Origin of the sequence: Streptomyces sp. ADI95-17, from assembly GCF_003846175.1 — a bacterium.
Classification (GTDB): domain Bacteria; phylum Actinomycetota; class Actinomycetes; order Streptomycetales; family Streptomycetaceae; genus Streptomyces; species Streptomyces sanglieri.
The window spans coordinates 1026000-1082056 of record NZ_ML123045.1 but is presented as its reverse complement, the minus strand read 5'-3'; the positions used below and the strand labels follow the sequence as shown (position 1 = coordinate 1082056).

The 56057-nt window shown below is 70.9% G+C and carries 43 protein-coding genes, 1 tRNA gene and 1 pseudogene; 22 read left to right on the top strand and 23 right to left on the bottom strand.

Annotated features, from left to right (window positions below; genetic code table 11):
* Nucleotides 1-354: 354 nt before the first annotated feature.
* Entirely contained in the window at nucleotides 355-3066 is a 2712-nt protein-coding gene (polA, locus tag EES42_RS12900) for a DNA polymerase I (protein WP_124718265.1), read from the bottom strand.
* A gap of 158 nt (nucleotides 3067-3224) precedes the next feature.
* Between polA and EES42_RS12895 the strand changes: the two genes are divergently transcribed.
* From EES42_RS12895 to EES42_RS12865, 7 genes are all read left to right on the top strand, one after another.
* On the top strand, nucleotides 3225-5501 hold the full coding sequence (locus EES42_RS12895) for an FdhF/YdeP family oxidoreductase (protein ID WP_124718264.1): 2277 nt from the start codon (nucleotides 3225-3227) through the stop codon (nucleotides 5499-5501).
* A 112-nt stretch (nucleotides 5502-5613) separates the two neighbouring features.
* The gene (locus EES42_RS12890; protein WP_124718263.1) at nucleotides 5614-6084 is read left to right on the top strand and encodes a PaaI family thioesterase; all 471 of its coding nucleotides are present in this window, start codon (nucleotides 5614-5616) and stop codon (nucleotides 6082-6084) included.
* 648 nt (nucleotides 6085-6732) lie between these two features.
* Entirely contained in the window at nucleotides 6733-7950 is a 1218-nt protein-coding gene (locus EES42_RS12885; protein WP_124718532.1) for a branched-chain amino acid ABC transporter substrate-binding protein, read from the top strand.
* Nucleotides 7951-8050: 100 nt separating this feature from the next.
* Nucleotides 8051-8980, top strand: coding sequence for a branched-chain amino acid ABC transporter permease (locus EES42_RS12880; protein WP_124718262.1), 930 nt, complete (start codon nucleotides 8051-8053; stop codon nucleotides 8978-8980).
* Nucleotides 8981-8985: 5 nt separating this feature from the next.
* On the top strand, nucleotides 8986-10776 hold the full coding sequence (locus EES42_RS12875) for a branched-chain amino acid ABC transporter permease (protein WP_124718261.1): 1791 nt from the start codon (nucleotides 8986-8988) through the stop codon (nucleotides 10774-10776).
* Nucleotides 10777-10781: 5 nt separating this feature from the next.
* Nucleotides 10782-11675, top strand: a complete 894-nt coding sequence (locus EES42_RS12870) for an ABC transporter ATP-binding protein (RefSeq protein ID WP_124718531.1) — start codon at nucleotides 10782-10784, stop codon at nucleotides 11673-11675.
* A complete protein-coding gene (locus tag EES42_RS12865) occupies nucleotides 11672-12388 on the top strand; it encodes an ABC transporter ATP-binding protein (RefSeq protein ID WP_124718260.1) in 717 nt (238 codons plus the stop codon). Before EES42_RS12870 ends, EES42_RS12865 begins: the two co-directional genes overlap by 4 nt.
* Before the next feature lie 66 nt (nucleotides 12389-12454).
* Here the strand turns inward: EES42_RS12865 and EES42_RS12860 are convergent, their stop codons facing one another.
* On the bottom strand, nucleotides 12455-13105 hold the full coding sequence (locus EES42_RS12860) for an ANTAR domain-containing response regulator (RefSeq protein WP_124718259.1): 651 nt from the start codon (nucleotides 13103-13105) through the stop codon (nucleotides 12455-12457).
* Between the two features lie 99 nt (nucleotides 13106-13204).
* On the opposite strand from EES42_RS12860, the gene EES42_RS12855 reads away from it, so the two are divergent.
* Nucleotides 13205-13279, top strand: a tRNA-Leu gene (locus EES42_RS12855).
* A 179-nt stretch (nucleotides 13280-13458) separates the two neighbouring features.
* Here the strand turns inward: EES42_RS12855 and pyk are convergent.
* Both pyk and EES42_RS12845 read right to left on the bottom strand, forming a co-directional pair.
* Nucleotides 13459-14892 (bottom strand): pyruvate kinase, encoded by a 1434-nt coding sequence (gene pyk / locus EES42_RS12850; protein WP_124718258.1) that lies wholly within the window; start codon nucleotides 14890-14892, stop codon nucleotides 13459-13461.
* 126 nt (nucleotides 14893-15018) lie between these two features.
* On the bottom strand, nucleotides 15019-15717 hold the full coding sequence (locus EES42_RS12845) for an SIMPL domain-containing protein (protein ID WP_124718257.1): 699 nt from the start codon (nucleotides 15715-15717) through the stop codon (nucleotides 15019-15021).
* A gap of 181 nt (nucleotides 15718-15898) precedes the next feature.
* Between EES42_RS12845 and EES42_RS12840 the strand changes: the two genes are divergently transcribed.
* Entirely contained in the window at nucleotides 15899-17710 is a 1812-nt protein-coding gene (locus tag EES42_RS12840) for a bifunctional metallophosphatase/5'-nucleotidase (RefSeq protein WP_124718256.1), read from the top strand.
* 68 nt (nucleotides 17711-17778) lie between these two features.
* On the opposite strand, the gene EES42_RS12835 is transcribed toward EES42_RS12840, so the two are convergent.
* The 4 genes from EES42_RS12835 to EES42_RS12820 form a co-directional block, all read right to left on the bottom strand.
* Entirely contained in the window at nucleotides 17779-19194 is a 1416-nt protein-coding gene (locus EES42_RS12835) for a lysine N(6)-hydroxylase/L-ornithine N(5)-oxygenase family protein (RefSeq protein WP_124718255.1), read from the bottom strand.
* Complete coding sequence (locus tag EES42_RS12830) at nucleotides 19191-20588, bottom strand: pyridoxal phosphate-dependent decarboxylase family protein (protein WP_124718254.1); 1398 nt, start codon at nucleotides 20586-20588, stop codon at nucleotides 19191-19193. The genes EES42_RS12835 and EES42_RS12830 overlap by 4 nt, the downstream gene beginning before the upstream one ends.
* A 247-nt stretch (nucleotides 20589-20835) precedes the next feature.
* Nucleotides 20836-23340, bottom strand: a complete 2505-nt coding sequence (gene pepN / locus EES42_RS12825; protein WP_124718253.1) for an aminopeptidase N — start codon at nucleotides 23338-23340, stop codon at nucleotides 20836-20838.
* Between the two features lie 80 nt (nucleotides 23341-23420).
* Complete coding sequence (locus EES42_RS12820) at nucleotides 23421-24065, bottom strand: SMI1/KNR4 family protein (RefSeq protein ID WP_124718252.1); 645 nt, start codon at nucleotides 24063-24065, stop codon at nucleotides 23421-23423.
* 53 nt (nucleotides 24066-24118) lie between these two features.
* Between EES42_RS12820 and EES42_RS12815 the strand changes: the two genes are divergently transcribed.
* Both EES42_RS12815 and EES42_RS12810 read left to right on the top strand, forming a co-directional pair.
* Nucleotides 24119-24946 (top strand): PP2C family protein-serine/threonine phosphatase, encoded by an 828-nt coding sequence (locus EES42_RS12815; RefSeq protein ID WP_124718251.1) that lies wholly within the window; start codon nucleotides 24119-24121, stop codon nucleotides 24944-24946.
* A gap of 103 nt (nucleotides 24947-25049) precedes the next feature.
* Nucleotides 25050-25871 carry a hypothetical protein gene (locus tag EES42_RS12810; RefSeq protein WP_206433448.1) on the top strand — a complete coding sequence of 274 codons (822 nt, stop codon included), beginning with the start codon at nucleotides 25050-25052 and terminating at the stop codon, nucleotides 25869-25871.
* On the opposite strand, the gene EES42_RS12805 is transcribed toward EES42_RS12810, so the two are convergent.
* Complete coding sequence (locus tag EES42_RS12805) at nucleotides 25816-26142, bottom strand: chorismate mutase (protein ID WP_124718250.1); 327 nt, start codon at nucleotides 26140-26142, stop codon at nucleotides 25816-25818. The two genes, EES42_RS12810 and EES42_RS12805, sit on opposite strands and share 56 nt — an antisense overlap.
* 11 nt (nucleotides 26143-26153) lie before the next feature.
* Nucleotides 26154-27047: a helix-turn-helix domain-containing protein gene (locus EES42_RS12800; protein WP_124718249.1), complete on the bottom strand. Its 894-nt coding sequence runs from the start codon at nucleotides 27045-27047 to the stop codon at nucleotides 26154-26156.
* 252 nt (nucleotides 27048-27299) lie between these two features.
* On the opposite strand from EES42_RS12800, the gene EES42_RS12795 reads away from it, so the two are divergent.
* Nucleotides 27300-29126 (top strand): glycoside hydrolase family 35 protein, encoded by a 1827-nt coding sequence (locus EES42_RS12795; RefSeq protein WP_124718248.1) that lies wholly within the window; start codon nucleotides 27300-27302, stop codon nucleotides 29124-29126.
* 30 nt (nucleotides 29127-29156) lie between these two features.
* On the opposite strand, the gene EES42_RS12790 is transcribed toward EES42_RS12795, so the two are convergent.
* A complete protein-coding gene (locus EES42_RS12790) occupies nucleotides 29157-29933 on the bottom strand; it encodes a S1 family peptidase (protein WP_124718247.1) in 777 nt (258 codons plus the stop codon).
* A 242-nt stretch (nucleotides 29934-30175) separates the two neighbouring features.
* Here EES42_RS12790 and EES42_RS12785 point away from each other — a divergent pair, with 242 nt between their 5' ends.
* Nucleotides 30176-31084 (top strand): hypothetical protein, encoded by a 909-nt coding sequence (locus tag EES42_RS12785; RefSeq protein WP_124718246.1) that lies wholly within the window; start codon nucleotides 30176-30178, stop codon nucleotides 31082-31084.
* Between the two features lie 345 nt (nucleotides 31085-31429).
* On the opposite strand, the gene EES42_RS12780 is transcribed toward EES42_RS12785, so the two are convergent.
* On the bottom strand, nucleotides 31430-32341 hold the full coding sequence (locus tag EES42_RS12780) for an SDR family oxidoreductase (RefSeq protein ID WP_124718245.1): 912 nt from the start codon (nucleotides 32339-32341) through the stop codon (nucleotides 31430-31432).
* Nucleotides 32342-32439: 98 nt separating this feature from the next.
* On the opposite strand from EES42_RS12780, the gene EES42_RS12775 reads away from it, so the two are divergent.
* From EES42_RS12775 to EES42_RS12760, 4 genes are read left to right on the top strand one after another with little or no spacing between them, the layout of a single operon-like run.
* Complete coding sequence (locus EES42_RS12775; RefSeq protein ID WP_124718244.1) at nucleotides 32440-33183, top strand: enoyl-CoA hydratase family protein; 744 nt, start codon at nucleotides 32440-32442, stop codon at nucleotides 33181-33183.
* 2 nt (nucleotides 33184-33185) lie between these two features.
* Complete coding sequence (locus tag EES42_RS12770; RefSeq protein WP_124718243.1) at nucleotides 33186-34055, top strand: CoA transferase subunit A; 870 nt, start codon at nucleotides 33186-33188, stop codon at nucleotides 34053-34055.
* Nucleotides 34052-34813: a CoA-transferase subunit beta gene (locus EES42_RS12765; RefSeq protein ID WP_124718242.1), complete on the top strand. Its 762-nt coding sequence runs from the start codon at nucleotides 34052-34054 to the stop codon at nucleotides 34811-34813. Before EES42_RS12770 ends, EES42_RS12765 begins: the two co-directional genes overlap by 4 nt.
* Nucleotides 34813-35874: an NAD(P)H-dependent flavin oxidoreductase gene (locus EES42_RS12760; RefSeq protein WP_124718241.1), complete on the top strand. Its 1062-nt coding sequence runs from the start codon at nucleotides 34813-34815 to the stop codon at nucleotides 35872-35874. Before EES42_RS12765 ends, EES42_RS12760 begins: the two co-directional genes overlap by 1 nt.
* A gap of 75 nt (nucleotides 35875-35949) precedes the next feature.
* Here the strand turns inward: EES42_RS12760 and EES42_RS12755 are convergent, their stop codons facing one another.
* From EES42_RS12755 to EES42_RS12735, 5 genes are all read right to left on the bottom strand, one after another.
* Complete coding sequence (locus tag EES42_RS12755) at nucleotides 35950-37614, bottom strand: DEAD/DEAH box helicase (protein ID WP_124718240.1); 1665 nt, start codon at nucleotides 37612-37614, stop codon at nucleotides 35950-35952.
* A gap of 198 nt (nucleotides 37615-37812) precedes the next feature.
* Nucleotides 37813-38016 (bottom strand): cold-shock protein, encoded by a 204-nt coding sequence (locus EES42_RS12750; protein ID WP_003969786.1) that lies wholly within the window; start codon nucleotides 38014-38016, stop codon nucleotides 37813-37815.
* A 335-nt stretch (nucleotides 38017-38351) separates the two neighbouring features.
* On the bottom strand, nucleotides 38352-39509 hold the full coding sequence (locus EES42_RS12745; RefSeq protein WP_124718239.1) for an acetyl-CoA C-acetyltransferase: 1158 nt from the start codon (nucleotides 39507-39509) through the stop codon (nucleotides 38352-38354).
* Between the two features lie 31 nt (nucleotides 39510-39540).
* Nucleotides 39541-40152, bottom strand: a complete 612-nt coding sequence (locus EES42_RS12740) for a TetR/AcrR family transcriptional regulator (RefSeq protein ID WP_124718238.1) — start codon at nucleotides 40150-40152, stop codon at nucleotides 39541-39543.
* Between the two features lie 55 nt (nucleotides 40153-40207).
* Entirely contained in the window at nucleotides 40208-40990 is a 783-nt protein-coding gene (locus EES42_RS12735; RefSeq protein WP_124718237.1) for an SDR family oxidoreductase, read from the bottom strand.
* 93 nt (nucleotides 40991-41083) lie between these two features.
* On the opposite strand from EES42_RS12735, the gene EES42_RS12730 reads away from it, so the two are divergent.
* From EES42_RS12730 to EES42_RS12720, 3 genes are read left to right on the top strand one after another with little or no spacing between them, the layout of a single operon-like run.
* Nucleotides 41084-41956, top strand: a complete 873-nt coding sequence (locus tag EES42_RS12730; RefSeq protein WP_124718236.1) for an enoyl-CoA hydratase — start codon at nucleotides 41084-41086, stop codon at nucleotides 41954-41956.
* Complete coding sequence (locus EES42_RS12725; RefSeq protein WP_124718235.1) at nucleotides 41956-43101, top strand: acyl-CoA dehydrogenase family protein; 1146 nt, start codon at nucleotides 41956-41958, stop codon at nucleotides 43099-43101. The genes EES42_RS12730 and EES42_RS12725 overlap by 1 nt, the downstream gene beginning before the upstream one ends.
* Entirely contained in the window at nucleotides 43101-44129 is a 1029-nt protein-coding gene (locus EES42_RS12720; RefSeq protein WP_124718234.1) for an acyl-CoA dehydrogenase family protein, read from the top strand. Before EES42_RS12725 ends, EES42_RS12720 begins: the two co-directional genes overlap by 1 nt.
* Here the strand turns inward: EES42_RS12720 and EES42_RS12715 are convergent.
* From EES42_RS12715 to EES42_RS12705, 3 genes are all read right to left on the bottom strand, one after another.
* Nucleotides 44109-44615 (bottom strand): pyridoxamine 5'-phosphate oxidase family protein, encoded by a 507-nt coding sequence (locus tag EES42_RS12715; RefSeq protein ID WP_124718233.1) that lies wholly within the window; start codon nucleotides 44613-44615, stop codon nucleotides 44109-44111. The genes EES42_RS12720 and EES42_RS12715 overlap by 21 nt on opposite strands.
* Before the next feature lie 85 nt (nucleotides 44616-44700).
* On the bottom strand, nucleotides 44701-45264 hold the full coding sequence (locus EES42_RS12710; RefSeq protein ID WP_124718232.1) for a HutD/Ves family protein: 564 nt from the start codon (nucleotides 45262-45264) through the stop codon (nucleotides 44701-44703).
* Nucleotides 45261-46007 (bottom strand): vWA domain-containing protein, encoded by a 747-nt coding sequence (locus EES42_RS12705; protein ID WP_124718231.1) that lies wholly within the window; start codon nucleotides 46005-46007, stop codon nucleotides 45261-45263. The genes EES42_RS12710 and EES42_RS12705 overlap by 4 nt, the downstream gene beginning before the upstream one ends.
* 141 nt (nucleotides 46008-46148) lie before the next feature.
* Here EES42_RS12705 and EES42_RS12700 point away from each other — a divergent pair, with 141 nt between their 5' ends.
* Entirely contained in the window at nucleotides 46149-47072 is a 924-nt protein-coding gene (locus EES42_RS12700) for a rhomboid family intramembrane serine protease (protein WP_124718230.1), read from the top strand.
* A gap of 122 nt (nucleotides 47073-47194) precedes the next feature.
* On the opposite strand, the gene EES42_RS12695 is transcribed toward EES42_RS12700, so the two are convergent.
* The 3 genes from EES42_RS12695 to EES42_RS12685 form a co-directional block, all read right to left on the bottom strand.
* On the bottom strand, nucleotides 47195-48655 hold the full coding sequence (locus EES42_RS12695; RefSeq protein ID WP_124718229.1) for a glutamate synthase subunit beta: 1461 nt from the start codon (nucleotides 48653-48655) through the stop codon (nucleotides 47195-47197).
* The gene (gene gltB, locus EES42_RS12690; RefSeq protein WP_124718228.1) at nucleotides 48648-53207 is read right to left on the bottom strand and encodes a glutamate synthase large subunit; all 4560 of its coding nucleotides are present in this window, start codon (nucleotides 53205-53207) and stop codon (nucleotides 48648-48650) included. The genes EES42_RS12695 and gltB overlap by 8 nt, the downstream gene beginning before the upstream one ends.
* A gap of 433 nt (nucleotides 53208-53640) precedes the next feature.
* A complete protein-coding gene (locus tag EES42_RS12685) occupies nucleotides 53641-54375 on the bottom strand; it encodes a VIT1/CCC1 transporter family protein (protein WP_124718227.1) in 735 nt (244 codons plus the stop codon).
* A 263-nt stretch (nucleotides 54376-54638) separates the two neighbouring features.
* Here EES42_RS12685 and EES42_RS12680 point away from each other — a divergent pair.
* A pseudogene (locus tag EES42_RS12680) lies at nucleotides 54639-55697 on the top strand (ADP-ribosylglycohydrolase family protein); the annotation flags it as partial.
* Nucleotides 55698-56057 lie beyond the last annotated feature (360 nt).

Here is a 56057-nt window from a genome sequence, read left to right as displayed (position 1 = left end):
GGGAGCCCCGGGCACACCCGTCACCGATTCGCGGAGGAACCGCTCCCACTCCTCTTCGGACACGGACGACTCGTCCTGCCCCCCAGCCCCGCTCACACCGCGCTCCCGCCCTCGCTCGATCGCTCGATGGCCCCATCGCCCGGCCGTCCGGTCAGTCGACTGCGCACCGGTCCACCGAAAGCCGCCCATATGATCGCATGATCAAGTCACCGGACTGCCGGGGGCGGTGAGTGGCTGTCAGGTCGCCGCACTGTCCGTCGGCACGGGCGCGGCGTTGACGGCGCGGCCCGGGGCCCGGATACGCGGACGGGCCCGGGGCAGCACGCCCCGGGCCCGTCCGGCACCTCCGGCAGATCAGTGCGCCGCGGACTCCCAGTCCGTGCCGACGCCCACCGAGACATCCAGCGGGGCGCGCAACTGCACGGCCGTGGACATCTCGTGGCGCAGGATCTCCTCGACCCGCTCCCGCTCGCCCCCGGCGATCTCCAGCACGATTTCGTCATGGACCTGGAGCAGCATCCGGGACTTCAGCTTCGCCCCGGTCAGCGCCCGGTCGACCTGGAGCATGGCCACCTTGACGATGTCCGCGGCCGTGCCCTGGATCGGTGCGTTGAGCGCCATCCGCTCGGCCATCTCGCGGCGCTGGCGGTTGTCGCTGTTGAGGTCGGGGAGGTAGCGGCGGCGGCCGAAGACCGTCTCCGTGTAGCCGGTGGCCCGCGCCTCCTCCACCACCCGGTGCAGATAGTCGCGCACTCCGCCGAACCGCTCGAAGTAGGTGTCCATCAGGCCGCGCGCCTCACCGGCCTCGATGTTCAGCTGCTGGGAGAGGCCGAACGCGGAGAGCCCGTACGCGAGTCCGTAGCTCATGGCCTTGATCTTGCGGCGCATCTCCGGGTCCACGGCCGACTTGTCGACGCCGAAGACCTGCGAGGCGACCGTGGTGTGCAGGTCCTCGCCGGAGGTGAACGCCTCGATCAGGCCCTCGTCCTCGGAGAGGTGTGCCATCACCCGCAGCTCGATCTGGCTGTAGTCGGCGGTCATCAGCGTCTCGAAGCCCTCGCCGACGACGAAGCCGCGGCGGATGGCCCGGCCCTCGTCCGTACGGACCGGGATGTTCTGCAGGTTGGGGTCGGTGGAGGAGAGCCGGCCCGTCGCCGCCACGGTCTGGTTGAACGTGGTGTGGATCCGGCCGTCCGCCGCGATCGTCTTGACCAGGCCCTCGACCGTGACCCGCAGCTTGGCCTGCTCGCGGTGGCGCAGCATGATCACCGGCAGCTCGTGCTCGGTCTGCGCGGCGAGCCAGGCCAGGGCGTCGGCGTCCGTGGTGTACCCGGTCTTCGTCTTCTTCGTCTTCGGCAGGCCCAGCTCACCGAAGAGGACCTCCTGGAGCTGCTTGGGCGAACCGAGGTTGAACTCGCGGCCGACCGCGGCGTGCGCCTCCTTCACCGCCTGCTGCACCGCACCGGCGAACTGCTGCTCCATGCCTTCCAGATGGGCCCGGTCGGCGGCGATGCCGTGCCGCTCCAGACGGGCCAGCAGCGCGGACGTCGGCAGCTCCATGCCGTGCAGCAGATCGGTCGCGCCGACCTCCGCCAGCCGCGTGGTGAACGCGTCGCCCAGGTCCAGGACCGCGCGGGCCTGCGCCATCAGGGACTCGGCCTCGGCCTGGTCGTCCGCACCGAAGGCCAGCTGCCCGTCGGACGCCGCGGCGGGGGCCAGCTCGCGGCCCAGGTACTCCACCGCCAGCGCGTCCAGCGCGAAGGAACGACGGCCGGGCTTGACCAGATAGGCGGCCAGCGCGGTGTCCATCGTGACGCCCTCGACGTGCCAGCCGTGCTCGGGGAAGACCCGCATGGCGCTCTTCGCGTTGTGCATGACCTTGGGCCGGTCCGGGGCGGCGATCCACGCGGCGAACGCCTGCTCGTCGCCCTCGTCGATCGCGGCCGGGTCGAACCAGGCCGCCGCGCCGTCCGCCGCGGCCAGCGCGACCTCGGTGACCGCGCCGCTGCCCAGCGCCCAGGTGTCGACGGTGGCCACGCCGAGCGGCTGCCCACCGTGCGCGGCGAGCCACGGCGCGAGCTCGCCCGCGCCCAGCACCGCGCCGTCCAGCTCGATGCCCGCGGCGGGCGCCGGGGCCTCGTCCTCGGCCGCGCCCGGATCGACGGCCAGCAGCCGCTCGCGCAGGCTCGGGTTACGGATCTCCAGGACGTCCAGCACGCCGGTCACCGCCGTGCGGTCGTACGGGGCGCGCTCCAGGTCCTCGGGGGTCTTCGGCAGCTCCACGTCGCGGACCATCTCGGTCAGCCTGCGGTTCAGCCGCACCGCGTCCAGGTGGTCCCGGAAATTCTGGCCGGCCTTGCCCTTGACCTCCTCGGCCCGCTCGACCAGCTCGGCGAACGAACCGAACTGGTTGATCCACTTCGCGGCGGTCTTCTCACCGACGCCGGGGATGCCCGGCAGGTTGTCCGACGGGTCGCCGCGCAGCGCCGCGAAGTCCGGGTACTGCTGCGGCGTGAGTCCGTACTTCTCCTCGACCTTCGCCGGGGTGAACCGGGTCAGCTCCGAGACGCCCTTGGTCGGGTAGAGCACGGTGATGTTGTCCGTGATCAGCTGGAAGGAATCCCGGTCGCCGGTGACGATCAGCACCTCGAAGCCGGCCGCCTCGGCCTGTGTGGCCAGCGTGGCGATGACGTCGTCCGCCTCGAAGCCGTCGACCGCGAAGCGGTCCGCGTGCATCGCGTCCAGCAGCTCGCCGATCAGCTCGACCTGCCCCTTGAACTCGTCCGGGGTCTTCGAGCGGTTCGCCTTGTACTCGGGGAACTCCTGGGAGCGCCAGGTCTTGCGGGAGACGTCGAACGCCACCGCGAAATGCGTCGGCGCCTCGTCACGCAGTGTGTTCGCGAGCATCGACGCGAAGCCGTACACCGCGTTCGTCGGCTGTCCCGACCCTGTCGTGAAATTCTCCGCAGGCAGCGCAAAGAACGCCCGGTACGCCAGGGAGTGCCCGTCCATCAGGAGCAGGCGCGGTCGGTTGTCTGCCGTCTTCTTCGATGCCGTCTCAGCCACGCCCCCGATCCTGCCACGGACCACTGACATTCCCGACCGACCCGGCTCGGGGCCCGCCCTGTCCGTGCCGCGTGACAGGATCGGCAGAGGAACACGGACAGCACCGATGCGCACGGCACACCGCCCAGGTCCGCCGCCGGCTCGAAGGGGAGCACGCAATGGCCACCAAACCGCCCACGGGTGACCCGGTCCAGAACGCGCCGCAGGTCGAGCCGGCCCAGCACGCCGCCGCCGGGCTGCCCGCCGTCGCCCACAGCCTGCTCATGGCCCAGCAGCAGATGGGCGTGCGGCGCACCGCGCAGACCCTCCTCAAGGTCAACCAGAAGGACGGCTTCGACTGCCCCGGCTGCGCCTGGCCCGAGGGCGACAAGCGGCACACCGCGGAGTTCTGCGAGAACGGCGCCAAGGCCGTCGCCGAGGAGGCGACGCTGCGCCGGGTCACCCCCGACTTCTTCGCCGCGCACCCCGTCGCCGACCTCGCCACCCGCAGCGGGTACTGGCTGGGCCAGCAGGGCCGGATCACCCAGCCGATGTACCTCCCCGAGGGCGCCGACCGGTACGAGGCGGTGACCTGGGAGCGCGCCTTCGACATCATCGCCGAGGAGCTGCGCGCGCTCGGCTCCCCCGACGAGGCGCTCTTCTACACCTCGGGGCGCACCAGCAACGAGGCCGCGTTCCTGCTCCAGCTGTTCGCCCGCGAATTCGGCACCAACAACCTCCCCGACTGCTCCAACATGTGCCACGAGTCCTCCGGCTCCGCACTGACGGAGACCATCGGCATCGGCAAGGGCAGCGTCTCCCTGGAGGACCTCCACCGGGCGGACCTGATCATCGTCGCCGGTCAGAACCCCGGCACGAACCACCCCCGGATGCTCTCCGCCCTGGAGAAGGCCAAATCGGCCGGAGCGAAGATCATTTCGGTGAATCCGCTCCCCGAGGCCGGCCTGGAGCGGTTCAAGAACCCGCAGACCCCGCTCGGCATGATCAGGGGCGCCGCACTCAACGATCTCTTCCTGCAGATCCGGATCGGCGGCGACCAGGCCCTCTTCCGGCTCCTCAACAAGATGATCCTGGAGACCGACGGCGCCGTCGACGAGACCTTCGTACGGGAGCACACCCACGGTTACGAGGAGTTCGCCGCCGCCGCCCGCGAGGCCGACTGGGAAGAGACCCTCGCCGCCACCGGCCTCGACCGCGGGGCCATCGAGGAGGCCCTGGCCATGGTCCTCGCCTCGAAGCGCACCATCGTCTGCTGGGCCATGGGCCTCACCCAGCACAAGCACTCCGTGCCGACCATCCGCGAGGTCGTCAACTTCCTGCTGCTGAGGGGCAACATCGGCCGCCCCGGCGCCGGCGTCTGCCCCGTCCGCGGCCACTCCAACGTGCAGGGCGACCGCACCATGGGCATCTTCGAGCGCCCCGCCCCCGCCTTCCTGGACGCCCTCGACGCGGAGTTCGGGATCACCTCGCCGCGCCACCACGGCTACGACGTCGTCCGCTCCATCCAGGCCCTGCGCGACGGCGACGCCAAGGTCTTCTTCGCCATGGGCGGCAACTTCGTCGCGGCCACCCCCGACACGGACGTCACCGAGGCCGCGATGCGCCGCGCCCGCCTCACCGTCCACGTCTCCACCAAGGTCAACCGCTCGCACGCCGTGACCGGCACCCGCGCGCTGATCCTGCCGACGCTGGGCCGCACCGACAAGGACGTCCAGGCGAGCGGCAAGCAGTTCGTCACCGTCGAGGACTCCATGAGCATGGTCCACGCCTCGCGCGGCAACCTCACCCCCGCCAGCCCCCATCTGCTCTCCGAGCCCGCCATCGTCGCCCGCCTCGCCCGTGCCGTGCTCGGCCCCGCGTCGCGCACCCCGTGGGAGGAGTTCGAGAAGGACTACGCCACGATCCGCGACCGCATCTCCCGCGTCGTCCCCGGCTTCGAGGACTTCAACGCCCGGGTGGCGCACCCCGGCGGCTTCACCCTCCCGCACGCCCCGCGCGACGAGCGCCGCTTCCCCACCGCGACCGGCAAGGCCAACTTCACCGCCGCCCCCGTCGAGTACCCCGAACTCCCCGAAGGCAGGCTGCTGTTGCAGACCCTGCGCTCCCACGACCAGTACAACACCACCATCTACGGCCTCGACGACCGCTACCGCGGCATCAAGGGCGGCCGCCGGGTCGTCCTGGTCAACCCCGACGACGCCCGGGCCCTCGGCCTGGCCGACGGGGCGTACACCGACCTCGTCAGTGAATGGAAGGACGGGGTGGAGCGCCGCGCCCCCGGCTTCCGCGTCGTGCACTACCCGACCGCCCGGGGCTGCGCCGCCGCCTACTACCCGGAGACCAATGTGCTGGTCCCCCTCGGTTCCACCGCCGACACCAGCAACACCCCGGCCAGCAAGTCCGTCGTCGTCCGCTTCGAGAACACCGCCGCATGACCGGCCCGCGTGACCTGCACGACAGGCCCTAAGCGTCCGCTCAGTCGTCTGATAAGAACGATGCACACAGCAATGAAGCAGTGAACCATCGCAGACGATCGGAGCCGGACCCATGGGCGAGCACACCGCACCCAAGTTCCCCCAGGAGATCATCGACGAGTACGCCGCCCTCGGCGTCGACCTGCCCGCACTCTTCTCCGCCGGCCACCTCGGCGAACGCATGGGCGTCACCGTCGTCGAGGCCTCCGCGGAGCGCGTCGTGGGCACCATGCCCGTCGAGGGCAACACCCAGCCCTACGGACTGCTGCACGGCGGCGCCTCCGCCGTGCTCGCCGAGACCCTCGGCTCCATCGGCTCCATGCTCCACGGCGGCGCCGCCAAGCTCGCCGTCGGTGTCGACCTGAACTGCACCCACCACCGCGGTGTGCGCAGCGGACTCGTCACGGGCGTCGCCACCCCCGTACACCGCGGCCGTTCCACCGCCACCTACGAGATCGCCATCACCGACGAACAGGACAAGCGGGTCTGCACCGCACGCCTCACCTGCATGCTCCGTGACGCCCCCCGGCCCGACGCCGTCTGACGGTCCGGAACACACCGCACAACACACCGCGACACCACTGCCCGGCCGGAACGCAATCCGGCCGGGCAGCTCCATATCCACCCACAACACCCTTCGTCACAGCCGGAGTTGGCAATCAAATGCGCCAACTCCCTTGACCTGAACCCGCGTTGTGTGGCCCACTCGGCACCCTACACACACCACACCGCGTCGATCACATCAGCCCCGATGTGACACTGCGTAATCACCGCCCGGTCCGCGGACACCTCCACGCGACCCCACCAGCCCGGCCGCGAAGCCGCCGGGCACCTCGTCGTGCCCGCCCGCGCCGCACCCCTCCCCACCTCGCACGACAGCAGCATGATCGGCTCAAGCCCCTTAGCAGAGCTGCGTGTTCTCAGAATGCGGTCACTTCGCGGTCCGGTAAAAAGCCGTACATGTCCGCACAGCCACCTCAAGCCTTCCTCAACGGCATAACAAGACAGTCACATCCTGCGGCTGAGTCGTCCCGGACCCCCACACCTGCGCCTAGAGTCACCGCCAGTCACCGCGCCGCCGGGCGCGTCTGCAGCACGGCCCTGTACCACCCAGTACGGCCCGGCGAACGACACGGCACCTCAAGCAGAGGAGGCCGCGCCAGGGAAAGGACCTTTCGTGCGACACCGTTCTTTGCTCATCCTCACCACCGTGCTCACGACCGGAGCACTGACCCTCACCGCCTGCGGGTCGCGCGACGACAGCAAGAAGGGCGGTGACAGCGGCGGCACCCAGACCGTCGTCATCGGCGTCGACGCACCGATCACCGGCGACCTGTCCGCCCTCGGCCTCGGCATCAAGAACTCCGCCGACCTCGCCGCCAAGACGGCCAACAAGGAAAACACCGTCCCCGGCATCAAATTCGAGGTCAAGCCCCTCGATGACCAGGCACAGCCCTCGGTCGGCCAGCAGAACGCCCAGAAGTTCATCGACGACGACACCGTCGTCGGCGTCGTCGGCCCCCTGAACTCCGGCGTCTCCCAGTCGATGCAGAAGCCGCTCAACGACGCCGGCCTCACCCAGATCTCCCCCGCCAACACCGGCACGGAGCTCACCCAGGGCGAGAACTGGAAGACCGGCGACAAGAAGCGCCCCTTCAAGACCTACTTCCGTACCGCCACCACGGACCAGATCCAGGGCGCCTTCGCAGCGAAGTACCTCTACAACAACGCGAAGATCAAGCAGGTCTACCTCATCGACGACCAGAAGCCCTACGGCGCCGGTCTCGCCGCGTCCTTCAAGAACACCTTCACCACCCTCGGCGGCAAGATCGTCGGCTCCGACCACGTGAACCCCGACGACCGCGACTTCAACGCCGTCGTCACCAAGGTCAAGAAGTCCGGCGCCAAGGCCGTCTACTACGGCGGCGAGTACCCCGCCGGCGCACCCCTGAGCCAGCAGCTCAAGGACAGCGTCCAGATCCCGCTCATGGGCGGCGACGGCATGTACAGCGCCGACTTCATCAAGCTGAACAAGAAGGCCCAGGGCGACATCGCCACCTCCGTCGGCAAGCCCGTCGAGGAGCTCGACTCGGCCAAGAAGTTCATCGCGGACTACAAGACGGCCGGATACAAGGACGCCTACGAGGCGTACGGCGGCGGCACCTACGACGCCACCTGGTCGATCATCGAGGCCGTCAAGATCGCCGTCGCCGACAACGGCGGCAAGCTCCCCAGCGGCGACGACGCCCGCACCAAGGTCCTCGCGGCCATGGCCAAGGTCAAGTTCGACGGCGTCACCGGCCCCGTCTCCTTCGACGAGTACGGCGACACCACCAACACCATGATGACCGCGTACCAGGTCGACGGCGGCAAGTGGACCTCCAAGCTCAGCGAGGCCTACAAGCCGTAACAAGCTCCCGGGCCACGCCTGACCCACACCAGACCGCGCGGGAGCGCTACCAGCGCCCCCGCGCGGTGCCATATCCGAACCACTCCACGGAGGCCCTGCGGTGAACGAACTGCCGCAACAGCTGGCCAATGGACTCATCCTCGGCGCGATGTACGGACTCATCGCGATCGGCTACACGATGGTCTACGGAATCATCCAGCTCATCAACTTCGCCCACGGCGAGATCTTCATGATCGGAGGCTTCGGAGCTCTCACCGTGTACCTCTGGATGCCGGCCGGTGTCTCCCTCCTCGCGATCATCCCTCTCATGATCATCGGCGGCGTCATATGCTCCGTCGCCGTCAGCACGGCCGCCGAACGCTTCGCGTACCGGCCACTGCGCACCGCCCCCCGGCTGGCCCCGCTGATCACCGCGATCGGACTCTCGCTCGCGCTCCAGCAGGCCATCTGGAAGTGGTACCCGGACGCCAAGAAGGACCGCTCCTTCCCCCAGTTCAAGGGCGAAGCGATCGACATCTTCGGCGCCCACATCCAGCGCGGTGACCTCTTCGTCCTGATCACGGCACCCATCTGCATGCTCGCCCTCGGGCTCTTCGTCTCCAAGACCCGCTCCGGCCGCGGCATGCAGGCCACCAGCCAGGACCCCGACACCGCCAAGCTCATGGGCATCAACACCGACCGCATCATCGTCATGGCCTTCGCCATCGGTGCCGCGTTCGCCGCCGTCGCCGCCGTCGCCTACGGGCTCAAGAACGGCCAGATCGGCTTCAAAATGGGCTTCATCATGGGCCTCAAGGCCTTCACCGCAGCCGTGCTCGGCGGCATCGGCAACATCTACGGAGCCATGCTCGGCGGCGTCGTACTGGGCATCGCCGAATCCCTCGCCACCGGCTACATGAGCAACGTCCCCGGCATGGACCTCTTCGGCGGCGGCGCCTGGAAGGACGTATGGGCCTTCGTCCTCCTCATCATCGTCCTGCTGCTCCGTCCCCAGGGTCTGCTCGGCGAACGCGTCGCGGATCGGGCGTGATACGGATGACCACCAACCACACCACCGCACCCGGCCCCGCGTTCCTGCCGATCCCCCCGGCCGCGGCCCGCATCGGCACCGTCGCCGGCGCCGCCGTCGCACTGGCCGGCACCTTCCTCGCCTGGACCTGGACCGACGAGTTCCCCGGCGACCTCACCGTCACCGGCTACCCCGGCGGCCTCCAGGTCCTCACCCTCATCGGCGCCGCACTCACCCTGCTCCTCACGCTGTCCGGGTACGGCGTCCGGGGCCTGGGCTGGCTCACCCCCGGCGGCACCAACAGCCCCGTCCGCCTCCTGGCCCTGGGCACCCTCGGCACCACCGGCTACACCCTCGGTGCCATCGCCTACGACCTCGGCGGCATCGTCAACCTGGAGCCCGGCGCCTGGGTCAGCGGCATCGGCGCGCTCATCGCCGCAGTCACCGCACTCGGCCTGCCCGGCGACCAGCCGCTCGACGGAACCGCGACCACCGCCTGGCAGCGCTTCCGCAACAGCCTCGGCGCCCCCCAGGCCCCCCGCGCCAAGGCGCTCCCCTCCTGGGCCGAGATCCTCATCATCGTCGCCGCGTTCGGCATCGGTCTCTATGTCTTCGCCTACGGCATCGACACCGACTACACCGAACTCTTCATCGGCTTCCTCATCACCGTCGGCTTCGCCTTCACCGCGCTCCACCGGGCCGGGCTCGTCTCCCGCCTCACCGCGCTGACCACGAAGCACCGCAACATCACACTCGCCGCCGCCCTCGTCGCAGCCGTCTGCTTCCCCTTCACCCAGCAGAAGGAGGAGTACGCGCTCATCGGCGCCAACATCCTCATCTTCGGCACGGTGGCACTCGGCCTCAACGTCGTCGTCGGCCTCGCCGGCCTGCTCGACCTCGGATACGTCGCCTTCCTCGGCGTCGGCGCCTACGCCGCCGCCCTGGTCTCCGGCTCCACCATGTCGGCCATCGGCGTCGAATTCCCCTTCTGGGCCGCCGTCCTCACCGGCGCCGGAGCATCACTCGTCTTCGGCGTCCTGATCGGCGCACCCACCCTGCGGCTGCGCGGCGACTACCTCGCCATCGTCACGCTCGGCTTCGGTGAGATCTTCCGCCTCACCGTGAACAACCTCAACGGCAACAGCGGCCCCGACCTCACCAACGGCTCCCAGGGCATCCCCAGCATCCCCGACCTCAACTTCTTCGGGTTCGACTTCGGGCTCAAGCACAACATCCTCGGCTTCGACCTCGGCAGGTCCGCCAACTACTACCTGCTGATGCTCGTCTTCACCGCCGTCGTCGTGCTCGTCTTCCGCCGCTCCGGGGAATCCCGCATCGGCCGTGCCTGGGTCGCCATCCGCGAGGACGAGACCGCGGCCACCGCCATGGGCATCAACGCCTTCCGGCTCAAGCTGCTCGCCTTCGCCCTCGGCGCCACCCTCGCCGGGCTCGCCGGAACCGTCCAGGCGCACGTCAACTACACCGTGACGCCCGAGCAGTACCAGTTCGCCGGCTCCGTGCCGCCCAACTCCGCCTTCCTCCTCGCCGCCGTCATCCTCGGCGGCATGGGGACGCTCAGCGGACCCCTGGTCGGCGCCGCACTGCTCTATCTCATCCCGGCGAAGCTCCAGTTCATGCAGGACTACCAGCTCTTCCTCTTCGGCATCGCGCTCATCCTCCTGATGCGCCTGCGACCCGAAGGACTGGTCGCCGACCGCCGGAAGCAGCTCGAATTCCACGAGAACGACCAGCCCGACGTACCCGAACCGCGACAGTCCGAAGAGACCGCCGCCGGCATCGCCAAGGCGGGGGCGTGACCACCATGACCACCACCACGAAGACCGCCACCACCGTCCTCGACGCCAACGGCGTGACCATGCGCTTCGGCGGCCTCACCGCCGTGCGCAACGTCGACCTCACCGTCAACGCGGGCGAGATCGTCGGCCTCATCGGCCCCAACGGCGCCGGCAAGACCACCTTCTTCAACTGCCTCACCGGCCTGTACGTCCCCACCGAGGGCAAGGTCAGCTACAAGGGCACCGTCCTGCCGCCCAAGCCCCACCTCGTGACCCAGGCAGGCATCGCCCGCACCTTCCAGAACATCCGGCTCTTCGCCAACATGACCGTCCTGGAGAACGTCCTCGTCGGACGCCACACCAGGACCAAGGAGGGCCTCTGGTCCGCCCTCCTGCGCCTTCCCGGCTTCACCAGGGCCGAGCAGGCCAGCCGCGAACGGGCCATGGAACTCCTGGAGTTCATCGGTCTGGCGGACAAGGCCGACCATCTCGCGCGCAACCTCCCCTACGGAGACCAGCGCAAGCTGGAGATCGCCCGCGCGCTGGCCAGCGACCCCGGGCTGCTGCTCCTCGACGAGCCCACCGCGGGAATGAACCCGCAGGAGACCCGGGTCACCGAGGAGCTCATCTTCGCCATCCGTGACCAGGGCATCGCCGTCCTCGTCATCGAGCACGACATGCGGTTCATCTTCAACCTCTGCGACCGCGTCGCCTGCCTCGTCCAGGGCGAAAAACTCGTCGAGGGCTCCCCCGACATCGTCCAGAGCGACGAACGCGTCGTCGCCGCCTACCTCGGCACCCCCTTCGAAGGCGCCCCCGGCGCCGAAGAAGCCGCCGAGGTCGAAGCCGCCGAAGCCGACGCCGCGAAGGACGCCGCACAAACAGCCACCACCAGCACCGAGGAGGAGGACACCCGATGACCGCACTTCTGGAGGTCGAGGACCTCCGCGTCGCCTACGGCAAGATCGAAGCCGTCAAGGGCATCTCCTTCACCGTCGAAGCCGGCCAGGTCGTCACCCTCATCGGCACCAACGGCGCCGGCAAGACCACCACCCTGCGCACCCTCTCCGGCCTGCTCAAGCCGGTCGGCGGCCGCATCGTCTTCGACGGCAAACCCCTCAACGACGTACCCGCACACAAGGTCGTCGCCCTGGGCCTCGCCCACTCCCCCGAGGGACGCCACATCTTCCCCCGGCTCACCATCACCGAGAACCTCCAGCTCGGCGCCTACCTCCGCAACGACAAGGCAGGCATCGAGAAGGACATCCAGCGCGCCTACGAACTCTTCCCCATCCTCGGGGAACGCCGGAAGCAGGCCGCCGGAACCCTCTCGGGCGGCGAACAGCAGATGCTCGCCATGGGCAGGGCCCTCATGTGCCGGCCCAAGCTCCTGATGCTCGACGAGCCCTCCATGGGCCTCTCCCCGATCATGATGCAGAAGATCATGGAGACCATCGTCGAACTGAAGGCCCAGGGCACCACCATCCTGCTCGTGGAACAGAACGCCCAGGCGGCGCTCTCCCTCGCGGACCAGGGCCACGTCATGGAGGTCGGCAAGATCGTCCTCTCCGGCACCGGCCCGGACCTCCTCCACGACGAGTCCGTCCGCAAGGCGTACCTCGGCGAGGACTGACACCCACGGGAAAGGCCCGCGCCCCGGACATCCGGGACGCGGGCCTTCCTCGTGCTCGCGTACGGCCTACTCGGCCGCCTTCTTCTTCTCCTCGGCGTCCTCGATCAACGCCTCGGCCAGCTGCTGCATCGACAGCCGCCGGTCCATCGACGTCTTCTGGATCCACCGGAACGCGGCCGGCTCGGAAAGCCCGTAGTCCGTCTGCAGAATGCTCTTCGCCCGGTCCACCAGCTTCCGCGTCTCCAGCCGCTGCGCGAGATCCGCGACCTCGGTCTCCAGCGCCTTCAGCTCCGCGAACCGCGACACCGCCATCTCGATGGCCGGCACCACGTCGCTCTTGCTGAACGGCTTCACGAGATACGCCATCGCCCCGGCGTCCCGGGCCCGTTCGACGAGGTCGCGCTGCGAGAACGCGGTCAGCATCAGGACCGGCGCGATGGACTCCTCGGCGATCTTCTCGGCGGCGGAGATCCCGTCCAGAACCGGCATCTTCACATCGAGGATCACCAGATCCGGCCGGTGCTCCCGGGCCAGCTCGACGGCCCGCTGCCCGTCCCCGGCCTCGCCGACGACCGCGTAGCCCTCTTCCTCCAGCATCTCTTTGAGGTCGAGACGGATGAGCGCCTCGTCCTCCGCGATGACGACGCGGGTCGTCAGCGGCGGAACGTGCGACTTGTCGTCGTCTGCGGCGGGCTGGGGCGACTCGGGCGTGGTCACGGGGCTCCTTGATCAAGGCAGGGGTACTGCTGCCAAGAGCCTACCCAGCTGCGGTAAGGTGGTCGGGCAGCGGGTCGAGGGAAACCTACGATTCAGCGAGCCCCGGTAGTCCAATTGGTTAGAGACAATGGATTCAAAACCCATACAGTGTCGGTTCGAGTCCGACTCGGGGTACTTTTCCTTCGATTCCAAGGCCGCCGAAGAATGGCTGCGCTTCACGTGAATGTGTGAAAGCCGGCCGGGTCTCATCGTGCGTACCCACCCCTGGCCGACAGCCGGAACAGCTCCGTCGCCCGACGGGCGTCCGTCGCGCTGGTGGACGCCCACGTCGGGCCGAAGTACTGACGACCGGCCTACTTGAGGCTGTCGTCCTCGCCGATGTGGTGCACCCGCACCAGGTTCGTCGAACCGGGGACGCCCGGCGGGGAGCCGGCCGTGATGACCACGACGTCGCCCTTCTCGCAGCGGCCGATCTTCAGCAGTTCCTCGTCGACCTGGGCGACCATCGCGTCCGTCGAGTCCACGTGCGGGCCGAGGAAGGTCTCGACGCCCCAGGTCAGGTTCAGCTGGGAGCGGGTGGCCGGGTCCGGGGTGAAGGCCAGGAGCGGGATGGGTGAGCGGTAGCGGGACAGGCGCCGGACCGTGTCGCCGCTCTGGGTGAAGGCGACCAGGAACTTCGCACCGAGGAAGTCGCCCATCTCGGCCGCCGCGCGGGCCACCGCGCCGCCCTGGGTGCGGGGCTTGTTGCGGTCGGTCAGGGGCGGGAGGCCCTTGGTGAGGATGTCCTCCTCGGCGGCCTCGACGATGCGGGACATCGTGCGGACCGTCTCGATCGGGTGCTTGCCCACGCTGGTCTCGCCGGAGAGCATCACCGCGTCCGTGCCGTCGATGACGGCGTTGGCGACGTCGGAGGCCTCGGCGCGGGTGGGGCGGGAGTTGTCGATCATCGAGTCGAGCATCTGGGTGGCGACGATGACCGGCTTGGCGTTGCGCCTGGCGAGTTTGATCGCGCGCTTCTGGACGATCGGCACCTGTTCCAGGGGCATTTCGACGCCGAGGTCGCCGCGGGCGACCATGATGCCGTCGAAGGCGGCGACGATGCCGTCGATGTTCTCGACGGCCTGGGGCTTCTCCACCTTGGCGATGACGGGGAGGCGGCGGCCTTCCTCGTCCATGATGCGGTGGACGTGCTCGATGTCGCGTCCGCTGCGCACGAAGGAGAGGGCGATGATGTCGGCGCCGGTGCGCAGGGCCCAGCGGAGGTCGTCGATGTCCTTCTCGGAGAGTGCGGGGACGGAGACGGCGACGCCGGGGAGGTTGAGGCCCTTGTGGTCGGAGACCATGCCGCCCTCGATGACGGTGGTGCGGACGCGGGGGCCGTCCACTTCGGTGACTTCGAGGGTGACGCGGCCGTCGTCGACGAGGATGCGTTCGCCGGGGGTGACGTCGTCGGCGAGGCCGTCGTAAGTGGTGCCGCAGGTGTGGCGGTCGCCTTCGACGGGTTCGACGGTGATGGTGAAGCTGTCGCCGCGTTCAAGGAGTACGGGGCCTTCGCGGAAGCATCCGAGGCGGATCTTCGGGCCTTGAAGGTCGGCGAGGATGCCGACGCTGCGTCCGGTCTCGTCGGAGGCCTTGCGCACGCGGTGGTAGCGCTCTTCGTGTTCGGCGTAGGTGCCGTGGCTGAGGTTGAGGCGGGCGATGTCCATTCCCGCTTCGACCAATGCCTTGATCTGGTCGTATGTGTCGACGGCGGGGCCCAGGGTACAGACGATTTTTGCTCGGCGCATGGTTCGACCCTAGACCTTACCTACGGGTAGCTATTCAGCGTGCCATGACCGCTCAACGACCTTTGGATGAAGGGTTATTGACAAGTGTTGAATTGTGCGCCGGGGTGCTCGGATGAGCATTCTCTTTTAGAGTTTTGGCGGTGACATGATGAAGCGGGCGTTGACCTGGGCGTAGACGGTCTGGCGTTGTGGTTCGAGGTCGAGGGTGGGGGCGGCTTCGGGTGCCGCTCCTGCGAAGGCGGCTCTGCCGCGCATGGCTCCGGGTGCGGCGGGGACGGGTGGGGCGGCGTTCTCCGCGCCGAGGTCGGCGAGTTCGACGAGTGCGGTGAGCTGGGCGCCGAGGGCGTCGGCGTACTCGCGGGCGCGCTGGACGGCTTCGTGGACGGCCTGGCGGCGGGCGGTCGCGTGTGCGGGCGAGTCGGGGCGCAGTCCCCACCAGGGGCCGTTGACCCGGGTCATTTCGAGGTCGGCGATGCGGGTGGTGAATTCGCCCAGTGCGGTGAAGTCGTTGAGGACCGCGGTGATGTGGACGCGGCCGTGGTAGGCGTGGATTTGTTCGTTGCGGCCCTTCTGGGTGAGTTCGGGCGTGATGGAGAATGCGCCGGTTTCGAGTTTTTCCACGGCTTGTCCGTAGGAGCGTGCGAGTTCGAGTACGTGGTCGTTGCGGCGGGTGAGGTCTTCGAGGGCGTTGCGGCGGTTCTTGCCGCGGGCGGTGACGGTGATGCCGATGCGGGCGGTCTCCGGGTCGACTTCGAGGCGGGCTTCGCCGCGGACGGCCACGCGGGGGTGTTCGGGGGTGCCGTAGGACGGTGGGGTGTCGGTCATGGGTCCACTGTGGCATCCGGGTCCGACAGCGGCTGGTCATCAGATCGAAACCCGCGAGGGGTGTTGCGTGGTGTGGCTCCTGGGTCAGAATCTACGCGCGTTGTGTGCGGTGGTCCTTGTTGCCGAGGAGCCGCTTCGCGCGAGAACCGAGTTGCGTGAGAACTGAGATGTGGGAGACGAAATGCCGCTGAACCGTAGGACGTTCCTGGGCACATCGGCGGCCGCCGGTGCGGGTGTGGCGATCGCGGGCGCCTCTGCGGTGCCTGCCTCGGCGCACGGTCACGGCCATGGGCACGGCCACGGGCGTCCGCCGAAGCGGTACTCGTTCACGGTGATGGGCACCACCGATCTGCACGGGAACGTCTTCAACTGGGACTACTTCACGGACAAGGAGTTCGACGACAAGGCGCACAACGATGTCGGTCTGGCGAAGATCTCGACCCTGGTGGACCAGGTGCGCCGGGAGAAGGGCCGTCGCAATACGTTGATGATCGATGCCGGTGACACCATCCAGGGCACCCAGCTGTCGTACTACTACGCCAAGATCGATCCGATCACGGCGAAGCGTGGTCCGGTGCATCCGATGGCTCAGGCGATGAACGCGATCGGGTACGACGCCGCGGCGCTCGGCAACCACGAGTTCAACTACGGCATCCCGGTGCTGCGGAAGTTCGAGGAGCAGTGCGACTTCCCGCTGCTGGGTGCGAACGCGCTGGACGCGAAGACCCTGCGGCCGGCGTTCGCCCCGTATGTCATCAAGCGGATGCGTACCCCGCACGGCCCGGATGTGAAGGTCGCGATCCTGGGGCTGACCAACCCGGGGATCGCCATCTGGGACAAGGCGAACGTCAGCGGGAAGATGGTGTTCCCGGGGCTGGAGGAGCAGGCGGCGAAGTTCGTGCCGCGGCTTCGTTCGATGGGCGCGGACGTGGTGATCGTCTCGGCGCACTCGGGCAACAGTGGTACGTCGTCGTACGGTGACCAGATCCCGTATGTCGAGAACGCGGCCGGTCTGGTGGCCGAGCAGGTTCCGGGGATCGACGCCATTCTCGTCGGGCACGCGCACCTGGAGATCCCCGAGTACTTCGTGGAGAACAAGCAGACCGGCAAGAAGGTGGTGCTCTCGGAGCCGCTGAAGTGGGGGCAGCGGCTGACGCTGTTCGACTTCGACCTGGTGTGGGAGAAGGGCCGCTGGGTGGTGGAGAAGGCGGGTTCGCAGGTGCTGAACTCCAACACGGTGGCCGAGGACCCGAAGATCACCCGGCTGCTGGCGGACGAACACAAGAAGGTCGTGGCGTACGTCAACCAGGTCATCGGTACGTCGACGGCGGCGATGACGACGGCGGAGGCGGCCTGGAAGGACGAGCCGATCATCGATCTGATCAATGTGGTTCAGGCGGAGACGGTGAAGGCGGCGCTGGCCGGCGGCGCGTATGCGGCGCTTCCGGTGCTGTCGCAGGCGTCGTGTTTCTCGCGTACGGCGCAGATTCCGGCCGGGAACGTGACGATCAAGGATGCGGCGGGTCTGTACCCGTTCGAGAACACGCTTGAGGCGCGGCTGCTGACCGGTGCGCAGCTGAAGGATTACCTGGAGTTCTCGGCGCGGTACTACGTGCAGACCCCGGCGGGTGCGCCGGTGGACACCGCGAAGCTGACGAACGCGGACAACACTCCGGACTACAACTACGACGCGGTGTCGGGGCTGACGTACGAGATCGACATCGCGAAGCCGAACGGTTCGCGGATCGTGAATCTCTCGTTCGAGGGCAAGCCGATCGACCCGGCGGCGGAGTTCGTGCTGGCGGTGAACAACTACCGGGCCAGTGGCGGTGGGAACTTCCCGCATGTCGCGGGCGCCAAGCAGTTGTGGGCGAATTCGGAGGAGATCCGCAACACGATCATCGCCTGGGTGCAGGCGAAGGGCTCGGTGGACGGTGCGCAGTTCGCGTCGGTGGACTGGCGGCTGACGCGTGAGGGTACGCCGGTGTTCTAGCTCTTCTCCCGGTGGGCGGCCGTCTTCTCCTTCGGGAGGGGGCGGCCGCCTGCTGTGCGGGGTGGGTGTCAGTTGTTCCGGGCGAGGGGGATGAGGTCGGGGCCCTGGGCGGGGACGCGCGGGCCCTGCGGGGTGAGGCCGAAGGTGGTGAAGGCGGTGCGTTCGGGGAGGGGGTAGGGGTTGGTGCCGGTGAGGTCGTTGAGGATGGTGGCGCTGCGCCAGGCGGCCAGTCCGAGGTCGGGGGCCCCGACGCCGTGGGTGTGGCGTTCGGCGTTCTGTACGTAGACGTTGCCGGTGACGGTGGGGTCGAGGACGAGGCGGAACCGGTCGTCGATGCGGGGGCGTTCGGAGGCGTCGCGGCGCATGTAGGGGTCGAGGCCGGTGAGGATGCGGTCGAGGGAGCGTTCGCGGTAGCCGGTGGCGAGGACGACGGCGTCGGTGGTGAGGCGGGAGCGGGCGTTCTGCTGGCTGTGTTCGAGGTGGAGCTCGATGCGGGTGTTGGCGACGCGTCCGGCGGTGCGTACGGAGACGCCGGGGGTGAGGGTGGTGTCGGGCCAGCCGCCGTGGAGGGTGCGGCGGTAGAGCTCGTCGTGGATGGCGGCGATGGTGTCGGCGTCGATGCCTTTGTGGAGTTGCCACTGGTGGGGGACGAGTTCGTCGCGTACGGCTTCGGGGAGGGCGTGGAAGTAGCGGCTGTAGTCGGGGGTGAAGTGTTCGAGGCCGAGTTTTGAGTACTCCATGGGTGCGAATGCCTGGGTGCGGGCGAGCCAGTGGAGGTTCTCGTGGCCTTGGGGGCGGGCGCGCAGGAGGTCGAGGAAGATCTCGGCGCCGGACTGGCCGGAGCCGATGACGGTGATGTGGGGGGCTTCGAGGATTTCCTGTCGGTGGAGGAGGTAGTCGGCGGAGTGGATGACGGGGACGTTCTCCGCCTCGGTGAGGGGTTTGAAGAATTCGGGGACGTACGGCTCGGTGCCGATGCCGAGGGCGATGTTGCGGGTGTGGGCGCGGCCGAGTGCCTCGGCCTCGCCCTCGCCGTCGAGTTGGGTGAAGTCGATTTCGAAGAGTTCGCGTTGGTTGTTCCAGCGGACTGCGTCGACCTGGTGGCTGAAGTGGAGGCCGGGCAGCTGGTCGGTGACCCATCGGCAGTAGGCGTCGTACTCGGCGCGTTGGATGTGGAAGCGTTCGGCGAAGTAGAAGGGGAAGAGCCGGTCGCGGCTGCGTAGGTAGTTGAGGAAGGTCCAGGGGCTGGCGGGGTCGGCGAGGGTGACGAGGTCGGCGAGGAAGGGGACTTGGAGGCTGGCTCCGTCGATGAGGAGGCCGGGGTGCCAGTGGAAGGCGGGGCGTTGTTCGTAGAAGGCTGCGGCGAGGGGGCGGTCGGTGGGTACGCCGTGGGCGAGGGCGGCGAGGGAGAGGTTGAAGGGGCCGATGCCGATGCCGATGAGGTCGTGTGGCTGGTCGGTGTCGGGGGTGGGGAGGTCGGTCATCGGGGGGTCTTGCCTTCCGCGAGATCGTTGGTGAGTCGGTCGACGAGGTCGAGGAGTGTGTGCAGGTCCTGGGGGGTGGTGTGGGGGTTGAGGAGGGTGGCTTTGAGCCAGAGGCGGTCGCCGGTGTGGGCGCGGCCGAGCACGGCGTGGCCCCGGGTGAGGAGGGTGCGGCGGATGGTGGCGACGGTGGTGTCGTCGGCGTCGGTGGGGCGGAAGAGGACGGTGCTGATGGTGGGGCGGTCGTAGAGGTCGAGGGTGGGGGTTTCGGCGATGAGGTCGGCGAGGTGCTGGGCGGCGGCGAGGGTGCGGTCGACGAGGTCGGCGAGCCCGGAGCGGCCGAGTGCCCGGAGGGTGACGGCGATCTTGAGGGCGTCGGGGCGTCGGGTGGTGCGCAGTGAGCGGCCGAGGAGGTCGGGGAGGCCGGCTTCGGTGTCGTCCTCGGCGTTGAGGTAGGAGGCCCGGTGGTGGAGCGGGTCGAGGTGGTGGCGGTGCGGGACGGCGAGGATCCCTGCGGATGCCGGCTGCCAGCCGAGTTTGTGCAGGTCGAGGGTGACGCTGTCGGCGCGGTCGAGGCCGTGGATCTTGTGCCGGTGGGTGGGGCTGAAGAGGAGGGGGCCGCCGTAGGCGGCGTCGATGTGGAGTTCGGCGCCGTGGGCGGTGCAGAGGTCGGCGATGTCGGTGAGCGGGTCGATGCGGCCGGTGTCGGTGGTGCCGGCGGTGGCGGTGACCAGGAGTGGGCGTGGGCTCCGGGTGAGGGCTTCCCGCAGTGCGGCGAGGTCCATGACGCCGGCGGGGGCGGGGACGACGACGGGTTCGGGCAGGCCGAGGAGCCAGGCGGCGCGGGTGATGCTGTGGTGGGCGTTGGCGGCGCAGATGGTCTGTACGGGGCCGTTGCGCTCGCGGGCGAGGAGGAGTGCGAGTTGGTTGGACTCGGTGCCGCCGGTGGTGACGAGTGCGTCGGGGGTGGGCCGGCCGGGGTAGACCTCGGCGGCCAGGGCGGCGGTGATGTCGGCTTCGAGGGCGGAGGCGGCGGGGGCCTGGTCCCAGGAGTCCATGGAGGGGTTGAGGGCGGAGGCGGCGAGGTCGGCCGCGGCGGCGAGCGCCAGGGGCGGGGTGTGGAGGTGGGCGGCGCAGAGGGGGTCGGCGGGGTCCGCGGCGCCTTCGGTGAGGGCGGTGATCAGGGTGCGCAGGGCCTCGTGGGGGCCGGTGCCGTGGTCGGGGACGACGGGGTGGGTGGCGGTGCGCATCCGGGGGGTGACGGCGTCGGGGCCGCCTGCGGGCAGGGGGCCGTCGCGTCTGTGGGCTCCGTCGCGGAGTGCGGTGAGGACGGTGTCGATGAGGGGGCGCAGGGCGGCGGGGCCGGTGGTGGTTCCGGCGAGGGGTGGGGTGGGCATGGCGTGGGCCCTTCGGATGCGTGGCCGGGCATGGGTGGACATACCAGCTTGTCCGGGTTTTCGGTGGCGCCGCCGTGGAGCCGGGGGATGTGAACTCGAAAGGAGGACGGGTGGTGGGGTGTGGGGTGTCGCGGAGAGTTCCGGTGGTATGGGTGTGGCCCGGGATACGGGTGTGCCCGGCGTCCCCTGTGGTGGGGGCGCCGGGCACGGGTGGTGCGGGTGCGGGTCGGCCCTGCGGCTCGGTGGGTCAGTGGGCGTTGCGTACGTCGAGGGCGCGGCGCAGGTCGTCGATCTGGTCGGTGAGCTTGCGGTGCAGGGCGGGGATGAGGGCCCGGTCGTCGAGGGCCTGTTCGCCGAGGTGGAGGTTCTCGGCGTCGACCGCGTACGCCGGGAAGGCGTAGCGTCCGGCGGCGTCCGCGATGGCGGGGCCCCGGCGGGCGGCGAGCGCGGTGGCCTCGGGGTAGTAGCGGGGCACGTAGTCCTGTACGAGATCGGCCTGTTCGGGCTGCCAGAAGCCCTGGGCGACGGCGGTGAAGAGGTAGTTGGAGAGACCGTCGTCGTTGAACAGGGCGTGCCAGGCGGCGGCCTTGGCCTCGGGGTTGGGGAGGGCGGCGCGGCAGCGTGCGGCGCCTTCCTGTCCGGTGGCGCTGGGGTCCTGTTCGAGTTCGGCGGCGATGGTGGCCTCGTCGATGGCGCCGAGGACGGCGAGGCGGGTGAGGATGCGCCAGCGCAGTTCGGGGTCGAGTTCGGGTCCGCCGGGGACGGTGCCGTTGGTGAGCCAGTCCTGGATGGTGTCGGGCTGGGTGGCGGCGTCGATGAGGTGGCGTACGGCGACGAGCCGCAGGCCGGGGTTGTGGCCGTCCTCGGTGCGGCGGATGAGGTCGCGGCACAGGGCGGTGAGGGTGGCGAGGGCCGCGGGGCGGTCCTCGGGGCTCACGTAGCGGTCCGTGACGTGGGTGCCGGCGAAGGCGAGTACGCCCTGGGCGAGGGCGAGGTCGGTCTCGTGCGGCAGGTGGGTGCGGGCCGCTTCGAGGTAGGTGGCGGGGGCGAGTTCGCCGTCGCGGACCATGTCGCGGGCGGTGTTCCAGATGACGGCGCGGGTCAGGGCGTCGGGGACGGCGGAGAGTCCGGAGACGACGGATTCCCAGGACCGGGTGTCGAGGCGGACCTTGGCGTAGCTGAGGTCGCCGTCGTTGAGGACGAGGAGTGCGGGGCGGCTGCCGGGGCGCGCGTCGGGGATGCCGTCGTGGGGGACGTCGATCTCGAACCGCTCGCGCAGGACGAGCCGCTCGGTGCCGGTGACCGCGTCCGGGGCCTGGTCGTAGGCGCCGACGGCGATGCGGTGGGGGCGGCTGCCGTCGTGGTCGACGGCGAGGGTCCAGGTGCCGTCGGACTCCTGGACGCGGGGGGTGAGGGTGTCGACCCCGGTGGTGCGCAGCCAGGCTTCGGCCCAGGCGTGGACGTCGCGGTCGGTGGCCGATGCGAGGTTGTCGATGAAGTCGGCGAGGGTGGCGTTGGCGAATTTGTGGCGGGCGAAGTGGGTGTTGATGCCGGCCAGGAAGTCCTTCTCGCCGAGCCAGGCGACGAGTTGGCGCAGGGCGGACGCGCCCTTGGCGTAGGAGATGCCGTCGAAGTTGAGCATCGCGGACGCGGTGTCGGGGACGGCGTCCGGGTCGGGTGCGACGGGATGGGTGGAGGGGCGCTGGTCGGCGTCGTAGCCCCAGCCCTTGCGGGCTACGCCGAAGTCGACCCAGGTGTCGGTGAAGCGGGTGGCCTCGGCGAGGGTCTGGTAGCCCATGTACTCGGCGAAGGACTCGTTGAGCCAGATGTCGTCCCACCAGGCGAGGGTGACGAGGTCGCCGAACCACATGTGGGCCATCTCGTGGGCGATGACCATGCCTCGGGTCTGGCGTTCGGTGTCGGTGACGGCGGAGCGGAAGACGAATTCGTCGCGGAAGGTGACGAGTCCGGGGTTCTCCATGGCACCGGCGTTGAACTCGGGGACGAACGCCTGGTCGTAGGAGTCGAAGGGGTAGGGCTCGTCGAACTTCTCGTGGAAGCGGTCGAAGCAGGCCCGGGTGATGTCGAGGATCTCGTCGGCGTCCGTGTCGAGGTACGGGGCCAGAGAGCGGCGGCAGTGGATGCCGAAGGGCAGTCCGGCGTGTTCGGTGGTCACGGAGTGCCAGGGGCCGGCGGCGACGGCGACGAGGTAGGTCGAGATGAGCGGGGTGGGGGCCAGGGTCCAGTGGCCGTCGCCCCGGTGTCCGGCGATGCCGTTGCCGAGGACGGTCCAGCCCTCGGGGGCGGTGACGGTGAGCGCGAAGACGGACTTGAGGTCGGGCTGGTCGAACGCGGCGAAGACGCGCTGGACGTCTTCCATGAAGAGCTGGGTGTAGACGTAGGTCTCGCCGTCGGTCGGGTCGGTGAAGCGGTGCATGCCTTCGCCGGTGCGGGAGTAGCGCATGGCGGCGTCGATGCGCAGTTCGTGGGTGCCGGGGGTGAGCGCGGTGAGGGGGAAGCGGTTCTCGACGAGGTCGGCGGGGTCGAGGGGCTGTCCGTCGAGGCTGATCGAGCGCAGAGTGGCCGGCTTGAGCTCGACGAAGGTGTCTCCGGCCGCGGCGGCGGTGAACTGGATGACGGTGCGGGAGTCGAAGGTCTCCTCCCCCGTGGTCAGATCGAGGTCGATCGAGTACCGGTGTACGTCGAGGAACTTGGCTCGGGTCTGCGCTTCGTCGCGCGTCAGTACGGACATGTGTCCATGCTGCCGTACGCGGTGGACGGCCCGCAGCCGGGTTCTCGCACGGCTGAGCGGTCTCCCGCCGGGGCGGGCGGTCACCCCCGGTCGCCGCGGAAACTCCGGTACTCGTCGTGCATGAGGTCCCAAAAGGAGCGGTGGCGGACCGCTCCGGGCAGCCAGTGGGCGAAGTACCAGGCCTCCCATTCGCCGTCGGGGGTGACGACGCGCGGGTTGAGCAGGTAGACGTCCAGTGCCCCGGGGGTGTGGCTGATCTTGAGCAGGTGGTTCAGGTATTCGGTCCGGATGGTCCAGGGTTCCTGCTCGTCGCCGTAGACGAAGTACTGCTCGTCGGGGACGTCGTCCGGTTCCCCGCCGCCGGTCCAGCCCTCGATCAGCTCCGGGTCGAGATCCCTGACCCAGCCGATCTCGCGTACGGGCAGGAGCCGCCGGATTCCGCCCGTGGTGTCGAGCCATCCGTCGCTGGTCAGCAGGAACTCCCGGTAGCTGGGCGGGAGTACGGTGCCCAGTCGTGCTTCGAGCGCCGCGAGCTCCTGGGGGGTCGCACCGGCCGATCCCAGCCAGCGGGCCGCCCGTACCGCGTCCGGAAAGGGTTCGGAGCGCTCCTGCTCGTGCAGGACCGGGTCGAGCCATTCGTCGCTCCAGCGCTGGAGCAGCTCGCGCCATGGGTGAACGGCGGGGCGGAACTCGGGTGCGGGCTCGTCCTGTTCGGTGTCCGGCATGGCTGAACGGTACGCGGGGTCGCTGACAGCCGCTCTGGCAGAATGCGCGGCTGATGAGCGAGATCACGGAGTGTGTCCTGTGCGGCGGGACGGTCGCTCCCGACGGCTACTGCTGGGACTGCGGTGGCGCCCAGCCGTCGTTCCGGTCACGGATGGAGATCACGACGGGCAGTGGTGCGGCGGGGGTCAGTGACCGGGGCCGGCACCGGGGTGTCAACGCGGACGCGATGGCGCTGGCCACGGTCGGCCGATGGACGGCCGCGGTCGTCTGCGACGGGGTGTCCATGTCGCCGCGGTCGGAGCGGGCGGCCCGGGTCGCGGCCGAGGTCGGGCTGAATGTGCTGGTGGCACGGTTGCGGGAGGGTGCGCTGCCGGAGTGTGCGCTCGACGACGCGGCCGTGCGGGCGGGGCGCGCCGTCGCCGGTCTCGCGGAGTCGGTGGCGGCCGCGCCCGCCTGTACGTTCGTCGCCGGTGTCGCGGGCCCCGAGGGTGTCTGGAGCGCCTGGATCGGTGACAGCCGTGCCTACTGGCTGCCCGAGGAGGGGCCGGGGAGGGCGCTGACCGAGGACGACACGGGTGAGCACGAGGCGCTCTCCGCGTGGTTGGGGGCCGATGCCGGTGATCCGGCGCCGCGTGTGCGGAGCTACCGGCCCTCGGTGCCCGGCCGGCTGCTGCTGTGCACCGACGGGCTGTGGCGTTATCTGCCCGGCGCGGCCGCGCTGCGGGATGTGCTCGGCCGTCGTCCGGCCGGTGGTGGGGTTCCGGAGGAGGCGCGGTCGCTGGTGGGGTACGCCCTGGAGGCGGGCGGGCACGACAACGTGACGGTGGTGCTCGTCCTCGTCGTCCCCGGTCCGCCGGGTGTTCCGGTGGCCGGGGCGTAGCCGGGCCGGATCGTGCAACCGTGCGGGCGGCCGTCGCGTCCCGCGTTGCGACGGGCGCTGCTGTCTGGTGCCGGGCGGAAGTGTCGAGCGGATGGGGCGGACGGTGTCCGAAGCGGTGCAGGGGGTGGCCGGGCGGGATGCCGGGGCTATGGGTGGTGAGCGGCGGTGGGTCGTGGGGGTCGCGCCGTGGGGTGTGGCGGCGGGTGCGGTCGTCTGGTGTCTCGCGGGGAGCTGGCGGGCCGCGCACACGCAGAACTACGCGTGGAACGCCTGGACCCCGGTCGGCTACGGGGCGGTCAAGGGGGTGTTCCTGGGGCTGCTGGCCGGCTGGTGTGCCGTGGTGGTGCTCCGGATCGTTCCGGCGGACCGGTGGCGGGCGGGCGGCGGGGCGGTGGCGCGGTTCGCGGGGCTCGTGTTCGCCGGAGGGCTGCTGGGCGGTCTGGTGCCCGGCACTCTCCGGGACTTCCTGGGTGAGCCGCAGCCTCGGACCCTGTACTACTTCGACGGGCCGAGACCTGAATCGCAGTGGTTCTGGCGGCCGTTGCTGGCCGAGTGGCTGACGTACACGGTGCTGCCGGCGTTCGGGTATGCGGTGCTGCTGACCGTGGGCGCCGTGGTGTCGGCCCGGTGCTCGCGCCGTGACCGGTTCGGCTGGGCGGTGCCGGCCCTGGTGGGGGTGGGGCTGCTGTTCCTCCCCGGCTGGGCGGCCGCCGGTCTGCCCGAACCCCAGGGCAACGGTGATCATGTCAACGAGTCGGCGGGGGCCGGGCTCGTCGTGCTGGCCACGGGGCTCGGGCTGCTGCTGAGTGCCTGGGCGGTGCGGTCGTGGCGCGGGGCGCGCCGGCCGGTGGGTCCTCGGGCCCCGGTGCTCACGCCTGCCCGTTCGTCGCCGACTCCTCCGCGATCCGCTCGTGGTGGCGGATGACCTCCGCCACGATGAAGTTCAGCAGCTTCTCGGCGAAGGCCGGATCCAGGTGCGCGCTCTCGGCCAGCTGCCGCAGCCGTTCGATCTGCCTGCCTTCGCGGGCCGGGTCGGCCGGCGGGAGGTGATGGGCGGCCTTGAGGTGGCCGACCTGCTGGGTGCACTTGAAGCGCTCGGCGAGCATGTGGACAACAGCGGCGTCAATGTTGTCGATGCTCTCGCGCAGCCGGTTCAGTTCCGCGCTCACGGACTCGTCGATGTCCCTGGTGGTCATGGTCAGCGAGCTTAGACGGCCGGGCCCAGTGGAGTGATCGTCGGTGGGTGCTCCGGGTCCGGAACCTGGTCGCTCCAGCCTCCGGGCACGTTGCGGCCCTGCTGCTCGCGGAAGCGGACCGGGGCGGTGCCGACCCGGCGGGCGAAGAGGCGGGAGAAGTACGCCGGATCGTCGTAGCCGACGCGCCGGGCGACGGCGGCGACCGGCAGGTCGGTGGCGGCGAGGAGCTCCTTGGCGCGGCCGAGCCGGATGCCGAGGAGGTAGTCCTTGGGACTGCATCCGGCACCCCGGCGTACCGCCGTGCGCAGTTCGGCGGGGGTCATGCCGTGCCGGGCCGCGTGTTCGGCGACGGACAATGGCTGGAAGGCGTCGCGGGCCAGGGCCTGGAGCACGGGGTCGCCGTCGGGGCTGACATCGGCGCGGGCCCGGCGCAGGGCGACGAGGAGTTCGTGGACGGCGGCGCCGGTCTCGACCTCCAGCAGCGGGTTGCCGCGCCGTGCCGCGCGTACGATCCGGCCGATCGCGGCGCGGGGGCCCGCCGTGTCGGCGAGCGGGACGAGCGGGCGGTCGGGCTCGATGTAGCCCAGTTCGGTGTAGGTGGCGGTGGCGGGGCCGGTGAAGTCGACGAAGCTCTCGTCCCAGCCGGTGCCCGGATCGGCACCGTAGTGGTGCGGGGTGCCGGGGGTCAGCCAGATCAGGCTGGGGGCGGTGACGGGCACCCGGCGGCCGTCCGGTGCGGTGAACCAGCCGCTGCCGGAGTTGATGACGACGGCCACGTGGTGGTCCAGGGTGCGGGGGCCGACGGTCGGCAGCGCGCCGTGCTGGAGCCCCACGCCCAGGCAGACCAGGCCCAGCCGGTGGTGGAGCGGGCTGGGAGTGAAGAAACGCATCCAGGTGTGGTACATCGGCCTTCCTTCCTCCCCTTTCTCACATGGGTACGGACACTTCTCACGCAGGTCCGGACAGCTGGTCCGAACAATTGGTCCGAACAATTGTGTCCAAACAGCAGTGATCTTTGTCCATGGACCGGCCGGACGCCAGGGGGCGAAGCTGGTGGCAACATTCCTCCCGGGTTCGCCCGCTCCGTGGTGCGTGCTGTCGTACGGGCCCGGGCCGTGCGGTTCCGGGGGCCGCACGCACAGGAGAGTACGAGCACGATGGCTGACTTCACCGTGGGGGACGACCACTTCCGGATCGACGGGAAGCCCGTACGGCTGCTGTCGGGGGCGCTGCACTACTTCCGGGTGCACGAGGCGCAGTGGGATCACCGGCTGTCGATGCTGCGCGCCATGGGGCTCAACTGCGTCGAGACGTATGTGCCGTGGAATCTGCACGAGCCGCAGCCCGGCCGGTTCCGGGACGTGGCGGCGCTCGGCCGGTTCCTGGACGCGGCGCAGCGGGCCGGGCTGTGGGCGATCGTCCGGCCGGGTCCGTACATCTGCGCCGAGTGGGAGAACGGCGGTCTGCCGGTCTGGGTGACGGGGCGGTTCGGCCGGCGGGTGCGGTCGCGTGACGAGGAGTACCTGGGCGCCGTGGAGCGGTGGTTCGGTGCGCTGCTGCCGCAGGTGGTGCAGCGGCAGATCGGGCGCGGCGGACCGGTGATCATGGTCCAGGCGGAGAACGAGTACGGCAGCTACGGCTCCGATCAGGTCTATCTGCGGCGGGTGGCGGGGATGCTGCGCGAGCGCGGGGTGACCGTGCCGCTGTTCACCTCCGACGGGCCGGAGGACCACATGCTCACCGGCGGCTCGGTGCCGGGGGTGCTGGCCACGGCGAACTTCGGGTCGGGTGCCCGGGAGGCGTTCGAGGTGCTGCGCCGCCATCAGCCGAAGGGGCCGCTGATGTGCATGGAGTTCTGGTGCGGGTGGTTCGAGCACTGGGGTGCCGAGCCGATCGTCCGGAAGCCGGCGCAGGCCACCGAGGCGTTGCGGGAGATCCTGGAGTGCGGGGCGTCGGTGAACATCTACATGGCGCACGGGGGGACGAACTTCGCCGGGTGGGCGGGGGCGAACCGGTCCGGCCCGATCCAGGACCAGGACTTCCTGCCGACGGTGACGTCGTACGACTACGACGCGCCGATCGACGAGTACGGCCGCCCCACGGAGAAGTTCCGGCTGTTCCGCGAGGTGCTCGCCGAGTACGCGGACGGGCCGCTCCCGGAGCTTCCGCCGGAGCCGGTCGGGCTGGCGGCTCCGGTGCGGGCCGAGCTGACCGACTGGGCGCCGCTGGGTGCCGTGCTGGACGCGCTGGGCGACGAGGAGGCGGCGCCGTCCGGGGTGCCGCCGACCTTCGAGGAGCTGGGTGTCGACCGGGGTCTGGTGCGCTACCAGGTGTCCGTTCCCGGTCCGCGCAAGCCGTACGCCCTGGACGTGACGGGGCTGCGGGACCGGGCCGTGGTGTACGTGGACGGGGTCCGGGAGGGGGTGCTCACCGAGGAGAACAGCGCCCTGGACGAGCCGGTGGCCGGGCCCGCGGAGGTCGAGCTGTGGGTGGAGTCGCTGGGCCGGGTCAATTACGGGCCGCGGCTCGGTGAGCCCAAGGGGATCTCCGGCGGGGTGCGCCACGAGCGGCAGTATCTGCACGGGGTGCGGGCGCGGGCGCTGCGGCTGGAGGCGTTCGAGAAGCCGGACGCGCTGGCCGGGGTGGCGTTCGCCGGCGCCGGGGTGGCGTTCGCCGGCGCCGGGGCGGCCGGTTCCACCGGGCTGTTCCGGGGGACGTTCGAGGTCTCCGGGGCGGCCGGCACCGGGCATGCCGGGCTCGAACTTCCCGACTGGACGCGGGGGTTCGTCTGGGTGAACGGCTTCTGCCTGGGGCGCTACTGGTCGCTGGGCGCGCAGCGGACGCTGTATGTGCCGGGGCCGGTGCTGCGGGAGGGCGTCAACGAGGTGTGGGTGCTGGAGCTGGAGGGCGCGGGCGCGCCGTACGCGGAGCTGGGCCCGGGGGTGCCCGTCAGGACGGACACCCCCGGGGATGCTCAGGTGTGACTCGGCGACCGGCCGGGGCCGGGGCCGGGGTCAGAGAGTGGCTGCCGCGGACGCGATGTTGGCGGCGAAGGTCGAGACCTCGCTGTACACGCCGGGGTAGCCGGGTTCGGCGCAGCCCTGGCCCCAGCTGACGATGCCGACCTGGATCCAGGCTCCGGCGTTGTCCTTGCGGAACATGGGGCCGCCGGAGTCGCCCTGGCAGGTGTCGACGCCGCCGGTGTCGATCAGCCCGGCGCAGATCTCGTCACCGGGGACGAGGTCGCTGCCGTACGCGGCCTCGCAGTCGGCGTCGGAGACGAACGGCACGGAGGCCTTGAGCAGGTAGCGCTGCTGGGCGCCGCCCTCGGTGGCCGCGCCCCAGCCGGCGATGGTGAAGTCGCCGTTGTTGTACGCGGTGGTGGTGGCGATCTTCAGGGTCGGCAGGTCGATGGGCTTGGCGAGCTTGATGAGTGCCCAGTCCTTGCCCGCGCCGTTGTAGCCGGGGGCCTGGAGGACCTTGGTGGACTTGACCTTGACGGCGCTGGAGGACTGCAGGTCGACGACGCCCGCGGTGGCGGTGATGGAGGTGTTGTTGCCCGAGCCGTCCACGCAGTGCGCGGCGGTGAGGACGATGTCCTTGGCGTAGAGGGCGCCGCCGCAGCCCATCGACAGCCGGACCATGAACGGGAATTCACCCTGGGCGGCGCGGGTTCCGCCGACGACCGGCTGGGGAGCCGCGGAGGCTCCGGCGGGCTGGAGGCTGACGGCCGCGAGAACCACGGCGGCTATGACGGAACATCTCTTCACGGCACGCAGAAGCTGCTTCAAGAGACTGCCTTCTTTCGTGGGGGGTGCTTGTGGGGGGTACTTGTGGGGAGTGCCTGCCGCCCGGGCCGGGTGCCGACCGCGGGCGGCAGGCACCGCACCGATAGTCATGCTCCCGACAAAGGCGTGGTTCGGATTATCGGGAAATGATCACGACCCCCACAAGGATCACTTTCCGGCCAAGATCATCTGAAGCCCTGCGGCTACAGTGAAAGCCGGTCGGACCTCGCGGACAGGGGTGGCACGTGGCGGACAGCAGCCGGAGCACCGGCAGCCCGGTGGTCCACGGTTTCCCGCACCTCGAAACGGTCCGGTCCGCGATCACCGCGCTGTACCGGCGGCTGTCGTACGACGGTGTCCGTGGCTACGCCACGAGCCTCGCGCCCGTCGACGCCGCCTTCGGCGACCAGGACGATCTGTATCTCGGCAGCCAGCGGGTGGCCCGGGCGGTGGTCCGGCATCTCCATCTGCCGGACGCCCGCATGATCGTCGGCTTCCGCGCGATGGAGCACGCCGCCGGGGTCGAACTGACCGCCGGCCCCGAGTACTTCGTCGAGCTGAACGACCGCTTCCGCACCCACCGCAGGGACATCGGCGCCGCGCTCTCGCACGAGGTCACGCATGTGCTGCTGCACCGCCTCGGCCTGGAGTTCCCCGGCACGCGGGACAACGAGATCCTCACCGACACCGTGACCACGTACCTGGGCGCGGGGTGGCTGCTGCTCGACGCCTTCCGCGAGGACCGGGTCTCCAGCCAGAAGCTCGGCTACCTCACCCCGGAGGAGTTCGGGTACGTCCTCGCCAAGCGGGCGTTCGTCTTCGACGAGGACCCGTCACCGTGGTTCACCAGCCCACAGGCGTACGAGGCCTACACCGAGGGGCGCGCACAGGCCCTCCAGGACACCCGGCAGCCGCCGCTCACCGCGGCGGGCTGGGCGGGCCGTCGCCGCTACGCCAAGGACCGGCGGCGCGCCCAGGACCGGCCGGGCACCCCCGCGGACCCCGGCGTCCCGTACGCCTTCGAGGGCGGCCCGGACGGGCTGCGGGTCTCCTTCGCGTGCCCGGTCTGCCACCAGCGCATCCGCGTTCCGGTACGGGGCCGGGTGCGGGCCCGGTGCGGTCTGTGCCGCACCGTGCTGGACTGCAGCACCTGAACCGGGCCGCCACCGCTGCGCCAAGGACCGGCGGCGCGCCCAGGACCGGCCGGGCACCCCCGCGGACCCCGGCGTCCCGTACGCCTTCGAGGGCGGCCCGGTGGCCCCGGCTCCGCTGCCGTACGGCCCGTCCGGCGGTGCCACCGGCCACGTAACCTTCGGGGCGGAGCGGTGACAGACACACATCCTGGACCGCGGGAAATGAGCCGCAGGACCGGCCAGTTGGCAGCCGACCCCAGCAACAAGGTGCGGCGCCACCTCCCGGCCCCGGGCGCGGAGTGACACCGGCCGGGCCGACGACCGAGGGCGGGCCCGTCGCGGGGTGCGCCCCCACTCGGCGTACCGCTACCGCGCCCCGTACACCGGCTGCGCCGGCTCCGCCCGGGCGAGCAGCTTCCGCACCGCCTCCCCCGCCTCCCCCGGCGCCCACCGCGCACCCCGGTCCGCGGTGGGGCCGGGCCGCCAGCCCTCCATGACCGTGATCCGTCCGGCCTCCACCTCGAAGACCCGCCCGGTCACCCCGTCGCTCGCGGCCGAGCCGAGCCACACCACCAGCGGGGAGACGTTCTCCGGGGCCATCGCGTCGAACCCGCCCTCCCCCGGCGCCGCCATCGTCTGCGCGAACGTCTGCTCGGTCATCCGGGTCCGGGCCGCCGGGGCGATCGCGTTGACCTGGACCCCGTAGCGGCCCGTCTCCTCCGCGGCGACCAGTGTCAGGCCGACGATCCCGGCCTTCGCGGCGGAGTAGTTGCCCTGGCCGACGCTGCCGAGCAGCCCCGCGCCGGAGCTGGTGTTGATCACCCGGGCGACCGGTGCGCGGCCCGCCTTCGCCTCGGCCCGCCAGTGCGCCACCGCATGCCGCAACGGCAGGAAGTGGCCCTTGAGATGGACCCGCATCACGGCGTCCCAGTCGTCCTCGTCCAGATTCACCAGCATCCGGTCGCGCAGGAACCCGGCGTTGTTGACCAGGGTGTCCAGCCGCCCGAAGCCCTCCAGCGCGGCCGCGACCAGCGAGGCGGCCCCCTCGGTCGTGGCGATGTCGCCCCCGTGGGCGACCGCCTCGCCGCCCGCCGCCACGATCTCGTCGACCACCAGCTGCGCCGGGCCGAGGGAGCCGCCGTCGCCGCCTGGGCCGACCCCCAGATCGTTGACGACCACCTTCGCGCCCTCGGCGGCGAAGGCGAGCGCGTGGGCCCGGCCGAGCCCGCGCCCCGCACCCGTCACGACCACCACGCGGCCGTCGCACAGACCAGTCATCACTCGTCTCCCTACTCGTCCCCTTATTGGCGATGCGGGGGCAGGCTGCTACCTTCCACACCTAACAAATGTTTGGTGGAAAGGTAGCTGATTCGCTCATGGGTGTCTCCACCACAAGCCCCGGCAAGGGCATCCGGCTCGTCACCGTCGACCACCCGCCCGTCAACGCGCTCCCCGTGCGCGGCTGGTACGACCTCGCCGACGCGCTGCGCGCGGCGGGCCGCGATCCCGAGGTCCGCTGCGTCGTGCTGGCCGCCACCGGACGCGGGTTCAACGCGGGCGTCGACATCAAGGAGATGCAGCGCGACACCGGGCACGAGGCCCTGATCGGCGCCAACCGCGGCTGCTACGAGGCGTTCGCCGCCGTCTACGAGTGCGAGGTCCCGGTCGTCGCCGCGGTGAACGGCTTCTGTCTCGGCGGCGGCATCGGCCTGGTCGGCAACGCGGACGCGATCGTGGCGAGCGACGACGCCACGTTCGGCCTGCCCGAGCTGGACCGGGGCGCGCTCGGCGCCGCGACCCATCTGGCCCGGCTGGTGCCCCAGCATCTGATGCGGGCGCTCTACTACACCTCGCGCACCGCCACCGCCGCCGAACTGCACGCCCACGGCTCCGTCTGGAAGGTCGTACCGCGCGAGGAACTCCTCGGTGCGGCCCTTGAGCTGGCGGGCGAGATCGCCCGCAAGGACGGGTATCTGATCCGGCTGGCCAAGGCCGCCATCAACGGCATCGACCCGGTGGACGTACGCCGCAGCTACCGCTTCGAGCAGGGCTTCACCTTCGAGGCCAACCTCAGCGGGGTCGCCGACCGCGTACGCGAGACCTTCGGCAAGGAGGCATGACCATGACCGACAAGACCATGACGGCCGACGACGTCGTCTCCCGGCTCAGCAGCGGGATGACGATCGGCATCGGCGGCTGGGGCTCGCGCCGCAAACCCATGGCGCTGGTGCGGGCGCTGCTCCGCTCCGAGGTCACCGACCTCACCGTGATCTCGTACGGCGGCCCCGACGTGGGGCTGCTCGCCGCGGCCGGCCGGATCCGGAAACTGGTCGCGGCCTTCGTCACGCTCGACTCGATCCCGCTCGAACCCCACTTCAGGGCGGCCCGCCAGCGCGGCGCGTTCGAACTGATGGAGATCGACGAGGCCATGTTCATGTGGGGGCTGCACGCCGCCGCGAACCGGCTGCCGTTCCTCCCCGTGCGGGCCGGCCTCGGCTCCGGCGTGATGCGGGTCAACCCGGGCCTGCGCACGGTGACCTCGCCGTACGAGGACGGCGAGGAGTTCGTCGCGATGCCCGCGCTGCGGATGGACGCCGCGCTGGTCCACCTGAACCGCGCCGACCGGTTCGGCAACGGCCAGTACCTCGGCCCCGACCCGTACTTCGACGACCTGTTCTGCGAGGCCGCGGACACCGCGTACGTGTCCTGCGAACGCCTCGTGGAGACGGCCGAACTCACCGGGAACGCCGCCCCGCAGACCCTCCTCGTCGGGCGGCACTCCGTCACCGGCGTCGTCGAGACCCCGAACGGCGCGCACTTCACCTCCTGCGTGCCCGACCACCCGCGCGACGAGGCGTTCCAGAAGGCGTACGCGACCGCCGCCGCCGACCCCGGGGCCTGGGCGGCCTTCAGCGAGCGCTTCCTGCCCGCCGGGGGCGACGAGAAGGGCTACCAGTCGGCCGTCCGGACCTGGCACGAGGAGCAGAAATGACCACAAGGAACGCGACCGCGAACCCGGCGGCCGTCACCCGGGCCGAGTACTGCGTGATCGCCTGCGCCGACGCCTGGCGCGACAACGGCGAGGTGCTCGCCAGCCCGATGGGCCTCGTCCCGTCCGTCGGCGCCCGGCTCGCCCGGCGCACCTTCTCGCCCGATCTGCTGCTCACCGACGGCGAGGCGCTGCTCGTCGCCCCGGACGGAGAGACGGAGGGCTGGCTGCCCTACCGCCGACACCTCACCATGGTCACCGGCGGCAGGCGCCACGTGATGATGGGGGCGAGCCAGATCGACCGGTTCGGCAACCAGAACATCTCCTGCATCGGCGACTGGGAACAGCCCTCCCGCCAGCTGCTCGGCGTGCGCGGCGCCCCGGTCAACACCCTGAACAACCCGGTCAGTTACTGGATCCCCCGGCACTCCACCCGGGTCTTCGTCGAGCGCGTCGACATGATCTGCGGGGTCGGCCACGACAGCGCGGCGGCGGCCGGTCCGTCGGCCACCCGCTACCACCGCATCCCGCGCGTGGTGAGCGATCTCGGCGTCTTCGACTTCGCGACCCCGGACCGCTCCATGCGGCTGGCCTCGGTGCACCCGGGCGTCACCGTCGACCAGGTCCGCGAGGCCACCGGTTTCGCGCTCACGATCGCGGACGACGTCCCGTTCACCCGGGAACCGACCGCCGCGGAGCTGGCCCTGATCCGTGAGGCCATCGACCCGCAGGGCACCCGCAACCGCGAGGTCGGGGTCTGATGCGGACGGCGCTCACGGAGCTCGTCGGCGTCCGCCACCCCGTCGTGCAGACCGGCATGGGCTGGGTCGCCGGCCCCCGCCTGGTCACCGCCACGGCCCGGGCCGGCGCACTGGGCATCCTGGCCTCCGCGACGATGACCACCGAGCAACTGCGGGCGGCGGTGCGGGAGGTGAAGTCCCGTACGGACGAGCCGTTCGGCGTCAATCTGCGGGCCGACGCGGGCGACGCGCGCGAGCGGGTACGGATCATCGTCGACGAGGGCGTGAAAGTGGCGTCCTTCGCACTGGCCCCCTCGAAGGAGCTGATCGCCGAGCTGAAGGACGCGGGGGTGGTCGTGATCCCGTCGGTCGGTGCCAGACGCCATGCCGAGAAGGTCGCGGCGTGGGGCGCGGACGCGGTGATCGTGCAGGGCGGCGAGGGCGGCGGGCACACCGGTGAGGTGGCGACCACGGTACTGCTGCCCCAGGTGGCCGACGCGGTGGACATCCCGGTGATCGCGGCGGGCGGCTTCCGCGACGGCCGGGGCCTGGTGGCGGCGCTGGCGTACGGGGCGGCGGGCATCGCGATGGGCACGCGGTTCCTGCTGACGTCGGACTCGACCGTGCCGGACGCGGTGAAGGCCCGGTATCTGGCGGCGGGCGTCAAGGACATCACGGTCACCAGGGCGGTGGACGGGCTGCCGCACCGGATGCTGCGTACGGAGATGGTCGCGGCGCTGGAGAACGCGGGCCGGGTCCGGGCACTGGCCCAGGCGGTGCGCCGGGCGGCGGGCTTCCGGCGGATCTCCGGGACCAGCTGGTCCCGGATGGTGCGCGACGGCCTGGCGATGAAACACGGCAAGGACCTGTCGTGGAGCCAGGTCCTGCTGGCGGCCAACACCCCGATGCTCCTGAAGGCGTCCATGGTGGACGGCCGGACGGACCTGGGGGTGATGGCCTCGGGCCAGGTGGCCGGCCTGATCGAGGACCTGCCCAGCTGCGCGGAGTTGGTGGAACGGGTGATGGCCGAGGCCCACGAGGCACTGGGCACGGTGATCCGCGCGGAGGGCGCGGACGTGTAGGCGGCCGGCGGACGCGGCGAGGGGCGCCCGGATCCCTCCGGGCGCCCCTCGCCGTGTGTCGTTGCGTACGTACGGCTACGCGGCCCTGCGGCCACGTCCCGCCGTCGCGCCGCCGCGGCCGGCACCGGAGCGCCCGGCACCCGCGCCGCGCGGCTCGCCGTTGCCACGGCCACCGCCCGAGCCGGTACCGCGCGCGGAGCCGCCCGTGCCGGCGGTGCGGGAGGCGCCGCCCGTGGAGCGGGTCTCGCCGCCGCCCTGTCCGGCACCACCGCGCCGGCCGCGGCCCCGGCTGCCCGAGCGGAAGCCGGTGCCGCCCGCCGAGGTCCCGCCCGAGCGCGTGCGCTGCTTCGGCGGGGTCGGCTGCGGGACCTCGATGACGATCGCGATGCCCGACGGCTCGCGGGCCCCGGTGATCCGGGTGAGCTCCTCGTCGCTGGACTTGATCCGGGTGGTCTGCGGGGCGATGCCCGCGTCGGCCATCAGCCGGGTCATGTCCCGCTTCTCCTCGGGCAGCACCAGCGTGACGACGCTGCCGGACTCACCGGCGCGCGCGGTGCGCCCGCCCCGGTGGAGGTAGTCCTTGTGGTCGGTCGGCGGGTCCACGTTGACGACCAGGTCCAGGTCGTCGACGTGAATGCCGCGGGCCGCCACGTTGGTCGCGACGAGTGCGGTGACCTGGCCGTTCTTGAACTGGTCCAGGGTCCGGTTGCGCTGCGGCTGCGAGCGCCCGCCGTGCAGGGCGGCGGCCCGTACACCGCTGGCGAGCAGCCGCTTGGCGAACCGGTCGGCGGCGCGCTTGGTGTCCACGAACATGATCACCCGGCCCTCACGGGCGGCGATCTTCGTGGCGACGGCCTTCTTGTCGGTCTCGTCGATCACATGGAGCACGTGGTGCTCCATGGTGGTGACGGCGCCGGCGGACGGGTCGACGGAGTGCACGACCGGGTCGGTCAGGAACATCTTGACCAGCCGGTCGATGTTCTTGTCGAGCGTCGCGGAGAACAGCATCCGCTGGCCGTCCGGCTCGACCTGCTTGAGCAGGGCGACGACCTGCGGCATGAAGCCCATGTCGGCCATCTGGTCGGCCTCGTCGAGGACGGTGATGGCGACCTGGTCGAGACGGCAGTCGCCGCGCTCGATGAGGTCCTTCAGCCGTCCCGGCGTGGCGACGAGCACCTCGGCGCCCCGGCGCAGCGTGCCGGACTGCTTGGTGATCGACATGCCGCCGACGACGGTGGCCAGGCGCAGGTTCACGGACGTCGCGTACGGCGTCAGCGCGTCGGTGACCTGCTGGGCCAGTTCGCGGGTCGGGACCAGGACGAGTGCGAGCGGGGCCTTCGGCTCGGCGCGCCGGCCGGCGGTGCGGGCCAGCAGGGCGAGGCCGAACGCGAGGGTCTTGCCGGAGCCGGTGCGGCCGCGGCCGAGGATGTCCCGGCCGGCGAGCGAGTTCGGCAGGGTGGCGCCCTGGATCGGGAACGGGTCGGTCACGCCCTGCGCGGCAAGGGTCTTCAGCAGGGCTGCGGGCATGTCCAGCTCGGCGAACGCCGCTACGGCGGGCAGTGCGGGGGTCATGGTTTCGGGCAGGGCGAATTCACCCTGCGGCGGCGTGGCCCTGCGACGGGGCGACGCCTTGCCGGATCCCTTGCCGGAACCCTTAGCGGTTGCCTTTGCCGGGGCCGTGCCGCGCCCCCTCGACGGGCGGTTGCGGGCGGGTCGGTCCTGGCGTTCGGAGCGGGTCATACGGAATTGCCCTCCTGGGGGATTCCTGAGGAGTCCTGGGGATTCCTGAGAACTGCGTGGGACTGCGGGGAACTGCATGGGGCTGCCGGAGGGCGCCGTGGGCGGGCGCGCCTGTTTCCGGCATGTCCCGGGGACAGCACAAACCGGGACCCGCACCTTCACGGTGCGGGCCCCGGTTGCGAGGTACGCGTCCGGCGATTAGGCCGGGACGATGTTCTCCGCCTGCGGGCCCTTCTGGCCCTGCGTGACGTCGAAGGAGACCTTCTGGCCCTCCTGGAGCTCACGGAAGCCCGAGGTGGCGATGTTGGAGTAGTGGGCGAAGACGTCGGCGCCGCCGCCGTCCTGCTCGATGAAGCCGAAGCCCTTTTCCGAGTTGAACCACTTCACGGTTCCAGTAGCCATGTCATTCTCCTAAAAGAGGTGCAGTGCCGGAAATCCGCACTTTACGAATTTCAAGTCGCCGCATTGAGCCCCATCCGGAGAAAGCCGGAAAACAATAATGCGCCTGAGGAAGCATTCCCGTCAGGCGCACATAAAGTTCATGGGTACCAAAACTGCAACTCGACAACCGTAGCACGTTCCGTCGGCGAGCGGTGGGAACACGCCGCGCGGCCGGTCGGCGGATTCGGGTCCGGCCCTTGCGGGAACTGGCCGGGCGGGGCCCCGAAAGCCGCCGGAATCCTTGGCGCGACCGGTGTCGCGGCGGCCCGGCGGCCGGGTCCGGACCGGGTCCGCGGTCAGAGCCGTTCGATGATCGTGACGTTCGCCTGGCCGCCGCCCTCGCACATGACCTGGAGGCCGTAGCGGCCGCCGGTGCGCTCCAGTTCGTGCAGCAGGGTCGTCATCAATTTCGCGCCGGTTGCGCCGAGCGGGTGACCGAGGGCGATCCCGCCGCCGTTGACGTTGACCCGGTCGGGGTCGGCCCCGGTCTCCTTCAGCCAGGCCAGGACGACGGGTGCGAATGCCTCGTTGATCTCGACCAGGTCCATGTCGTCGAGGGTCATCGAGGCCTTCTTGAGCGCGTACGCGGTGGCCGGGATCGGTGCCGACAGCATGCGGATCGGGTCCTCGCCGCGCACCGAGAGGTGGTGGACGCGGGCGCGCGGGGTGAGGCCGTGCTCGGCGACGGCGCGTTCGGAGGCGATGAGCAGGGCGGCGGCGCCGTCGGAGATCTGCGAGGAGCAAGCGGCGGTGATGGTGCCGCCGTCCAGGACCGGCTTCAGCCCCGCCATCTTCTCCAGGGTGGTGTCGCGGCGCGGCCCCTCGTCGGTGGTGACACCCGCGAGGGCGACGGTCTCGCGGGCGAAGCGGCCCTCGTCGATGGCGCGGATCGCGCGCCGGTGGGAGCGGAGCGCGAACTCCTCCATGTCCCGGCGGCTGATGTCCCACTTCTCGGCGATCAGCTGGGCCCCGTGGAACTGGTTGACCGGGGCGTCGCCGTACCGGGCGCGCCAGCCCTCGCTGCCCGCGTACGGGCCCTCGGTCAGCCCGAGGGGTTCGGCGGCCTGGCGGGAGGCGAAGGCGATGGGGATCTGCGTCATGGACTGGGCGCCGCCCGCGACCACCAGGTCCTGGGTGCCGGAGAGGACGCCCTGGGCGGCGAAGTGCAGGGCCTGCTGGGAGGAGCCGCACTGGCGGTCGACGGTCACGCCGGGAACCTCCTCGGGCAGTCCGGCCGCCAGCCAGCAGGTGCGGGCGATGTCGCCGGCCTGCGGTCCGACGGTGTCGAGGCAGCCGAAGACCACGTCCTCGACGGCCGCCGGATCGATCCCGCTCCGTTCGACGAGGGCCTTGAGGACGTGGGCGCCGAGGTCGGCGGGGTGGACGGCGCCGAGGCCGCCCCCGCGCCGGCCGACCGGGGTGCGTACCGCTTCGACTATGTATGCCTCGGCCATGACTGCTGCTCCTTGGTGAGCGCGGGTGGGGTCAGGTGTCGAGGGCGATGCCGTCCAGGACCATCGAGAGGTACTGGCGGGCGATCTCCTCGGGGCTGTGCAGTCCGCCCGGCCGGTACCAGGACGCCGCGACCCAGACCGTGTCGCGGACGAAGCGGTAGGTCAGGCGGATGTCCAGGTCGGCGCGGAAGCTGTGGTCGGCGACGCCGCGTTCCAGCGTGCCGAGCCAGGCCTTCTCGAACTTCTGCTGGGAGTCGGCGAGGTACTGGAAGCGCGGCTGGTCGGCCAGATGCCTGGCCTCCTTCTGGTAGATGGCGACGGCGGCGCGGTGCCGGTCGATCTCCCGGAAGGACTCGGTGACGAGCGCCTCGATGGTCCGCCTGGGGGCCAGCCCGGCGGCGAGGACCGTGTCGTACCCCTCCCAGAGTTCGGTGAGGAAGGTCGAGAGGATCTCGTCGAGCATCGATTCCTTGGAATCGAAGTGGTAGTAGAGGCTGCCCGCGAGCATCCCGGCCGCGTCCGCGATCTTGCGGACGGTGGTGGCGTTGTATCCCTGGGCGGCGAAGACCTCGGCGGCGGTGGCGAGCAGTTCGCGGCGCCGCTCGGGCGAGGGGGTCACCTGGGGCTTCTTCTTGGTAGGCACCCGGCCATTCTCCGCCCGACGGCCACTGCCGGGGGTGTCCCGTGCCGTCGCACGGTCAGGCCCGCTGACTGCTGACGGAGACGACCTCGCCGGTCAGGTACGAGGAGTAGTCGCTGGCGAGGAAGACGATGACGTTGGCGACCTCCCACGGCTCGGCGTACCGGCCGAAGGCCTCCTTCGCGGTCAGTTCGTCCAGGAGTTCGGCGGAGGTGACCTTCACCAGGTGCGGGTGCATGGCGAGGCTGGGCGCGACGGCGTTGACGCGTACGCCGTACTCGGCGGCCTCGATCGCGGCGCACCGGGTGAGCGCCATGACGCCGGCCTTCGCGGCGGCGTAGTGCGCCTGGCCGCTCTGGGCGCGCCAGCCGACGACGGAGGCGTTGTTGACGACGATGCCGCCGCGGCCCGCCGCCCTGAGGGAGCGCAGGGCGGCCCGGGTACAGCGGAAGGTGCCGTTCAGGGTGACGTCGAGGACCTTGGTCCACTGCTCGTCGGTCATCTCGGTGAGTTCGGCGGTGCCGCCGAGGCCGGCGTTGTTGACGACGATGTCGAGGCCGCCGTGGGTCCGTTCGGCGAGTTCGAACAGGGCCCGGACCTGGGTCTCGTCGGTGACGTCGCAGGGCAGTGCGGCGACCCGGTCCGCGCCGAACTCCTCGGCGAACGCCTGCTCGGTCTCCTTCAGCCGGCGGGCGTGCGCGTCGCCGATGACGATGCGGGCGCCCTCCTCCAGGAATCTGCGGGCGGTGGCGCCGCCGATGCCGGCGCCCGCTGCCGCGGTGACGACGGCGGTGCGGCCGGCCAGCAGCCCGTGCCCGGATACGTACTGCGGTGCGCTCACGCCCGTACCTCCTCGGTCCCGGCCCGCGGGTCCTCGACGGTGCTCGTGCCCGTACGTTAACCTACCAAACACTTGTTAGGGAAGGATGAGCCGATGCCCTCTGCCCACGACCCCTCCGCCGCCGGCCAGGACGGCCCGGTGCTGTACGAGCGCCGCGGCCCGGTCGCGTACCTCACGCTGAACCGCCCGCGCTACCGCAACGCCCAGAACTCGGCCATGACCTACGCCCTGGACGACGCGTTCTACCGGGCCGCCGAGGACTCCGAGGTCAAGGTGGCCGTGCTGGCCGGCGCCGGGGAGCACTTCTCGGCGGGCCATGACATCGGCACGCCCGAGCGCGACGCGCATCTGCCCTTCGAGCGCCGGGCGGGCCTGTGGTGGGACCACTCCGACAAGGCCGGCGCGGAGAGCCGCTTCGCCCGCGAGTCGGAGGTCTATCTGGGCATGTGCAGGCGGTGGCGCGAGCTGCCGAAGCCGGTCGTCGCCTCCGTGCAGGGCGCCTGCGTGGCCGGCGGGCTGATGCTCGCCTGGATCTGCGACCTGATCGTGGCGAGCGAGGACGCCTTCTTCGCCGATCCGGTGGTGCGGATGGGCATTCCCGGTGTCGAGTACTTCGCCCATCCCTGGGTGATGCCGCCCCGGATCGCGAAGGAGTTCCTGTACACCGGCGACCGGATGAGCGCCCGCCGGGCGTACGAGGTCGGCATGGTGAACAAGGTGGTTGAGCGGGACGAACTTGCGGACATCACCCACGAGTTGGCGCTCCGGATCGCCGCGATGCCCCGGCTCGGGCTGGCCCTCACCAAGCGTGCGGTCAACCAGGCCGAGGACCTCCAGGGGATGCACACCGGGATGGACTCCGTCTTCGGGCTGCACCACCTCGCCCACGCGCACAACGCGGAGACGGCGGCGGATCCGCTGGGCGGCATGGACATCGCCTCGATGAAGAAGAAGGCGGACGGCTGATGGATCTGTCGGGCACGGAGCAGGAGACGGCGTTCCGGGACGAGGCGCGCCGGTGGCTGCGGGCCCATGTGCCCGCGGCCCCGCTGCCGTCGCTGGAGACCGCCGAGGGCTTCGCCGCGCACCGGGAGTGGGAGGCGCGGCTGTACGCGGACCGCTGGTCGGTGGTCTCCTGGCCGGCCGAGTACGGCGGCCGGGGCGTCGACATCTTCCGGTGGCTGATCTTCGAGGAGGAGTACTACGCGGCGGGCGGCCCCGGCCGGGTCTCGCAGAACGGCATCAACCTCCTCGCTCCGACGCTCTTCGACCACGCCACGGACGAGCAGCGGGCGCGGGTCCTGCCGTCGATGGCGAGCGGCGAGGTGATCTGGGCGCAGGCCTGGTCCGAGCCGGAGTCGGGTTCGGACCTGGCGTCGCTGCGTTCGCGGGCGGTGCGTACGGACGGCGGCTGGCTGCTCTCGGGGCAGAAGACCTGGTCGTCCCGGGCCGCCTTCGCGGACCGGGCGTTCGGCATCTTCCGCAGCGATCCGGGCGCGGCGAAACCGCACCACGGGCTGACGTATCTGATGTTCGACCTGTCGGCGCCCGGGGTCTCGGTCCGGCCGATCGGGCGGCTCGACGGGAAGCCGGCCTTCGCCGAGCTGTTCCTGGACGAGGTCTTCGTACCGGACGAGGACGTCATCGGGGAGCCCGGCCAGGGCTGGCGTATCGCCATGTCGACAACGGGCAACGAACGGGGGCTGACGCTCCGCTCCCCCGGCCGTTTCCTGGCCGCCGCCGACCGGCTGGCCGTGCTCTGGCGGACCCACGGCGACCCGTCGGACACGGCGACGCGGGACCGGGTGGCGGACGCGGTGATCGGGGCGCGCGCGTATCAGCTCTTCACCGCCGCCAACGCCTCGCGCTTCGCCGCCGGGTCGGCCATCGGCGCGGAGTCCAGCCTGAACAAGGTGTTCTGGTCCGAGTACGACATCGCCCTGCACGAGACCGCGCTCGACCTGCTGGGCCCGGACGCGGAACTCGCCACGTCCGACTGGGCCGAGGGGTACGTCTTCTCCCTCGCGGGCCCCATCTACGCCGGCACCAACGAGATCCAGCGCGACATCATCGCCGAGCGGCTGCTCGGCCTGCCGAAGGGACGGCGCTGATGCGTTTCCTCCTGGACGACGAGCAGCGGGAGTTCGCCCGCTCGCTGGACGCGATGCTGACCGCCGCGGACACCCCTTCGGTGGTACGGGCCTGGGCCGCCGGGGACCACGGACCGGGCAGGGACCTGTGGGCCCGGCTGGCGGCAGCGGGGGTCTTCGCGCTCGCGGTGCCGGAGGCGTACGAGGGCGTCGGCCCGTTGCCGGTCGAACTCGCAGTCGCCTTCACCGAGTTGGGGCGGCACGCGGTGCCGGGGCCGGTGGTGGAGACGGTCGCGGCGGCGGTGCTGCTGGCGGAGGTGGGCGGCCCGGCGGCCAAGGAGTGGCTGCCCCGGCTGGCATCGGGCGCGGCGTCGGCGACGCTCCGGACGGACGGGCACGGGCCGTACGCACTGGACGCGGACGCGGTGGACGCGGTGTTCACGGTGACCGGTGACGAGCTGCGGCTCGCGCCCGGTCCCGGCGCGCTCAACGTGTCGTCCGACCCGGCCCGGCGGCTGTGGCGCCCCGCACCGGGCGGGGAACTGCTCGCGTCGGGGACCCGGGTGGCCGGGGCGGCGGCACGGGCGGCCGGGTGGGCGGCGTTCGTGACGGCGGCGCAGGCGCTCGGCACGGGCGAGGCGCTGCTGCGGTCCACGGTCGGGTACGTGAAGCAGCGCACCCAGTTCGGTGTGGCCATCGGCTCGTTCCAGGCGGTGAAGCACCGGCTGGCGGACACCCTGATCGGGCTGGAGTTCGCCCGTCCGCTGCTGTACGGGGCGGCGCTCGCGCTGGCCGGGGACGCGCCGGACGCCGGCGCACAGGTGGCGGCGGCCAAGGTGGCGGCGGGCGAGGCGGGGTACGCGGCGGCCGGGACGGCTCTGCAGCTGCACGGTGCGGTGGGGTACACGCAGGAGCTGGATCTGGCGCTGTGGCTGCGGAAGGCCCGCCCGCTGCGGGACGCCTGGGGGACGCCTGGGGCGTGCCGGGCGCGGGTGCTCGCCGACGGGCCGGCCGCGCCCGACAGGCTCTCAGGCGGTCGCGGTCGGTGAGCCGTCCTCGTTGCCCTTTCGGAAGGTGCGCAGCGGGTGACCGGGGCGCCATGTCTGAATGACCATGGTGTCGCCGCCTTCGATCCCGGTGTGCACCACCTCGGTCGGCTCCGCCCGGAAGAGGTGGAAGGGTTCCGGCGGCTTCACCTCCTCGATGAAGCGGGCCAGCACGGCGGGGTCGGTCACCTCCACCGCGCGGCCGGAGATCCGGACGTCACCGTCGGCCATCTCGGCGTCCGGTCCGGGGTTGGCGTGCACCGCGAACCGCGGATCGCGCATCAGGTCCAGCGCCTTGCGCGAGTTCGGCATCATGCCGAGCCACACCTCACCGAAGCGGAAGTCCACCTCAAGACCGGTCACGCGCGGCGATCCGTCCTTGCGCAGGGTCGCCAGGACGTGGTGCTTGTAGAGCTGGAAGCGGGCCCGGACGGTGTCGGCGAAGGCAGGCTCCGCCGACCGGAAATCTTCCCAGGAACTCGATGTCATGCGTCCATGGAACCGTGGATACCCGACATCTTCTGTCCTGATTTTCCGGCCCGCGCCGACCCGTCCGCCCTCCGGCCCGTCCGGCTCAGCCTTCCGAGAGGGTGACCAGCAGCGCCCACCCGTGGGTCCGGAGCACCCCCGCTGCCGCATCCCGCGTCAACAGGGCGTCGTAGCGGTCGAGTTCGAGCTCCGTGCCGTCGAGCACCGCGCCGTCCTCCAGCGCGACGGCGAGCACCGCCCCGCCCGGGGGCGCCGACAGCCGGACGGTGCCGCGCACCACCGCGACGGCCGCGCTCGTCCGCCCCCTGCGGCACATCACGTTGAGGTTGACGACGGGGCCGCCGAGCAGAGTGCCGCCGGTCTCGGAGTCGCCGGGGAAGTCGTGCGGCCAGTACGGCTCGTCGACGATGTGGTGCTCACCGTCCACCATGAGGTCCATGCCGGCGCCCTCGACCACGGTCAGAATGCGGTCGACGCCGGGGAAGGCGGAGAACGGCCCGTCCTCGGTCACCTCGGCGAGGCTGACCCGCCAGTCGAAGGCGTCCATCGGCGCGCCCTCGGGGTACGCAGCGATCTCCCGGGTGACTCCCCCGCCGTTCTTCCAGGGCGTGGCCGTACGGCCGGCCGCGCGCAGTACCCGGGCGGTCACTTGACGATCCCCTGGGCCCTGGCCGAGGCCAGCCACTGCGGGAATTCGGCGACGATCCGGTCGTACAGCTCGGCGTCCGGGACCTGGCGCGGGTCGGGTCCGGCGTGGAAGAACCCGGCGTTGTCCACGGCGCGCCTGGCGGGCACGGCCAGTTCGTCGAGCTTGCGCAGGAAGTCGAACTGGTTGCTCCGCTTGTTGCCGAAGCCGATGAACTGCCAGAACAGCGGGAGTTTCGCCGCCTTGCAGAGATAGCGTTCCGCCGCGTGCTTGCTGATCGGGCCGCCGTCGGTCTGGAAGACGACGAGCGCGGGCGCGGTGGAACCGCTGTCGAGGTAGTGGTCGATGACGGCGTCCATGGCCAGGTGGTAGCTGGTCTTCCCCATGTGCCCGAGGCCGGCCACGATCGCGTCGACCCGGCCGCGGTGGTCGTCCAGCGCGATGTCGGTGACGGCGTCGACCTCCGTGGAGAACAGGACGAGGGGGACGCGGCCGTCGTCGTCCAGATGGGCCGAGAGCCCCAGCACCCGGTCGGCCAGTGCCTGGACGCTGCCGTCCTTGTAGTACTCCCGCATGGAGCCGGAGTAGTCGAGCACCAGATAGACCGCGGCGCGCTCGCCGCTCATGCGGTGCTTCGTCAACGAGACCGCGGCGCTCTTGTAGAGGCTGACCAGCGCGGGCGCGCTCTCCTCGATCTTGCGGAGGCTGATGGCCGGACCTGTTGCGGCGGCGGGCGAGCCGGCCATGCGGTGTCTCCGATCCTCGACGTGCCGGGACCTTTGAGCGTAGGCCACCCGGGCATGCCCCGGCCGGGCGGTGTTCGCTATGTTGATCTGCCGCCGTCCCCACCGGCCGCTCGTGTCCACCCACCCGTGAAGGAGCCTGCCGTGGAGGCCGCGGTCACCACCTGTTATCGCCATCCGTCCTACGAGACGTATGTGAGCTGCACCCGCTGCGAACGCTTCATCTGCCCCGACTGCATGCGCGAGGCCGCCGTCGGCCACCACTGCGTGGAGTGCGTGAAGGAGGGGCAGCGCTCGGTCCGGCAGGCGCGCACGGTGTTCGGCGGGTCGGTTGCGCGGACCGCGGTGCCGATCGTCACGTATGTGCTGATCGGGCTCAACATCGCTGCGTACCTGGGCGAGTTGGTCCGTCCGGGGATCATCGACCGGTTCGCGATGCTCGGCGCGGGGCTGAACGGCCCGGACGGCGAGCAGTACGTCTACGAGGCCGGGGACTTCCCCGGCTTCGATGTGATCGGGGTGGTGGGCGGCGAGTGGTACCGGCTGCTGACCGGGTCCTTCCTGCATCTGCCGCCGGGCGGCTCGTCCCTCGGTTCGCTGCCGTTCGGGGTGCTGCACATCCTGTTCAACATGTACGCGCTGTGGAACCTGGGCCGGGTCGTGGAGGAGCAGCTCGGCCGGGCCCGTTATCTCGCGCTGTATCTGCTGTCCGCGCTGGGCGGTTCGGTCCTGGTCCATCTGATCGCGCCGTACACCGGCACGGTGGGCGCCTCGGGTGCGATCTTCGGGCTCGGGGCGGCGTTCTACGTCATCAACCGGCGGCTGGGCCGCGACATGCGGGCGGTCAACCGGTTCATGGCCGGCTTCCTGATCTGGATGCTGATCTCGGCCGGATTCGCCTCGTGGCAGGGCCACTTGGGCGGTCTCCTGACGGGCGGCATCGTCACCGTGGCGTACGCCTACGCCCCGGCGAAGCGCCGTACGACGGTCCAGGCCGCCGCGTGTGTGGTGCTGTTCGCCGTGCTGGTGCTGCTGGTGGTGCTCAAGAACTCCGCGCTGACGGGCTGAGCCGGGGCCGGCGGACCGGCCCCGGACGCGCCACGGCGCCTGCCGAATCGTCCGGTCGGGGACGGGCAGGCGCCGCGTTCAGTTCCGCACGCCGTTGTGCGGGACGTCTGTGTGTGCCGTGATCAGACCGTCAGTGCACGGTCCGTCGGGCGGATCGGGGCCGGCAGGGCGCTGGCTCCGGTCAGGAAGCGGTCCACCCCGCGGGCCGCGGAGCGGCCCTCGGCGATGGCCCACACGATGAGGGACTGGCCGCGGCCTGCGTCACCGGCGACGAAGACCCCGTCGACGTTGGTGGCGTAGTCCGCGTCGCGCGCGACGTTGCCGCGCTCGTCGAGCTCCAGGCCGAACTGCTGGACCAGACCGTTGGCCTGGTCGGTGCCGGTGAAGCCCATGGCGAGGGTGACCAGCTGCGCGGGGATGGACCGCTCGGTGCCGGGCTTCTGCGCCGGCTTGCCGTCCTTGAACTCCACCTCGACCAGGTGCAGTGCCTGGACGTTGCCGTCCTCGTCGCCCTCGAAGTGGGTGGTGGAGACGGAGTAGACCCGCTCGCCGCCCTCCTCGTGCGCGGAGGTGACCTTGTAGAGCATCGGGAAGGTCGGCCAGGGCTGGTTGGCGTTCCGGTCCTCGCCCGGCCGGGGCATGATCTCCAGCTGGGTGACGGAGAGCGCGCCCTGGCGGTGGGCGGTGCCGACGCAGTCGGCGCCGGTGTCGCCGCCGCCGATGACGACGACGTGCTTGCCCTCGGCGGTGATCGGGGAGACCGTCAGGTCGCCCTCCTGCACCTTGTTGGCCAGCGGCAGGTACTCCATGGCGAAGTGCACGCCGTTCAGCTCACGGCCCGGGACGGGCAGGTCGCGCGAGACGGTGGCACCGGCGGCGATGACGACCGCGTCGTAGCGGCGGCGGAGCTTGGCGGCGTCGATGTCGCGGCCGATCTCCGTCTCGGTGCGGAACTTGGTGCCCTCCGCGCGCATCTGCTCGATGCGGCGGTTGATGTGCGCCTTCTCCATCTTGAACTCGGGGATGCCGTACCGGAGAAGCCCTCCGATGCGGTCGGCGCGCTCGTACACGGCGACGGTGTGGCCGGCCCGGGTCAGCTGCTGGGCGGCGGCGAGACCCGCCGGGCCCGAGCCGATCACGGCGACGGTCTTGCCGGAGAGCCGCTCGGGCGGCTGCGGGGTGACGTCACCGTTGCCCCACGCCTTGTCGATGATGGAGACCTCGACGTTCTTGATGGTGACGGCCGGCTGGTTGATGCCGAGCACGCACGCCGACTCGCACGGGGCCGGGCAGAGCCGCCCGGTGAACTCCGGGAAGTTGTTCGTGGCGTGCAGGCGCTCGGACGCGGCCGACCAGTCCTCGCGGTAGGCGTAGTCGTTCCACTCGGGGATGAGGTTTCCGAGCGGGCAGCCGTTGTGGCAGAACGGGATGCCGCAGTCCATGCAGCGGCCGGCCTGCTTGCTGATGATCGGGAGCAGCGAGCCCGGAACGTAGACCTCGTTCCAGTCCTTGACGCGCTCGCCCACGGGGCGGGTCTCGGCGACCTCGCGCCCGGTGGTCAGGAAGCCCTTGGGGTCAGCCATTGGTCGCCGCCTCCATCATCTTCTCGGTGGTCTCCTGCTCGGAGAGACCGGCGAGCTCAGCGGCGTCCTTGGCGGCGAGCACTGCCTTGTAGGTGGACGGGATGATCTTGCTGAAGCGGGTCACGGCGGTGTCCCACTCGGCAAGCAGCTTCTCGGCGACCGTGGATCCGGTCTCCTCCTGGTGGCGGCGCACCACATCGTGCAGCCACTGCCTGTCGGCGTCGGAGGGGGTCTCGACGGCACCGAGGTTGCCGGCGTTGACGTTGTCGCGGTTCAGGTCGATGACGTACGCGACACCGCCCGACATGCCCGCGGCGAAGTTGCGACCGGTCTCGCCGAGGACGACCGCGTGCCCGCCGGTCATGTACTCGCAGCCGTGGTCGCCCACGCCCTCCGAGACGACCGTGGCGCCGGAGTTGCGGACGCAGAACCGCTCACCGGTGCGGCCGCGCAGGAACAGCTCGCCGCCGGTGGCGCCGTAGGCGATGGTGTTGCCCGCGATGGTGGAGTACTCGGCGAGGTGGTCGGCGCCGCGGTCCGGGCGGACGACGACGCGGCCGCCGGAGAGGCCCTTGCCGACGTAGTCGTTGGCGTCGCCCTCCAGGCGCAGCGTGACGCCGCTCGGCACGAACGCGCCGAAGGACTGGCCCGCGGAGCCGGTGAAGGTGATGTCGATGGTGTCCTGCGGCAGGCCGGCGCCGCCGAACTTCTTCGTCACCTCGTGGCCGAGCATGGTGCCGACGGTCCGGTTGATGTTGCGGATCGCGATCTGGGCCCGGACCGGCAGTGCGGCTTCGGCGCTGTCCGCGTTCAGGGCGTCGGCGGCGAGCCTGATCAGCTCGTTGTCGAGGGCCTTGGCGAGACCGTGGTCCTGCTCGGCCCGCTGGTGGCGGACCGCACCCTCGGGCAGCTCGGGGACGTGGAAGAGCGGCTTCAGGTCCAGGCCCTGCGCCTTCCAGTGCGTGATCGCACGGTCGGTGTCGAGCAGCTCGGCGTGGCCGACGGCCTCTTCGATCGTACGGAAGCCGAGCTCGGCGAGGATCTCGCGGACTTCCTGGGCGATGAACTCGAAGAAGTTGACGACGTACTCGGCCTTGCCGGAGAACCGGTCGCGCAGGACGGGGTTCTGGGTGGCGATGCCGACCGGGCAGGTGTCCAGGTGGCAGACGCGCATCATGACGCAGCCGGACACGACGAGCGGCGCGGTCGCGAAACCGAACTCCTCGGCGCCCAGCAGTGCGGCGATGACGACGTCGCGGCCGGTCTTCAGCTGGCCGTCGGTCTGTACGACGATGCGGTCGCGCAGGCCGTTGAGCAGCAGGGTCTGCTGGGTCTCGGCGAGGCCGAGCTCCCAGGGGCCGCCCGCGTGCTTCAGGGAGGTGAGCGGGGAGGCGCCCGTTCCGCCGTCGTGGCCGGAGATCAGGACGACGTCCGCGTGTGCCTTGGAGACACCGGCGGCGACCGTGCCGACGCCGACCTCGGAGACCAGCTTCACGTGGATGCGGGCCGCCGGGTTGGCGTTCTTGAGGTCGTGGATCAGCTGAGCCAGGTCCTCGATGGAGTAGATGTCGTGGTGCGGCGGCGGCGAGATGAGGCCGACGCCCGGGGTGGAGTGCCGGGTCTTCGCGACCCAGGGGTAGACCTTGTGGCCGGGCAGCTGGCCGCCCTCGCCGGGCTTGGCGCCCTGCGCCATCTTGATCTGGATGTCGTCCGCGTTGACCAGGTACTCGCTGGTCACGCCGAAGCGGCCGGAGGCGACCTGCTTGATGGACGAGCGGCGCGCCGGGTCGTAGAGCCGGTCGGCGTCCTCGCCGCCCTCGCCGGTGTTGGACTTGCCGCCCAGCTGGTTCATGGCGATGGCGAGGGTCTCGTGCGCCTCGCGGGAGATCGAGCCGTACGACATGGCGCCGGTGGAGAAGCGCTTGACGATGTCGGAGACGGACTCGACCTCGTCGATGTCGATCGCCTCGCGGTCGCTCTTGAAGCCGAACAGGCCGCGGAGCGTCATCAGCCGCTCGGACTGCTCGTTCACCCGGTCGGTGTACTTCTTGAAGATGTCGTAGCGCTTGTTGCGGGTGGCGTGCTGGAGGCGGAAGACCGTCTCGGGGTCGAACAGGTGCGGCTCGCCCTCGCGGCGCCACTGGTACTCGCCGCCGATCTCCAGCGCACGGTGCGAGGCGGAGATGCCGGAGGCGGGGTAGCCCTTGGCGTGGCGGGCGGCGACCTCCTTGGCGACGACGTCGAGGCCGGCGCCGCCGATCTTGGTGGCGGTGCCGTTGAAGTACTTCGCGACGAAGTCCTCGTCCAGGCCGACGGCCTCGAAGACCTGGGCGCCCCGGTAGGAGGCGACCGTCGAGATGCCCATCTTGGACATGACCTTCAGGACGCCCTTGCCGAGCGCGTAGATCAGGTTCCGGATGGCCTGCTCGGCCTCGATGCCCTCGATGAACGTACCGGCGCGGACCAGGTCCTCGACGGACTCCATCGCCAGGTACGGGTTGACCGCGGCGGCGCCGTAGCCGATGAGCAGCGCGACGTGGTGGACCTCGCGGACGTCCCCGGCCTCGACCAGCAGCCCCACCTGGGTGCGCTGCTTGGTGCGGATGAGGTGGTGGTGGACGGCCGAGGTGAGCAGCAGCGACGGGATCGGGGCGTGCTCGGCGTCGGAGTGCCGGTCGGAGAGGACGACCAGGCGGGCGCCGTCCTCGATGGCGGCGTCGACCTCGGTGCAGATCTCCTCGATCCGCGCGGCCAGCGCGTCACCGCCGCCGCCGACCCGGTAGAGACCGGAGAGCGTGGCGGCCTTCATGCCCGGCATGTCGCCGTCGGCGTTGATGTGTATCAGCTTGGCCAGCTCGTCGTTGTCGATCACCGGGAACGGCAGCGTGACACTGCGGCAGGACGCGGCGTTCGGCTCCAGCAGGTTGCCCGACGGGCCCAGCGTGGAGCGCAGCGAGGTGACGAGCTCCTCGCGGATGGCGTCCAGCGGCGGGTTGGTGACCTGGGCGAACAGCTGGGTGAAGTAGTCGAAGAGCAGCCGGGGGCGCTCGGACAGCGCGGCGATCGGCGAGTCCGTGCCCATGGAGCCGAGCGGCTCGCCGGCGGTGCGGGCCATCGGCGCGAGGATGACGCGGAGCTCTTCCTCGGTGTAGCCGAAGGTCTGCTGGCGGCGGGTGACGGAGGCGTGCGTGTGCACGATGTGCTCCCGCTCGGGGAGGTCCTCCAGCTCGATCTCGCCGGTCTCCAGCCAGTCGCCGTAGGGCTGCTCGGCGGCGAGGGCGGCCTTGATCTCGTCGTCCTCGATGATGCGGCGCTCGGCGGTGTCGACGAGGAACATCTTGCCGGGCTGGAGGCGGCCCTTGCGGACGACCTTCGCGGGGTCGATGTCCAGGACGCCGACCTCGGAGGAGAGCACGACGAGACCGTCGTCGGTGACCCAGTAGCGGCCGGGGCGCAGACCGTTGCGGTCCAGGACCGCGCCGACCTGGGTGCCGTCGGTGAAGGTGACGCAGGCCGGGCCGTCCCAGGGCTCCATCATCGTGGAGTGGTACTGGTAGAAGGCGCGCCGGGCCGGGTCCATGGAGTCGTGGTTCTCCCACGCCTCGGGAACCATCATCAGCACCGAGTGCGGCAGCGAACGGCCACCGAGGTGGAGCAGCTCCAGGACCTCGTCGAAGGAGGCGGAGTCGGAGGCGTCGGGGGTGCAGACGGGGAAGATCCGGTCGAGCTGCTCGCTGCCGAAGAGGCTGGAGGCGAGCTGGGACTCGCGGGCCTTCATCCAGTTGCGGTTGCCCTTGACCGTGTTGATCTCACCGTTGTGCGCGACGAAGCGGTACGGGTGGGCGAGCGGCCAGCTCGGGAAGGTGTTGGTGGAGAACCGCGAGTGGACCAGGGCGACCGCGGTGGCGAAGCGGCGGTCGGAGAGGTCCGGGAAGAACGGCTCCAGCTGCCCGGTGGTGAGCATGCCCTTGTAGACGATCGTGCGGGCGGAGAGCGAGGGGAAGTACACCCCGGTCTCCCGCTCGGCGCGCTTGCGCAGCACGAAGGCCTTGCGGTCGAGGGCGATGCCGGTGCTCTCACCGTCCGCCACGAAGAGCTGACGGAACTCGGGCATGGTGGCGCGGGCGCCGTTGCCGAGGATGCCGGGGGTGACGGGGACCTGACGCCAGCCGAGGACCTTGAGGCCCTCCTCCGCGGCGATCTTCTCCAGCTTGCGGACGGCCTCGGTGGAGTCGTCGGCGGGCAGGAAGGCGATTCCGACGGCGTAGGCACCGGCTTCGGGGAGCTCGAAGGCGGTCTCTTCGCGCAGGAAGGCGTCCGGCACCTGGAGGAGGATCCCGGCGCCGTCGCCGGAGTCGGGCTCGGATCCGGTGGCCCCGCGGTGTTCGAGATTGCGCAGCACGGTCAGCGCCTGCTCGACCAGCTCATGGCTGGCCACACCGGTCAGAGTGGCCACGAACCCGACACCGCAGGCGTCGTGCTCGTTACGGGGGTCGTACATCCCCTGCTGGGCGGGGCGACCGTCCATGGGCGACCAGGCGTCGATGCGCATTGGCTCTCCCGTCGTCGTCGTGGCATGTGCAGTGCCGAGGGACGACGTTGGCCCTCTGCGAAATTTCGTGCAGGTTACATGATGGGGCGCTTCTCAAGAAGCGGATAGTTCGTTCCAACATGCGGACACCGTCCGAGACGGTGGGGTGGGGCGCAGTCGGAGGATCGGCGCCCGAGGGGGACCGCAGAGAGCAGGCGTCGTTGCCTGCGGTGTCTACGGGTCATGCCCGGCGGCAAAGGAAATGAAACCGCCGAGTAACGGCTACTTATGTGTAGCCCTGCATAGGGACTCATTTTAAGCCTGTGGCGGCCGTTCCGCCCAGAGGCGTTCACCAAGACGTACGTCACACGGGTGGCGGACACGTTACGGGCAGGCACCCCCGCCTGCGGGTATGCCTGCCCGTTCCTTCGACGTCCGGGGTGCGGGGTGCGGGTCAGCTCCCGACGGCCACACCGAACAGCGTGCCCAGTCCGTAGGTGATGGCGGCCGCGGCCCCGCCCAGCACCAGCTGACGCAGCCCGCTGTACAGCCAGCTGCGGGCCGTCACCCTGGCCACCACCGCGCCGCAGGCGAACAGCCCGACCAGCGCCAGCAGCACGGCCGGCCACAGCGCGCTCGCACCGAGCAGGTACGGCAGCACGGGCAGCAGGGCGCCCAGCGCGAACGCGCCGAACGACGACACCGCGGCGACCAGCGGCGAGGGCAGATCGCCCGGGTCGATGCCCAGCTCCTCGCGGGCGTGTATCTCCAGCGCCTGCTCCGGGTCGCGCGACAGCTGCCTCGCGACCTCGCGGGCGAGCTCCGGCTCGACACCGCGGGACTCGTAGAGCTCGGCGAGCTCCCGCTCCTCGTCCTTGGGGTGCTTGCGCAACTCCCGCCGCTCGACGTCGAGTTCGGCCTCGACCAGCTCGCGTTGCGAGGCCACGGAGGTGTACTCGCCGGCCGCCATGGAGAACGCGCCGGCGGCCAGGCCCGCCAGACCGGTGATCACGATCGTCTGCTGGGAGACGGCACCACCCGCGACGCCGGTCATCAGCGCGAGGTTGGAGACCAGCCCGTCCATGGCACCGAAGACCGCCGGACGCAGCCAGCCGCCGTTCACATCACGGTGGGTGTGGTTGTCGCGGTGCGCCTCGTGCAGTACGGCGTCGGTCTCGATGATGGACATGCCTCTCCCCTTCTCCGGCAGCGGGTTCACCTCGCTCCGCCCCCGCTCAACACCATCGAAAGTACGCACGAAAAACGGCTCCCGCCAGCAAGGCAGGCCGTACTTACCACGCTCCGTGAGCAGGTAAGTACGACCTTCCTCAGCGCCTCTGGCCCTTCATCCGACTGGCCCTTTTGTTGCGATTGTCGGCCTCTGTCGGCGCTTCGCGTGGCACAGATCGAGGAGGACGAGAACTGGCTCGGTGCGAGCGAAGGGTCGACGCGATGGAGTTGATCGCAGGAAATCCGGCGGAGCCGCGGACCGGCGGCGCGGAACCGGGGATGCCGGAGCGCGCGGGGCGGAGCGGGGCGCCGCGGGGAGACCTGGCCGACCGGGCCCGCGGCTCACTGCTCGGGCTCGCGGTCGGGGACGCGCTGGGCGCACCGGCGGAGAATCTGCGGCCCTCGGAGATCCGTCGTCGCTGGGGCCGGATCGAGGGCTTCGTGAGCGACGACCCCGCGGGCACCGACGACACCGAGTACGCGATCTTCTCCGGGCTGCTGCTCGCCCGGCACGGTTCCGCGCTGACCGTCACACACGTGGAGCGGGCCTGGCACCTGTGGATCGCCGATCTCGACGAGGGGCCGTTCCGGGGTGCCGGGTTCAGCGAGCGGGGAACGCTGGAGAATCTGCGCCGGGGGCTCGCCGCCCCGATCTCCGCCCAGCACCGGCACGCCTGGAGCGACGGCCTGGCGATGCGGGCGGCACCGTTCGGCGTCTTCGCGGCCGGCCGGCCGGACGAGGCGGCGCGGCTGGTCGCGGTGGACGGGCGGGTCAGCCATGACGGGGAGGGCATCTACGGCGGCCAGGCGGTGGCGGCCGGGGTGGCCGCCGCGATGACGGGTACCGGGGTCACATCGGTGATCGCCGCCGCGCTGTCGGTCGTCCCCATGGACTCCTGGACGGCGCGTTCGCTCCGGCGCGCGGTGGCGGCCGCACAGCGGAGCTACCCCGACCGGCTCACCATGGAACGTGCGGTGCGCTCAGCGGTGGTGGTCGGCGGCTACCCGTGGACGGACCTGGCACCCGAGGCGGTGGGCCTGGCCTTCGGGGCGTTCGCGGCGGCGCGCGGCGACTTCCGTACGGCGGTGCTGACGGCGGTCAACATGGGCCGCGACGCGGACACCACGGCCGCGGTGGCGGGGGCCCTGGCCGGCGCGCTGAACGGGGCGTCCGCGATTCCGCGGCACTGGGGGGACGCGATCGGCCCGGTCCGGGGCAGCTGTCTGCCGACGATGCGGGGGCACCACGTCCTGGAGATCGCGGAGTTGCTGACTCCGGACGAGGCGGAGGAGGTGGCGGAGGCAGCGGGCGAGGCGAGCGAGGTGGATGGGACGCGCGGGGCGGACGGGGCGGCGCACACGCTGGGCGGGGCGGCCCCGGCGCACGGAGCCGACGCCGCGCGCGACGGCGGCACCGCCGACGGGGGCCCGGCCCGGACCCGCCGGCGCACGGACACAGTCGCGGACACGGGCACGGACACGGGTACGGACACGGGTACGGACACGGGTACGGACACGGTCACAGTCGCGACCCCGATCGCAGTCGCAGTCGCGGCCGCGGCCCGGAACGACGGGCCCCGGAGCGAACCGCGTACGACCGCCGACGCACCACCACCCCCGTACGACGCCTCCCGCACCCCC

What these genes read in the sequence shown, in the direction of transcription:
- EES42_RS12765 (WP_124718242.1), top strand. Translation starts at nt 34,052, where the DNA reads ATGACCACAAGGAACGCGACCGCGAACCCGGCGGCCGTCACCCGGGCC.
- EES42_RS12745 (WP_124718239.1), bottom strand. Translation starts at nt 39,509, where the DNA reads ATGGCCGAGGCATACATAGTCGAAGCGGTACGCACCCCGGTCGGCCGG.
- EES42_RS12695 (WP_124718229.1), bottom strand. Translation starts at nt 48,655, where the DNA reads ATGGCTGACCCCAAGGGCTTCCTGACCACCGGGCGCGAGGTCGCCGAG.
- EES42_RS12705 (WP_124718231.1), bottom strand. Translation starts at nt 46,007, where the DNA reads ATGGCCGGCTCGCCCGCCGCCGCAACAGGTCCGGCCATCAGCCTCCGC.
- EES42_RS12845 (WP_124718257.1), bottom strand. Translation starts at nt 15,717, where the DNA reads ATGACCGACACCCCACCGTCCTACGGCACCCCCGAACACCCCCGCGTG.
- EES42_RS12830 (WP_124718254.1), bottom strand. Translation starts at nt 20,588, where the DNA reads ATGCCCACCCCACCCCTCGCCGGAACCACCACCGGCCCCGCCGCCCTG.
- EES42_RS12780 (WP_124718245.1), bottom strand. Translation starts at nt 32,341, where the DNA reads ATGACTGGTCTGTGCGACGGCCGCGTGGTGGTCGTGACGGGTGCGGGG.
- EES42_RS12840 (WP_124718256.1), top strand. Translation starts at nt 15,899, where the DNA reads ATGCCGCTGAACCGTAGGACGTTCCTGGGCACATCGGCGGCCGCCGGT.
- EES42_RS12755 (WP_124718240.1), bottom strand. Translation starts at nt 37,614, where the DNA reads ATGACCCGCTCCGAACGCCAGGACCGACCCGCCCGCAACCGCCCGTCG.
- EES42_RS12890 (WP_124718263.1), top strand. Translation starts at nt 5,614, where the DNA reads ATGGGCGAGCACACCGCACCCAAGTTCCCCCAGGAGATCATCGACGAG.
- EES42_RS12685 (WP_124718227.1), bottom strand. Translation starts at nt 54,375, where the DNA reads ATGTCCATCATCGAGACCGACGCCGTACTGCACGAGGCGCACCGCGAC.
- EES42_RS12730 (WP_124718236.1), top strand. Translation starts at nt 41,084, where the DNA reads ATGCCCTCTGCCCACGACCCCTCCGCCGCCGGCCAGGACGGCCCGGTG.
- EES42_RS12870 (WP_124718531.1), top strand. Translation starts at nt 10,782, where the DNA reads ATGACCACCACCACGAAGACCGCCACCACCGTCCTCGACGCCAACGGC.
- EES42_RS12795 (WP_124718248.1), top strand. Translation starts at nt 27,300, where the DNA reads ATGGCTGACTTCACCGTGGGGGACGACCACTTCCGGATCGACGGGAAG.
- EES42_RS12760 (WP_124718241.1), top strand. Translation starts at nt 34,813, where the DNA reads ATGCGGACGGCGCTCACGGAGCTCGTCGGCGTCCGCCACCCCGTCGTG.
- EES42_RS12720 (WP_124718234.1), top strand. Translation starts at nt 43,101, where the DNA reads ATGCGTTTCCTCCTGGACGACGAGCAGCGGGAGTTCGCCCGCTCGCTG.
- EES42_RS12725 (WP_124718235.1), top strand. Translation starts at nt 41,956, where the DNA reads ATGGATCTGTCGGGCACGGAGCAGGAGACGGCGTTCCGGGACGAGGCG.
- pepN (WP_124718253.1), bottom strand. Translation starts at nt 23,340, where the DNA reads ATGTCCGTACTGACGCGCGACGAAGCGCAGACCCGAGCCAAGTTCCTC.
- EES42_RS12865 (WP_124718260.1), top strand. Translation starts at nt 11,672, where the DNA reads ATGACCGCACTTCTGGAGGTCGAGGACCTCCGCGTCGCCTACGGCAAG.
- EES42_RS12815 (WP_124718251.1), top strand. Translation starts at nt 24,119, where the DNA reads ATGAGCGAGATCACGGAGTGTGTCCTGTGCGGCGGGACGGTCGCTCCC.
- gltB (WP_124718228.1), bottom strand. Translation starts at nt 53,207, where the DNA reads ATGCGCATCGACGCCTGGTCGCCCATGGACGGTCGCCCCGCCCAGCAG.
- EES42_RS12895 (WP_124718264.1), top strand. Translation starts at nt 3,225, where the DNA reads ATGGCCACCAAACCGCCCACGGGTGACCCGGTCCAGAACGCGCCGCAG.
- EES42_RS12805 (WP_124718250.1), bottom strand. Translation starts at nt 26,142, where the DNA reads ATGACCACCAGGGACATCGACGAGTCCGTGAGCGCGGAACTGAACCGG.
- EES42_RS12875 (WP_124718261.1), top strand. Translation starts at nt 8,986, where the DNA reads ATGACCACCAACCACACCACCGCACCCGGCCCCGCGTTCCTGCCGATC.
- EES42_RS12715 (WP_124718233.1), bottom strand. Translation starts at nt 44,615, where the DNA reads ATGACATCGAGTTCCTGGGAAGATTTCCGGTCGGCGGAGCCTGCCTTC.
- pyk (WP_124718258.1), bottom strand. Translation starts at nt 14,892, where the DNA reads ATGCGCCGAGCAAAAATCGTCTGTACCCTGGGCCCCGCCGTCGACACA.
- EES42_RS12775 (WP_124718244.1), top strand. Translation starts at nt 32,440, where the DNA reads ATGGGTGTCTCCACCACAAGCCCCGGCAAGGGCATCCGGCTCGTCACC.
- EES42_RS12750 (WP_003969786.1), bottom strand. Translation starts at nt 38,016, where the DNA reads ATGGCTACTGGAACCGTGAAGTGGTTCAACTCGGAAAAGGGCTTCGGC.
- EES42_RS12835 (WP_124718255.1), bottom strand. Translation starts at nt 19,194, where the DNA reads ATGACCGACCTCCCCACCCCCGACACCGACCAGCCACACGACCTCATC.
- EES42_RS12800 (WP_124718249.1), bottom strand. Translation starts at nt 27,047, where the DNA reads ATGTACCACACCTGGATGCGTTTCTTCACTCCCAGCCCGCTCCACCAC.
- EES42_RS12770 (WP_124718243.1), top strand. Translation starts at nt 33,186, where the DNA reads ATGACCGACAAGACCATGACGGCCGACGACGTCGTCTCCCGGCTCAGC.
- EES42_RS12820 (WP_124718252.1), bottom strand. Translation starts at nt 24,065, where the DNA reads ATGCCGGACACCGAACAGGACGAGCCCGCACCCGAGTTCCGCCCCGCC.